Source organism: Pseudodesulfovibrio sp. (assembly GCF_028692895.1).
Classification (GTDB): Bacteria; Desulfobacterota; Desulfovibrionia; order Desulfovibrionales; family Desulfovibrionaceae; genus Pseudodesulfovibrio.
This window is the reverse complement of record NZ_JAQUWN010000016.1, coordinates 1-57,671: the sequence shown is the minus strand read 5'-3', so window position 1 is coordinate 57,671 and position 57,671 is coordinate 1. Positions and strand designations below refer to the sequence as shown.

Annotated in this window: 42 protein-coding genes; 24 read left to right on the top strand and 18 right to left on the bottom strand. The window is 68.3% G+C overall.

Going from position 1 to position 57,671, the window contains the following annotated elements:
* Positions 1-26 precede the first annotated feature (26 nt).
* Positions 27-1,181, top strand: a complete 1,155-nt coding sequence (gene chrA / locus PHP91_RS06020) for a chromate efflux transporter (protein ID WP_300138342.1) — start codon at positions 27-29, stop codon at positions 1,179-1,181.
* 114 nt (positions 1,182-1,295) lie between these two features.
* Entirely contained in the window at positions 1,296-2,420 is a 1,125-nt protein-coding gene (locus tag PHP91_RS06015; protein ID WP_300138339.1) for an AI-2E family transporter, read from the top strand.
* On the opposite strand, the gene PHP91_RS06010 is transcribed toward PHP91_RS06015, so the two are convergent.
* Entirely contained in the window at positions 2,410-4,218 is a 1,809-nt protein-coding gene (locus PHP91_RS06010) for a 6-hydroxymethylpterin diphosphokinase MptE-like protein (protein ID WP_300138336.1), read from the bottom strand. The genes PHP91_RS06015 and PHP91_RS06010 overlap by 11 nt on opposite strands.
* Positions 4,219-4,366: 148 nt before the next feature.
* Here PHP91_RS06010 and PHP91_RS06005 point away from each other — a divergent pair, with 148 nt between their 5' ends.
* Positions 4,367-6,016: an NAD+ synthase gene (locus tag PHP91_RS06005; RefSeq protein WP_300138333.1), complete on the top strand. Its 1,650-nt coding sequence runs from the start codon at positions 4,367-4,369 to the stop codon at positions 6,014-6,016.
* 328 nt (positions 6,017-6,344) lie between these two features.
* On the opposite strand, the gene serB is transcribed toward PHP91_RS06005, so the two are convergent.
* The gene (serB, locus tag PHP91_RS06000; RefSeq protein ID WP_300138330.1) at positions 6,345-7,553 is read right to left on the bottom strand and encodes a phosphoserine phosphatase SerB; all 1,209 of its coding nucleotides are present in this window, start codon (positions 7,551-7,553) and stop codon (positions 6,345-6,347) included.
* A 189-nt stretch (positions 7,554-7,742) separates the two neighbouring features.
* Between serB and PHP91_RS05995 the strand changes: the two genes are divergently transcribed.
* The 6 genes from PHP91_RS05995 (at position 7,743) to PHP91_RS05970 (ending at position 17,440) form a co-directional block, all read left to right on the top strand.
* Positions 7,743-8,771: a hypothetical protein gene (locus PHP91_RS05995; protein ID WP_300138327.1), complete on the top strand. Its 1,029-nt coding sequence runs from the start codon at positions 7,743-7,745 to the stop codon at positions 8,769-8,771.
* 3 nt (positions 8,772-8,774) lie between these two features.
* Positions 8,775-11,408 (top strand): cytochrome ubiquinol oxidase subunit I, encoded by a 2,634-nt coding sequence (locus PHP91_RS05990; RefSeq protein ID WP_300138325.1) that lies wholly within the window; start codon positions 8,775-8,777, stop codon positions 11,406-11,408.
* A 151-nt stretch (positions 11,409-11,559) separates the two neighbouring features.
* Entirely contained in the window at positions 11,560-13,011 is a 1,452-nt protein-coding gene (locus tag PHP91_RS05985) for a HAMP domain-containing sensor histidine kinase (protein ID WP_300138323.1), read from the top strand.
* Positions 13,012-13,039: 28 nt separating this feature from the next.
* Positions 13,040-13,663 (top strand): LysE family translocator, encoded by a 624-nt coding sequence (locus tag PHP91_RS05980; protein ID WP_300138321.1) that lies wholly within the window; start codon positions 13,040-13,042, stop codon positions 13,661-13,663.
* 506 nt (positions 13,664-14,169) lie between these two features.
* Complete coding sequence (locus PHP91_RS05975) at positions 14,170-15,129, top strand: hypothetical protein (RefSeq protein ID WP_300138318.1); 960 nt, start codon at positions 14,170-14,172, stop codon at positions 15,127-15,129.
* Positions 15,130-15,139: 10 nt separating this feature from the next.
* The gene (locus PHP91_RS05970) at positions 15,140-17,440 is read left to right on the top strand and encodes a PAS domain-containing hybrid sensor histidine kinase/response regulator (protein ID WP_300138315.1); all 2,301 of its coding nucleotides are present in this window, start codon (positions 15,140-15,142) and stop codon (positions 17,438-17,440) included.
* A gap of 84 nt (positions 17,441-17,524) precedes the next feature.
* On the opposite strand, the gene PHP91_RS05965 is transcribed toward PHP91_RS05970, so the two are convergent.
* Positions 17,525-18,196 (bottom strand): D-lyxose/D-mannose family sugar isomerase, encoded by a 672-nt coding sequence (locus PHP91_RS05965; RefSeq protein WP_300138313.1) that lies wholly within the window; start codon positions 18,194-18,196, stop codon positions 17,525-17,527.
* Positions 18,197-18,550: 354 nt separating this feature from the next.
* Here PHP91_RS05965 and PHP91_RS05960 point away from each other — a divergent pair, with 354 nt between their 5' ends.
* Entirely contained in the window at positions 18,551-19,006 is a 456-nt protein-coding gene (locus PHP91_RS05960; RefSeq protein ID WP_300138311.1) for a polymer-forming cytoskeletal protein, read from the top strand.
* A 15-nt stretch (positions 19,007-19,021) separates the two neighbouring features.
* Positions 19,022-19,183: a hypothetical protein gene (locus PHP91_RS05955; protein WP_300138308.1), complete on the top strand. Its 162-nt coding sequence runs from the start codon at positions 19,022-19,024 to the stop codon at positions 19,181-19,183.
* A gap of 591 nt (positions 19,184-19,774) precedes the next feature.
* On the opposite strand, the gene PHP91_RS05950 is transcribed toward PHP91_RS05955, so the two are convergent.
* The 6 genes from PHP91_RS05950 to PHP91_RS05925 all read right to left on the bottom strand — a co-directional run bounded on the left by PHP91_RS05950 (position 19,775) and on the right by PHP91_RS05925 (position 27,007).
* On the bottom strand, positions 19,775-21,118 hold the full coding sequence (locus PHP91_RS05950; RefSeq protein WP_300138305.1) for a glutamine synthetase family protein: 1,344 nt from the start codon (positions 21,116-21,118) through the stop codon (positions 19,775-19,777).
* Positions 21,119-21,369: 251 nt separating this feature from the next.
* Entirely contained in the window at positions 21,370-21,792 is a 423-nt protein-coding gene (locus PHP91_RS05945; RefSeq protein WP_300138302.1) for a universal stress protein, read from the bottom strand.
* A complete protein-coding gene (locus PHP91_RS05940) occupies positions 21,789-22,415 on the bottom strand; it encodes a sugar transferase (RefSeq protein ID WP_300138299.1) in 627 nt (208 codons plus the stop codon). Before PHP91_RS05940 ends, PHP91_RS05945 begins: the two co-directional genes overlap by 4 nt.
* Positions 22,412-23,539, bottom strand: a complete 1,128-nt coding sequence (locus PHP91_RS05935; RefSeq protein ID WP_300138296.1) for a glycosyltransferase family 4 protein — start codon at positions 23,537-23,539, stop codon at positions 22,412-22,414. The genes PHP91_RS05940 and PHP91_RS05935 overlap by 4 nt, the downstream gene beginning before the upstream one ends.
* The gene (locus PHP91_RS05930; protein ID WP_300138293.1) at positions 23,536-24,015 is read right to left on the bottom strand and encodes a hypothetical protein; all 480 of its coding nucleotides are present in this window, start codon (positions 24,013-24,015) and stop codon (positions 23,536-23,538) included. Before PHP91_RS05930 ends, PHP91_RS05935 begins: the two co-directional genes overlap by 4 nt.
* A gap of 82 nt (positions 24,016-24,097) precedes the next feature.
* Entirely contained in the window at positions 24,098-27,007 is a 2,910-nt protein-coding gene (locus tag PHP91_RS05925; RefSeq protein ID WP_300138290.1) for an insulinase family protein, read from the bottom strand.
* A 243-nt stretch (positions 27,008-27,250) separates the two neighbouring features.
* On the opposite strand from PHP91_RS05925, the gene PHP91_RS05920 reads away from it, so the two are divergent.
* From PHP91_RS05920 to PHP91_RS05895, 6 genes are all read left to right on the top strand, one after another.
* On the top strand, positions 27,251-28,027 hold the full coding sequence (locus PHP91_RS05920) for a polysaccharide deacetylase family protein (RefSeq protein WP_300138287.1): 777 nt from the start codon (positions 27,251-27,253) through the stop codon (positions 28,025-28,027).
* Positions 28,028-28,172: 145 nt separating this feature from the next.
* Positions 28,173-28,865, top strand: a complete 693-nt coding sequence (locus tag PHP91_RS05915) for an FtsX-like permease family protein (RefSeq protein ID WP_300138284.1) — start codon at positions 28,173-28,175, stop codon at positions 28,863-28,865.
* Between the two features lie 67 nt (positions 28,866-28,932).
* Complete coding sequence (locus PHP91_RS05910; RefSeq protein ID WP_300138281.1) at positions 28,933-29,703, top strand: ABC transporter ATP-binding protein; 771 nt, start codon at positions 28,933-28,935, stop codon at positions 29,701-29,703.
* A 3-nt stretch (positions 29,704-29,706) separates the two neighbouring features.
* The gene (locus PHP91_RS05905; RefSeq protein WP_300138277.1) at positions 29,707-34,671 is read left to right on the top strand and encodes an FtsX-like permease family protein; all 4,965 of its coding nucleotides are present in this window, start codon (positions 29,707-29,709) and stop codon (positions 34,669-34,671) included.
* Positions 34,668-36,674 (top strand): DUF6785 family protein, encoded by a 2,007-nt coding sequence (locus PHP91_RS05900; protein WP_300138275.1) that lies wholly within the window; start codon positions 34,668-34,670, stop codon positions 36,672-36,674. The genes PHP91_RS05905 and PHP91_RS05900 overlap by 4 nt, the downstream gene beginning before the upstream one ends.
* Positions 36,675-36,767: 93 nt before the next feature.
* Complete coding sequence (locus PHP91_RS05895; RefSeq protein WP_300138273.1) at positions 36,768-38,726, top strand: peptide transporter; 1,959 nt, start codon at positions 36,768-36,770, stop codon at positions 38,724-38,726.
* Here PHP91_RS05895 and PHP91_RS05890 read toward each other — a convergent pair.
* A complete protein-coding gene (locus tag PHP91_RS05890) occupies positions 38,723-40,138 on the bottom strand; it encodes a response regulator (RefSeq protein WP_300138270.1) in 1,416 nt (471 codons plus the stop codon). The genes PHP91_RS05895 and PHP91_RS05890 overlap by 4 nt on opposite strands.
* Positions 40,139-40,242: 104 nt before the next feature.
* On the opposite strand from PHP91_RS05890, the gene PHP91_RS05885 reads away from it, so the two are divergent.
* Positions 40,243-43,134, top strand: coding sequence for a DEAD/DEAH box helicase (locus PHP91_RS05885; RefSeq protein WP_300138359.1), 2,892 nt, complete (start codon positions 40,243-40,245; stop codon positions 43,132-43,134).
* 86 nt (positions 43,135-43,220) lie between these two features.
* On the opposite strand, the gene ychF is transcribed toward PHP91_RS05885, so the two are convergent.
* The 3 genes from ychF to PHP91_RS05870 form a co-directional block, all read right to left on the bottom strand.
* Positions 43,221-44,318 (bottom strand): redox-regulated ATPase YchF, encoded by a 1,098-nt coding sequence (ychF, locus tag PHP91_RS05880; protein WP_300138267.1) that lies wholly within the window; start codon positions 44,316-44,318, stop codon positions 43,221-43,223.
* A gap of 193 nt (positions 44,319-44,511) precedes the next feature.
* Positions 44,512-46,413 (bottom strand): molecular chaperone HtpG, encoded by a 1,902-nt coding sequence (gene htpG, locus PHP91_RS05875; protein WP_300138265.1) that lies wholly within the window; start codon positions 46,411-46,413, stop codon positions 44,512-44,514.
* 314 nt (positions 46,414-46,727) lie between these two features.
* Entirely contained in the window at positions 46,728-47,333 is a 606-nt protein-coding gene (locus PHP91_RS05870) for a MerR family transcriptional regulator (RefSeq protein WP_300138262.1), read from the bottom strand.
* A gap of 714 nt (positions 47,334-48,047) precedes the next feature.
* Between PHP91_RS05870 and PHP91_RS05865 the strand changes: the two genes are divergently transcribed.
* Positions 48,048-48,518, top strand: coding sequence for a MauE/DoxX family redox-associated membrane protein (locus PHP91_RS05865; protein ID WP_300138259.1), 471 nt, complete (start codon positions 48,048-48,050; stop codon positions 48,516-48,518).
* A 17-nt stretch (positions 48,519-48,535) separates the two neighbouring features.
* Here PHP91_RS05865 and PHP91_RS05860 read toward each other — a convergent pair whose 3' ends face one another.
* The 3 genes from PHP91_RS05860 to PHP91_RS05850 are packed head-to-tail and all read right to left on the bottom strand — an operon-like array spanning position 48,536 to position 50,385.
* On the bottom strand, positions 48,536-48,862 hold the full coding sequence (locus tag PHP91_RS05860; protein WP_366141540.1) for a hypothetical protein: 327 nt from the start codon (positions 48,860-48,862) through the stop codon (positions 48,536-48,538).
* A gap of 5 nt (positions 48,863-48,867) precedes the next feature.
* Positions 48,868-49,290 carry a DUF4079 family protein gene (locus tag PHP91_RS05855; RefSeq protein WP_300138256.1) on the bottom strand — a complete coding sequence of 141 codons (423 nt, stop codon included), beginning with the start codon at positions 49,288-49,290 and terminating at the stop codon, positions 48,868-48,870.
* A 48-nt stretch (positions 49,291-49,338) separates the two neighbouring features.
* Positions 49,339-50,385: a glycosyltransferase family 9 protein gene (locus tag PHP91_RS05850; protein WP_300138253.1), complete on the bottom strand. Its 1,047-nt coding sequence runs from the start codon at positions 50,383-50,385 to the stop codon at positions 49,339-49,341.
* A 101-nt stretch (positions 50,386-50,486) separates the two neighbouring features.
* Between PHP91_RS05850 and PHP91_RS05845 the strand changes: the two genes are divergently transcribed.
* From PHP91_RS05845 to PHP91_RS05835, 3 genes are all read left to right on the top strand, one after another.
* A complete protein-coding gene (locus PHP91_RS05845) occupies positions 50,487-50,726 on the top strand; it encodes a hypothetical protein (protein ID WP_300138250.1) in 240 nt (79 codons plus the stop codon).
* A 383-nt stretch (positions 50,727-51,109) separates the two neighbouring features.
* Positions 51,110-52,450, top strand: coding sequence for a response regulator (locus PHP91_RS05840; protein ID WP_300138247.1), 1,341 nt, complete (start codon positions 51,110-51,112; stop codon positions 52,448-52,450).
* 94 nt (positions 52,451-52,544) lie between these two features.
* Positions 52,545-54,107, top strand: a complete 1,563-nt coding sequence (locus PHP91_RS05835; RefSeq protein ID WP_300138244.1) for a tetratricopeptide repeat protein — start codon at positions 52,545-52,547, stop codon at positions 54,105-54,107.
* 15 nt (positions 54,108-54,122) lie between these two features.
* Here the strand turns inward: PHP91_RS05835 and PHP91_RS05830 are convergent, their stop codons facing one another.
* Positions 54,123-54,578, bottom strand: a complete 456-nt coding sequence (locus PHP91_RS05830; protein WP_300138241.1) for a GNAT family N-acetyltransferase — start codon at positions 54,576-54,578, stop codon at positions 54,123-54,125.
* A gap of 8 nt (positions 54,579-54,586) precedes the next feature.
* On the bottom strand, positions 54,587-55,972 hold the full coding sequence (locus PHP91_RS05825) for a M48 family metallopeptidase (RefSeq protein ID WP_300138239.1): 1,386 nt from the start codon (positions 55,970-55,972) through the stop codon (positions 54,587-54,589).
* A 134-nt stretch (positions 55,973-56,106) separates the two neighbouring features.
* Between PHP91_RS05825 and PHP91_RS05820 the strand changes: the two genes are divergently transcribed.
* The gene (locus tag PHP91_RS05820; protein ID WP_300138237.1) at positions 56,107-56,826 is read left to right on the top strand and encodes a glutamine amidotransferase; all 720 of its coding nucleotides are present in this window, start codon (positions 56,107-56,109) and stop codon (positions 56,824-56,826) included.
* Between the two features lie 420 nt (positions 56,827-57,246).
* Positions 57,247-57,671: RHS repeat-associated core domain-containing protein (locus tag PHP91_RS05815; protein WP_300138234.1), on the top strand; the 425-nt coding region annotated here is incomplete at its 3' end.

Sequence of the window (57,671 nt, the reverse complement as noted above, 5' to 3'; positions counted from 1 at the left end):
TCGGGCCGTGGCATCAGGGTAGGTATATGACCCGGCCGCCGCTTTTCCGCATCTTCGCCCGCTTCCTTCGCCTGGGGCTGACCGCCTTCGGCGGCCCGGCCATGGTGCCCTACATCCGGGCCATGGCCGTGGACCGCGAGGGGTGGCTCGGCGAGGACGCCTTTCGCCTGGGCATGGGCGTGTGCCAGCTCATCCCGGGAGCCACGGCCATGCAGATGGCGGCCTACGTGGGGCTGCGGGCCAGGGGCGGGCCCGGAGCTCTGGCCGCCTACCTCGGGTTCGGCCTGCCCGCCTTTCTGCTCATGGCGGGGCTCTCGGAGTTCTACTTTTCGGCGCACGGGACGCCCGCAGTGGCGGCCGCCTTCGGCGGCTTGCAACTGGTGGTCATCGCCCTGATCCTGCACGCGGCCATCAATTTCGCCCGGCGCTACCTGGACACCCTGGCCGCCAAGCTCCTGGCGAGCCTGGCCGGAATCTGGCTCGGCCTGGGAGGCGACCCGATCCCGGCCCTGGCGGCGATCTGCGTCCTGGCGCTGTTCGTCTGCCGCGACGAGGCGGGCGGCGCGGCCGTGGCCGAGGTCCCGCCCGTGGCCGGGCGGCCGCTCCTGTCGGCCCTGGTCTTCCTGGCCGGGCTGTTGCTTTTCCTGGGCCTGCTGGCCCTGGCCTCGCCGAAGCTCCTGGACCTGGGCGCGCTCATGGTCAAGATCGACTGCTTCGCCTATGGCGGGGGGTACGTGTCCGTGCCGCTCATGCTGCACGAGGTGGTGGAGGCGCGCGGCTGGCTGACCGGCGCGCAGTTCATGGACGGCATCGCCCTGGGCCAGGTCACGCCCGGCCCCATCGTCATGACCGGGGCCTTTGTGGGCTACGCCGTGGCCGGGCTGGCCGGGGCGGTGGCGGCCACGGTCGCGGTCTTTTCGCCGTCGCTCATCTTCCTGTGCGCGGCGGCGCCCTTTGCCGACCGGCTGATCCGTTCGCCCCTGGCCCGGCGCGCCCTGCGCGGCAGCCTGGTCTCCCTGGTGGGGCTCATGGCCGCCGTGGCCGCGCGTTTCCTGGTTTCGGTCCACTGGGGCCCGGCCGAGATCGCCGTCGGGCTGGCCGCTTTCGTGGCCCTGCGCCGGGGCGTGGACGTGCTTTGGGTGATCCTGGCCGGGGCGGCCGTCTCGGCCTTGCTGCTCTAGCCCTTCTCCAGGTTGAACAAACGGCCCGCGCCTGATACCAAGGCGGAGGACGGAAAAACGGGCGTCGCCCGCTTCGCCGCCACCTTTCTCCAACCGACAGCTCCGGGGTGGCCCATGTTCGAATCCGACCGACCGTACACTTTCGACCGCGTGGTCCGCATGGTCCTGGCCCTGGCTGCGGGCGCGGGGATCATCTGGCTCCTGGGCCACCTGGCCGACGCCCTGGTTCCCTTTGTGGCCGCGCTGCTGCTGGCCTACCTGCTCAATCCCGTGGTCACGGCCCTGGAGCGGCGGGTCCGCAGCCGGTCGGCCGCCGTGTTCCTGACCGTGGCCGGGCTGGCCGCGCTCCTGGTCGGCCTGGCCTGGCTCGTCGTGCCCCGTGTGGCGGCGGAGTTCTCGGCCATGGGGGCGGTCCTGCGCCAACTGGCCGACGACTCGGGCCTGGCCGCCAGGGTGCGCGCCTTCCTGCCGCCCGACCTCTGGCAGTGGCTGCGCGACTTCGCGACCCGGCCGGACGTCCAGGCCCTGTTCAGCGGCGAGGGGGCCATGAATCTGCTGAAGAGCGGGTCCGAGCACCTGCTGCCCGGCATCGGCAGCGTGCTCCAGGGCACCCTCGGGGTGCTCGGCGGGCTGGTCAGCGCGGGCGTGGTCCTGCTCTACCTGGTCTTTCTGCTGGCGGATTTCGGCCGCATCCGCGAGGGATGGCGGGGCTACCTGCCCGAACCGTGGCGCGACCGCGCCGTTGCCTTCGCGACAGAGTTCGAGGCCACCATGCGCCGCTACTTCCGCAGCCAGGTGGTCATCGCCCTGCTGGTGGGCGCGCTCCTCTCCATCGGATTCCTGCTGATCGGCCTGCCCCTGGCCGTGGTGCTGGGCATGCTCATCGGCGTGCTGAACATCGCGCCCTACCTGGGCACCCTTGGCATCATCCCGGCCGTGCTGGCGGGGATGCTCTCCGCGCTGGAGACCGGGGGCTCGCCCCTGGTCGGGGCCGGGCTGGTCCTGCTGGTCTGCGGCGCGGTCCAGGCCGTGCAGGACCTGTTCCTGGTGCCGCGCATTCAGGGCGAGAGCCTGGGGCTCACCCCGTGGATGATCCTGCTCTCCCTGTCCGTGTGGGGCAAGCTGCTGGGCTTCCTCGGCCTGCTCGTGGCCCTGCCCATGACCTGTCTGTGCCTGTCCTGGTACCGCCGCTGGCTGGCCGAGGGACAGGCCCGCAGGCAGGACGCCGTCAGACCTTGATCCCGGCCTCTCCGGCCAGCTTCCGGCACTCGCCCGACGACTTGGCCAGCCGTTCCAGCAGGTTCCGGCTCATGCGCTCGACGTACTCGAAATAGTAGCGCAGCCCGTACTCCCGCTTTGATCCGTCGCCCTCGAAGCACCAGCGGTGGAACCGGCGGTTGTAGAACTCCTCGAACCGTTGCAGCATGTAGGAGATGTTGGTCCGGTCCATCTGCCCCAGGATGGCCATGCCCTTGGCCACGAAGACCGGGCCGCTCTCCTGCAACAGATGCTCCGAGACCTGGCGGACGTTGCGCCACAGTCCCGCCTCCCGCCGCAGGAAGTCCGCCGCCCCGGCGAAATTGCGGCAGGTCGGGCCGACCCGGAACAGCGCGGCGTGCGCCGCGTCCACGTCCCAGGGCTCCAGCGCCGGGGCCTCGTCGTATTCGATGCCCCGGCCGTAGAGGATGCTTTGGCGCGAGGTGTTGACGCAGGCCATGCCGGACAGCCGGACGACCTCGGCCAGCCACAGGGCCGCGTCCCGGAAGTTGAGCGTGGTGTAGAGGGTCTCGCCGAACGGCGTGGTCACCGGACAGAGCTGGGGATGGCGGTTGATGAGCGGCCGCTCCGCCGAGATCGGGGCGTCCTTGACCGTACCCTGCACGTAGTTGAGCCCCCAGGGGTTGTTGGAGCAGAGCTGCGCGCCCACCAGCACGGTCCGCGCGCAGCCCAGGTACTCGGCCAGGCTGAAGGCCGTGGAGATGACCGAGCCGTGCAGCCGCAGCTTGCCGCGATGGCCGAAGACGTCCGGCAGGTAGTCGTCGAAAAGGAACTTCTGCACGAACCGGTCGTCCCCCAGGTCGCACAGGCACTGGGCCACCAGGATGGTCTCCGGCATTCGGGGGATGTGGGAAAAGACCTTGCCCGCGATGAGCGAAACGTCGTTGATCACCGCCATGTGCGGGTGGATGCCCGCCTCGGCCAGGGGCTTGAGGGCGTTGTTCACCGCGATGACCACGGCCCGGTCCCGGTTCGCGCGGATGTAGTCCAGCCGGGTCGCCAGGTCCGGCCCGGCGGCCACCAGGATGGCGCTGCCGCCCCGCATACGGTTGCGCAGTCGGGAGAGCTCGGGAAAGCGCAGGAATGCCGGAACGTTGTCAAAAGCGTGGGCCACCTGGTCGAAGATGTAGCTCCGTTTGATGTCCCGGAGGGGGTGCGACCGGGCCAGGAACTGGCCGCTCAGCGGATAGACGGCGTGGCGGTAATGGAGAATCTCCATGTACTCGATCACCCCGTCCGCCCACTCGCCGTAGTCCCGGCGGATGCGTTCGGTCAGGAAAAAGGCGGGCGTCCCCCGCTTGAACAGGGGCGAGGGCAGCATGTCCATCAGGGCCGGGTTGAACGAGCGCGGATCGCCCGTGAACAGAAAGAACCCCTCGCGGTTGAGCCGGGGCAGCCCCGCGGTCTCCAGGAACGCCTCCAGCGCCCGGTCGTCCGCCTCGAACAAGAAGACCAGGGCGTCACGCTGCGCCATGGCCGCCCGGAACTCCGGGCTGTCCGCCGCGCCGAGAAAGACGAACAGACGCGTCCGGCCCAGGGCCTCGGCCATGGTCGTGTCCGGCTTGAAGAGGACAAACGCCGGGGGCTTCGAGTCCCCATAGGGGAATTGGTAATGGGGCGACTCGTAACGACAGAACTGGTTGTGGCCGGAATACGCGTGCGGCCCGGGGTCCGGCGAGCCGCCGTCCGCAACCGGCACGTCCTCGCCCCGGCAGAGGATGCCGATTTCCACCAGGGCCGCTATTTTATTGTTTTCCATGGTTGTTCGGGAGTGCTGCGGCGGAAGGGAAACCCCGGACGCCGGGTTCGTGACACTGTGCGGGAAAATGACCTCCCGGCCGGATATTGTCAAGGCGGGGCGCGCTTCTCCGGTTGCCCGTGGCCCGGCTTTGGCGTATCAGGAGTCCATGAAAATCGGCGTGCTTCAGATCAATCCCGTGGTGGGCGACCTGGACGGCAACGCGGAGCGCATCGCCCGCGCCGCCCGCGAAGCCACCGCCATGGGCGCGGACCTCTGCCTGACCCCGGAGCTGGCCCTGACCGGCTACCCCCCCCGCGACCTGCTCCTCTACGACGCCTTCGTCGCCCGCGCCCGCGCCCGCGCCGACGCACTCGCGCGCGAACTCGCGGACCAGGCCCCGCTCCTGCTCGGCTGCGCCGAACCCAATCCCGGCCCCGGCAAGCAGGTCTTCAACTGCGCCCTCTGGTGCGAACGCGGCCAGGTCCGCCGGACCTTCCGCAAAACCCTCCTGCCCACCTACGACGTCTTCGACGAGGCCCGCTACTTCGAGCCCGCGCCGCCCGGCAATCCCGAGGCCAACATCCTCCGCTTCCAGGGCCGGACCATCGCCGTCACCATCTGCGAGGACGCCTGGAACGACAAAGACTACTGGGAACGCCGCACCTACGCCCGCGACCCCCTTGAAGAGGCCGCCGCGCACGCCCCGGACCTCATCGTCAACCTCTCCGCCTCGCCCCTCTCCCTGGGCAAGCAGGCCCTGCGCGTCGACATGCTCTCCGCCGTGGCCCGCAAATACCGCGTCCCCCTGGTCTACGCCAACCAGACCGGCGGCAACGACGACCTGGTCTTCGACGGCCGCTCCCTCGCCTTCGCGCCCGACGGCGCCCTCATCGCGCGCGGCGCGCCCTTCGCCGAGTCCGTCTTTCTCGTGGATACCGCCAGCCGGCTCCCCCTCACCGAGCCCGACCTCGCCCGCGAAGACGAAACCTGGCGGGCCCTGGTCACCGGCACCGGCGACTACGCCCGCAAATCCGGCTTCTCCACCGCCCTGATAGGCCTCTCCGGCGGCATCGACTCCGCCCTCACCGCCGTCATCGCCGCCCAAGCCCTGGGACGCGAAAACGTCACCTGCGTGCTCATGCCCTCCCCCTACTCCAGCCGGGGCTCCATCGACGACTCCCTCGCCCTGGCCCAAAACGTCGGCCTCAAGACCATCACCCTGCCCATCGAGCCCATCATGCGCTCCTTCGCCGACACCCTGGCCGAACCCTTCGCCGGACTGCCCGAAGACATCACCGAGGAAAACATCCAGTCGCGCATCCGGGGCAACCTGCTTATGGCCCTCTCCAACAAGTTTCGCGCCCTGCTCCTCACCACCGGCAACAAAAGCGAACTCGCCGTGGGCTACTGCACCATCTACGGCGACATGTCCGGCGGCTTCGCAGTCATCGCCGACGTGGACAAGACCTCCGTCTTCCGCCTCGCCCGCTGGTACAACCAGACCATCGCCCCGCACATCCCCGAAGCCATCCTCACCAAGCCCCCGTCCGCCGAACTGCGCCCGGACCAAAAGGACGAGGATTCCCTCCCGCCCTACGACACCCTGGACGCCATCCTCGCCCTGCACATCGAACACCACCAGACCGCCGACCAGATCAGCGCCAAAGGCTTCGACCCCCAAACCGTCGCCCGCGTCCTCACCCTCGTGCGCGGCGCGGAATTCAAACGCCGCCAGGCCGCTCCCGGCATCAAACTCACCCCCCGTTCCTTCGGCACCGGCTGGCGCATGCCGCTCGCCTGCAAACGCAACCTGTAGCGGGCGACGGCGGATCGGCAGGGGGAAGAATGCCTCCGGGGGCCCCTTCGGGGAGACCAGGGCGCTGCCCTGGACCCGCCAAAGGCAGCCTTATCGCTGCTGTCTTCATCCGTGTAAGGATCGAAGACTCGCCAACGGCTGAAGCTGGAATCCACTCTCCGCTTTCGCGGAGGGGGGCGTAGCTCGCTCAAGCGACGCATGTCCGCGGGGACGGACTGCCCGCTCGCCCCCGCCGTGCCGGGTAACGGCTGGAGCCGAAGAAAGCGGGCGGAGCGACGCACTGCTTACCGGGGCACCCCCCGCCGCACGTCCGCTCTCGCCCGGCCTGCTATTCCAGATCGCGGTCGCTGAGGCCGATGAGGTAGAGGATGGAGTCCAGTCCGAGGGTGGAGATGGACTGCCGGGCGCCCTGTTTGACTTTGGGTTTGGCGTGGAAGGCGATGCCGAGTCCGGCGAGGTTGAGCATGGGCAGGTCGTTGGCGCCGTCGCCCACGGCGATGACCTGTTGGAGGGAGATGTTTTCCTTGGCGGCGATTTTCTGGAGCAGATCGGCCTTGCGTTCCGCGTCCACGATTTCGCCCAGGGCCTTGCCGGTGAGTTTGCCGTCCACGATTTCGAGTTCGTTGGCGTAGACGTAGTCGATGCCGAAGCGGTTCTTGAGGATATTGCCGAAGTAGGTGAAGCCGCCGGAGAGGATGGCGATGGTGTAGCCCACGTGCTTGAGGGTGGAGATGAGGCGTTCGGCCCCTTCGGTCATGGGCAGGCGTTCGGCCACGGATTTGAGCACGGATTCGTCGAGCCCTTCGAGGAGAGAGAGGCGTTTGCGCAGGGACTGCTTGAAGTCCAGTTCGCCGCGCATGGCGGACTCGGTGATGGCGGCGACCTGGTCGCCGACGCCCGCTTCCTTGGCCAGTTCGTCGATGACCTCGGCCTGGATGAGGGTGGAGTCCATGTCGAAGGCGACGAGGCGGCGGTTGCGGCGGAAGAGGTTGTCCTCCTGGAAGGCGATGTCGGCCTCCAGCTCGGCGGAGATTTCGAGGAAGCGGGAGCGGATGGCGGCGATGTCGTTGGGGGTGCCGCGCACGGTGAGCTCCACGCAGGCGCGCGAGGATTGCAGCGCGCCGCCGTCCAGGGGCACGCGGCCCGAGAGGCGGTGGATGGTGTCGATGTTCAGCCCGGCGTCGGTGACGATCTGGGTGACGGCGGCGATCTGTTTGGCGGTCAGGGCGCGGGCCAGGAGGGTGATGATGTGGCGCTGTTTGTCCGCGCCCCGGACCCAGGTGTTGTAGTCGGCCTCGTCCAGGGGATGGAGGCGCATGGTCACGCCCAGCTCGTGGGCCTTGAAGAGCAGGTCCTTGAGCACGGGCTGGGAGTCCGAGCGCAGGCGGATGAGGATGCCGAGCGTCAGGAAATTGTGGATGACGACCTGGCCGATGTCCAGGACGTCCACGTCGTAGTCAGCGAGCACGCCGGAAAGTTCCTTTGTCAGTCCGGGGCGGTCGCCGCCGGTCACGTGCACCAGTATGATTTTTTCCATGTTCTCCTCTCGGTCGCGCGGGTTCGGCGGACTTTGGCACAAATTCGCCCGGCAGTAAATGCGCGGGGCCGCGCCGGTCCCGGCCGTCCGCATGTCGGAACAGATGATCATTTATAATGTGTCTTTGCCGGATTAATGATATTTCAAAAAACGATCCGTTGTCGTGCATCACCGTACAAGGAGGCAAGCATGAATCCTGGGGCTCTCATTCCCACCCCGGACGCCATTCCGGTGGGCTGGGTCTGGTTCGAGGGGCTGAACATCCTGACGTTCGCCCTGCACATCCTGATGGTCAACGTGTTGGTGGGCGGCGCGGCGGCGGCCCTGTACCTGCGGTGGCGGCGCGACCCGGCGGCAGCGGCCTTTTCCGGCAGGCTGCCCACGGTCTTCGCCCTGACCGTCAATTTCGGGGTGGCTCCGCTCCTCTTCCTGCAGGTCATTTACGGCAATCTGTTCTACACCAGCTCCATTCTTTCGGCGGGCTGGTGGCTGGCGGTGGTGGGGCTGCTCATCTGCGGATACTATCTGCTTTATATCCACCAGCACGCGGCCCGGCGGGGCGGGGGAGGCGGCTCCCTGCTGCTCGGGCTCGGGCTGATCCTGTGCATCGCGCTGGTCATGACCAGCGTGGTTTCGCTGATGATCCGGCCGACGGCCTGGTCCGTGGGGATCGGCGGGAGCGCGGGGGCGTTCCTGAACGTTTCGGACCCGACCTTTGCGCCGAGGTCCCTGCATTTCCTGTTCGCCTCGCTGGCCGTGGGAGGTCTGGCTCTGGCGCTGTACGCCCGGTGTTCGGGCGGCGGGGCCAACGTGGAGGCGGGGATGAAGGCGTTCTTCGTGTTCACCCTGGTCCAGATGGCCACCGGGCTGTGGTGGCTGATGGCCCTCGGCCGTCCGGTGCTGCTCGCCTTCCTGGGCGACTCCCCCCTGGCCACGGCGACGCTGCTGGCGGCCGTCGCCTGTTCCGTGGGCGCGCTGGCGGCGGGCGCCGCGCGCAAGCCGGTCCCGGCCGCGGCCTGGACCGTGCTGACCGTGCTGGCCATGGCCGGGGTGCGCGCCCTGGCCCGGTCGGCCACGCTTGCTCCCTGGTTTTCGCCCGCGAGCCTGAAGGTCACGGGCGAGTTCTCGCCCCTGGTCTTTTTCCTGGGCACGCTGGCCGTGGGGCTGGCGGTGGTGGCGTACATGCTGAGGCTCGCCTTCGGCGGGAAGGAGGGCTAGGCCATGCAGTACCCCATTTGGGAACTCACCACCCTGGGCGGCGGCTTCTTCATCGCCCTGATCGCTGTCTTTCACGTCTTCGTGGCCCACTTCGCGGTGGGCGGCGGTTTTTTCCTGCCGGTCTTCGAGTCCATGGCCTACAAGCGGGAGTCACCGGCGCTTCTGGACTACGTGAAGAAGCACACCAAATTCTTCCTGCTGGTGACCATGGTCTTCGGCGGCATGACGGGCGTGGGCATCTGGTTCACCATTTCGGTGCTGGCCCCGGCGGCCACGTCCACGCTCATCCACACCTTCGTCTTCGGCTGGGCGGCGGAGTGGGTCTGCTTCCTGGCCGAGATCGTGGCCCTGCTCCTCTACCACTACCGGTTCGACAAGATGCGCCGCCGCGACCACCTGGTGGTGGGCTGGCTCTATTGCGTGTTCGCCTGGCTGTCGCTCCTGCTCATCAACGGCATCATCGGCTTCATGCTCACGCCGGGCGGCTGGCTTGAGGGCGGCGGGTTCTGGGCCGGGTTCTTCAACCCGTCCTTCTGGCCTTCGCTCTTTTTCCGCACGTCCATGGCGGCCATGATCGCCGGGCTGTTCGGCTTCATCACGGCCCACCGCATCCCGGACGCCGAGGCCCGCGAGGCCGTGTACCGCGCCTGCGTGCGCTGGACGGTGATCCCGGTCCTCCTGGCCGTGGGCTTCGGCTGGTGGTACACGGCGGCGCTGCCGCCCGAGGCGCTGGAGCGCCTGGCGGTCAAGGCCGCGCGCATCACCCGGTTCTACCGCCTGGCGCCGGTCTTCGCGGCCGCCACCTTCGTGGCCGGGGCCGTGCTGCTGGTCCGGCTGCCCAGGGGCGCGCGGGTGGCCCTTTCGGCCGTGCTGCTGGTGTTCGGCTTCTGCTTCCTCGGCTCCTTCGAGTTCCTGCGCGAGGCCGCACGCAAGCCGTACCTGATCCACGGCTTCATGTATTCCACCCAGGTCCGCACGGCGGACGTGGCCCGCTTCGCCGAGACCGGCGTGCTGCCGACGGCGCGGTGGGTCAGGCATCACGAGATCACGGACGCGAACCGTGTCGAGGCGGGCCGGGAGCTCTTCCAGATGCAGTGCTCGCCCTGCCACTCGGTGGGCGGGCCCATGAACGACATCCTGCCGCTGACCGAGAAGTATCCGGTCATCGGCATGGACGCCAAGCTGTCGGGCATGGGCAAGCTCCAGTCCATGATGCCGCCGTTCGCGGGGAACCTGGCCGAGCGGCTCGCCCTGGCCACCTACATCGTGGACGGGCTGCACGGCGGCAAGCCGGGCAACATCCCCTTTGCCGGCCGCAACCTGCCGGTGGACATCCCGTCCTTTGACAGGGAAAAGGCCGAATACGTGCTGCTCGCCTGGAACAACCTGGGTATGCACTGCATCTCCGACGCTTATGCCGAGTGGGTGCTCCTGCCCCCGGCCAACGACCTCTTCGCCCAGCTCGTCCGGCGGGGCGACAAACCCGCGGTGGTCACCTCGGGCGTCAGGATCACCTACTTCGTGGAGCCCGGGTTCGAGAACCCGTCCAAGGTCTGCGACTTCTGGACGCACGCCAAGAGCCTGTTCGGGGCGCAGCCGCCGGACAACGTGGGCCTGGCGGGCAACGGCCTGAAGGGCGAGATGAAGTACCACGAGGACCACAAGTGGTTCGAAGCGGCCCTGATCCCGGTCAAGCCCTACCCCGAGACCGGCGGTTTCAACCCGTATCCCCTCTTCACCGTCCAGGCCCGCGACGAGAAGACCGGCGAGCTCCTGGCCGAGACCCGGACCGCGGCCCCCACCTCCACGGAGATGGGCTGCAAGAACTGCCACGGCGGCCCCTGGAAGGTGGACAACCTGGCGGGCATCTCCGCCCGGACCGGCCGCGACGTGCTCATGTCCCACGACCGGCTGAGCAACACCGAGCTGGCGGCGGCGGCCCAGGGGGGCGCGCCCCGGCTGTGCCAGAGCTGCCATCCCGACCCGGTCCTCGGGGCCGAGGGACAGCCCGGGCTGCTCAACCTGCCCGCGGCCATCCACGGCTTCCACGCCAACTTCCTGTCCGGCCGGGGCTCCGAAGCCTGCGCCTACTGCCATCCCAACCGGCCCGACGGGCCGACCCGCTGCCTGCGCGGCGTGCACGCCCAGGCCGACATCGGCTGCGTGCGCTGCCACGGCTACCTGGAGGACCACGCCCTCTCGCTGCTCAAGCACGAGGACGAGGCGGGCAAGGCCGGGGCCAGGCGGCTCATGGCCAACCTGAGCCCGCGCCTGGGCGAGAGCAAGGAAGCCATCAACCCGCGCCTGCCCTGGATGCAGGAGCCGGACTGCGCCACCTGCCACGTCGCCTACGGCGTGAAGCCCGACCGGAAGACCTCCGTGGCCTTCAACGCCTGGACCAGGGGCGGGCCCGGCCTCTACCGCTTCACCGGCGACAAGCTGGGGGCCCTGGCCTGCATCGCCTGCCACAACAGCCCCCACGCCAACTATCCGACCGTCAACAAGTACGGCAGGAACCGCGACAACATAGGGCCCATGCAGTACCAGGGCAATCCGCGCACCATCGGCGCGGACGGCAACTGCGGGGTCTGCCACCTCAAGGAGGTGACGGCCAACGCCCATCACACGGGCAGGTAGCCGCCATCGCGCCTGGACCGGGGCGGGGGGAGCGCGCCCCCCGCCCCTTTTCCTTTCGGGAAATGGTTTGTGCACCGTCTTGTGCTGTTTTCATTCACGATGTATGCTTGATGGCAGTGCCGATGACGGCGCTCAGCCCGATGGAGGAGGCATGACCACTCCGGACGACCACACGGCGAATCGCCGCAAGAGGGTGCACGGCCAGGACTTTCCGAACAGGGAAGAGCGGTGCCGGTACGTTGTCGAGCGCATCGAGGAAAAGCTCGACGACTACGATGGGTACGACTTCTCCCTGCGCCAGGTCCGCGCCCTGAACATCTTTTTCGACCTCGCCCAGGAGTTTCGCGGGCGGGAGATGTTCTACGCCGTCTGCCTGATGCTGCCCCGGGCCCTGTTCGGGCTGGAGAGCCGCCTCTACCTGCTGGAGGCCGAAGACACCTTCGTCCTGGCCGGATGCTCCGCCGGGGATTGCGAGCTTGAGCGCACCCGGACCTGGGACGCCGAGCTCTCGCCGCGGATCGTGGACAGCAACGGCTCACTGTTCATCCCCATCCCGTGCAACCCGGAATACGCGGACCTGCTCTCCTTCGTGCCGCCCCACAACATCCTGGGCTGCTTCGAGCTCTACCCCTGCGGGGGATTGGAGCCGCGCGACCGGCTCTTCCTGGAAAAATACGTCAACCGCATCGGCTACCAGCTCCACCAGCGCATCATCCGCGCCCACAACCGCGAGCACCTGAGCTTCATCAAGTCCATGGTCCAGGACATCGGGCACAACGTCATCGTGCCCAACATGTACTTCAAGCTCTATTTCAACCGGCTCAAGCGGCGCATCGAGGAGCTGCACGTCACCACCGAGAAGGTCCTGACCAGTCTGGTCCGCTGCGGCGACGAGGCCGCCGTGAACGAGGGCAACCGCCTGGCCGTCACCGCCGCCGCCATCGAGGCCCAGTACCAGGAGATCTACCGCCACTACGAGACCACCTCCATGTTCCTGGAGACCCTGCTTCGCCGCCGCCATTTCGAGGAGGGGCGCTACGTCCTGGTCAAGCGCTCGGCCGATCTGCTCACCGGGGTCATCGAGCCGCAGATCGAGCGCTACCGCCAGCGGCTGGAGGAGCGGGGCATCGAGATCGGCTGCCCCCTCGATGGCGAGCAGGAGCCCTCGGTCCGTTTCGTCATGGACCGTGGGCTGATCTCCCAGGTCTTCGCCAACCTGGTCTCCAACGCGGTCAAGTACACCGAGATAGCCACCCTGCCCGACGGCCGGACCGGCAAATTCATGACCTACGGCTGGCGGAGCGTGCCCGACGCCTTCGGGCCGGGCAGGCCCGGCGTCCGCCTCTGGCTGACCACCTCGGGCAAGCCCCTGGACCTGGCCAATCCCATGGACGTCTTCAGGCCCGGCTTCCGCGCGCCCAACGTGGCCCACGAGCAGGGCACCGGCCGGGGCCTCTACTTCTGCCGCCAGGTGGTGGAGCTCCACGGCGGCAGCGTGGGCTACAGCCACAACGACTGCGGCAACGAGTTCTACTTCCTCCTGCCCGACGAGAAGGAGGAGGGCGCCACGCAGCCCTTGACCGGAGCGCCCGTCGCCGGATAGGCTTTGGCTCCTGACAAGGGAGCCCGCCATGAGCCCGGAAACGTATCTCGCCTTTCTCGCCGCCACCATCGTCGTCCTGGTCATTCCCGGACCGACCATCATGCTCGTGGTCAGTTGCTCGCTGACGGCGGGCAAGCGCGCGGCCCTGCCGCTGGCCCTCGGGGTCGGCCTGGGCGACACCGTGGCCATGGCCGCCTCCCTGGCCGGGCTCGGCGCGCTGATGGCCGCCTCGGCCGCGCTCTTCACCGCCCTCAAGTGGATCGGCGCGGCCTACCTCATCCACCTCGGGGTCAAGACCTGGCGCTCCCGGCCCGAACTCGCTGCCGACCTCGCCCGCATCCGTCCCGCCTCCGGCCGGGCCGACGCCCTGCGCGCCTTCGTCGTCACCGCCACCAACCCCAAGTCCATCGCCTTCTTCTGCGCCTTCATGCCGCAGTTCATCGACCACGCCAGCCCGATCCTGCCCCAGGAACTGATTATGGGCGCGACCTTCGTGACCCTGGCCGTGGTCAACGCCGCGCTCTACGCGCTCCTGGCCGCCCGGGCCAGCGCGGCCGTCACAAACCCGCGCACCATGAAGGCCGTCAACCGCGTCGGCGGCTCCGCCCTGATTGGCGCGGGCCTCCTCACCGCCGCCCTCAAGCGCACCTAGCGGACTGGCCCAGAACGGCGCTCTGCTTCGTCGCTGCGAAGAGATCACAAATCCGCAGGGCAGCGGATTCGGACGCCTGCTTCGCCGCCGCCCCGCAGGGGTGAGCCCCGGGACGGGGCGAATCCAATCCTCGCGAACGGGGAGTACGCTTCGGGCTTGTCGCTTCTTGCTCCTCGCGTCTCTCCATTCTGGGGCGGCCCGCTTTGTCGCGGGGCTTGGGGGGGCGGTCGCCAGGTTCGGGCGGCCCGCCCTTTTTTCTTTTCGCGGCCTGTCCGCCGACTGCGCCATTCCGCCGGATCGAAACTTTCACAAGGAAGGTGTGGAATACTATCGGGGAAAAATATATAAAATCACGGCATAGGTAATAGCCGGACCGGAGGGTCATTGCCGGATTCCGGCGCAACGGCACCGGCGCGGGCGTGGCGGCGCGCGGGCGCGGACGGTGCAGCGGGGTAGGGATGCCGATGGGGAAGCGAAAATTCCGATGGGCGGCGTGGGGCCGCCTGTTGCCGCTCGTGCTGGCCGTATTGCTTGCGGGGTGCGCCGATCCGGCCGACAGGGCCGGGGAGCAGCTCGGGCTTCAGGCCCTGACCCTGAATGCCGCCCTGGTCCGGGCGCGCCAGGGCATCGAGGCCATCCGGGACGAAATCGGGCGGACCTTCGCCGCCACGGACCTGGACCGGGTCCCGGGCGACCTGGACCCGGACTGCGCGTATTTCGAGGGCAAGGCCTTCTACAAGAAGGACGTGGGCGGCTGCGGCATGTGGGCGTCCGGCCTTATTCCCATCGGGGAGGCGGAGCGGCGGCGAATCCGGGTCCTGCGCGGCTTTGAGCAGCCCATCATCGACTACGCGCGGGCCAACGAGATGGTGGAGCTGGCCTACGTCCTGACCACGGACCACGTCGGGATGTTCTACCCGCCCTTCGACGCCGTCTCCCTGCTGCCGCCGGGAGTGGATTTTCATGAGGCCTACAAGCCGTTCTCCCTGACCGAGCCCGAAAGCGACCCCGGGCGCAAGACCGTCTGGGTCGACACCTACATCGACGCCACGGGCAACGGCTACGTGAGCACGGCCTCGGCTCCGGCCTATGCGGGCGACGCCTTCCTGGGCGCGGTGGGGTGCGACATCATGCTCGAAAAAGTGGGACGGACCTTTCTGCGCAAAGACCGGATGCAGATGCTGGTGGACCGCCACTCGCTGGTGCTCTGCGCCACCGAGCCCCTGCGGCGCGCGCTCCCGCTCCAGGCGCTCGGCATCTACTACTACACCGACAGCGTGGAGACGGACGAATACGCCCCGGAGGAGTTCAGGCTGGCCAACAACCCGGACGAGTCGATCCGCCGCCTCGGCGAAACCCTGTTCAGGGAGGACCGGTTCCACGTCACCCTGGACGGGGAGCACTACACCTGCTCGGTCGCGACCGTCCCGGAGACTGGGTGGCGGCTCGTCGAGCTGACGCGGTAAGGGGCGCGCCGTGCTCATCCGTTCACGGCTGTCGGCCAGCGTCTGCGTCGCGGCGGTCCTGCTGTCGGTGTCCTGCCTGCTCAGCTACTACATCGTCAACGTCTTCTCCGGGTCCATCGCCACCCTGACCGAGCTGCGCCACCGCAAGGAGCAGCTCCTGCTCAAGGAGCTGTCCATCCTGAGCGCCGTCCACCGGGAGGTCCTGGAGTCGGGCCATCCCGGCGCGGCGGACGTCGCGGCCTCGTACCGGAACCTGGACGGCATGGCCAAGGACTTCTACGACTCCCTGCGCGAGCTGGCCGGGGACGCCTCGGTGGACCAGGCGTCCCTGCACGACGTGTCCCGGTCCTTCCACGCGGTCTTCGTCTTTTCCAAGCGGCTGCTGCACTCCATAGACGAGGACCAGCTCACGCCCGACGCCGTTCGGCATCTCAGCCGCATTCAGGGCGAGCTCTCCGACCGGCTCAAGGTGCTCTACGAACGGTCGAACGAGGCGCTTGAGGCGAGGCTCTCGGCCATGCAGCGGCGGCTGAACGCCCTGGCCCTGCTGGCCCTGGCCCTGGTCGTGCTGTCCGGCGGCGGGCTGCTCTACGTCTTTTCCGCCACGGGCCGCCACCTCATCACGCCGCTTACCGAGCTGGCCCGGACCATCGTCCGCTACAAGGTGGACCGCACCGCGCGCGTGGAGTGCAAGGGCAGCGACGAAGTGGCCATGGTCGGGGTCATCTTCAACCAGGTGGCCGACGAACTGGACAACCGCGAGATCGAGCTGCTGGAGACCCGGCGCGAGCTGATGCGCATTTTCGACAACTCCTGGGAGGGCATCGCCCGCCTCTCGCCCGGCGGCGGGTTTCTGCTCGTCAGCCCGAGCCTGTTGCGTCTGTTCCAGTACGGGGAGGAGGAGCGCGACGACCTGATGGCCGCCAACTTCGCGGCGCTGTTCGTCGATCCCGGCCAGTGGGCGGCCCTTGTCCGGGCGCTGGAGGACGGGGAGCCGAGGGTCTCCCTGGAGGCGGAGTTCCGCAAGCGGGACGGCCGTCGGTTCTGGGGCCGGGTCCGGGCCAGCCGGACGGTGCTGGCCTCGGGCGAGGCGGCGGTGGACGTCTACCTGGCCGACGTGACCTCCGAGGTGGTCAAGAAGCAGTTGGTCATGGCCAAGGAGTTCGCCGAGGCGGCCAGCGAGGCCAAGACCCAGTTCCTGGCGGTCATGAGCCATGAAATCCGGACCCCGCTCTTCGCCGTGCTGGGCATGGTCGAGGTCCTGGAGGACACGCCGACCGACCCGACCCAGGACCGGTGCATCGAGACCCTCCGGGCGGCCGGGAGCCAGCTTCAGTCCGTCATCGACAACATCCTCGACTTTTCCAGGATCGAGTCCGGGCGGGTGGAGGTCGTGTCCGAGCCTTTCGACTTCGCCGAGGTCTGCCGGGACCTGGACCTGCTCTTCACGCCCCTGTGCCGTCCCAAGGGGCTGCGCCTGGCCTGCCGCGTCGCGCCCGGCCTGACCCCCAAGCGCATCGGCGACGCGGGCAAGATCCGCCAGGTCATGGTCAACCTCGTCTCCAACGCCATCAAGTATACCAACGAGGGGGCCATCGAGGTGGACATCCTGCCCAGCGGCGAGGCCGGGGGGGACGTGGTCATCTCCGTGAGGGACACGGGCATCGGCGTGGCCGGGGAGCACCTGGAGAGCATCTTCGACCCCTTCACCCAGGAGGACCGGAGCACCACCCGGGCCTTTGGCGGGGCCGGGCTGGGACTGGCCATCACCCAGCGCCTGGTCAGGGCCATGGGCGGCGATATCTCGGTGGCCAGCGAGGTGGACGAAGGCTCGGTCTTCAAGGTCCGGCTCCCCCTGGCCGAGGCCGGGGGCGGGCGCCGCGCCCCGGAGCCGGCGGCCGGGCCGGAGGCTGCCGAGCCCTTTGCGGGCCGGACCTTCCTCATCGCCGACGACGCCGAGGAGAACCGGCTCATCCTGCGCATGTTCCTGGAGCGGACCGGGTGCCGCCTGGTGGAGGTGGAGGAGGGCGACCGGGCCGTGGAGATGGCCTGCGCCGACCGTTACGACCTGATCCTGATGGACATCGAGATGCCGGGCGTGGACGGCCTGGAGGCCACGCGGCGCATCCGCGTCCACGAGGCCGCGACGGGCCGCCCCAGGACGCCCATCGTCATCCTGACCGCCCATTCCTTCGACGAGTTCCGCAAGCATTCCTTCTCGGCGGGGTGCGACCATTTCCTGGCCAAGCCCTTCACCAAGGCGAGCCTGCGCAAGCTCCTGGCCGAAGCCCTGGCGACCCCCGAGACCTAGCCCCAACCAACCTCATCCTCCCCCACCGCCACCGCATGCCGTGCGGCCACGAGGGACTTCCCCCCGGCCGCCGGAGGCATCCGTCTACACGAATTTCGGGTAGTCGGTGCAGAGGAGGTGGAGGGGCGGTTCGTCCTCGGTGATGTGGGGGAAGCGGGCCTGCGGTTCGTGGAAGCGGTTGTCGGCGTTGTCGTCGTTGACGGCGGAGACTTCTCCGACCAGGACCTTGCCCTTGCCGGGTTCGCCGTAGAAGCGGTGGTACATGCCACGGGTCAGGAAGATGGACTCGCCGGGGGCGAGGATCACCGTGCCGCCGGGTTGGACCTGGCGGGCCAGGCCGTCCACGAGCACGGTGACGGGCTGGTCGGAGAGGCCTTCGTCCGGGGTGGAGCCGTAGAGCTCGACCACGAGGTTGCCGCCGCCCCGGTTGATGATGTCCTCGGTCTTGGCCCAGTGGAAGTGCATGGGACAGATCTGGTTCTCGCGGACGATCATGATCTTTTCCGCATACTTCTTGGCCTCGGGATCGGCGAGGTCTCCGTTGCGCAGGGTGAAGAGGATGAGCCCCTTGCGTTCGAAGTCGCCCGCGCCGTAGTCGGTCAGGTCCCAGCCGAGCTGGTGGCGGACCACCTCGGCGCCGCCCTTGCCCTTCCAGTCCTCCGGGCCCCAGAAGGCCCAGGGGGGCAGACGGAACTGGAAGGAGTCGAAGAAGGCCTTGGCGTCGCGGATGAGGGCGTTGATTTCGCTTCGTTTCATGGACCGACAGTAGGAGCGCGGCCCCGGCCCGTCAAGGGGCCGCCTTGCACGGGGGGGGCGCAGGCGCAAAATCGGTTGATGGACATGCTCGCCTATGCCGGCGCTGCGCACCGGGGCGGCCCGCGCCTTCTGCTGGGCCAACGACTGCGCGGTCGAGGATCGCATCGGCGCGGGCAAGCGGGTGGAATGGGCCCGGGCCCGGCGGACGCGGGTTCGCGGTCCGGCGCGGCGAAAAAAATGTGGCGTTCGGTTCGGCGCGAGGGTATAGGGGATGCCTGCCTGCTCCGATATGGCTGTTGCCGGGCGACGGAATCCCCGTCACCCTCTTACCTTGTGCGAGGCACGAAAATGGGTATGTTCAGCAAGAAAAAAAGCAATGATTCCGAATTAAACGCCTTCCTTGGCGTGGGAACCGAGTATCGGGGCAAGCTCGATTTCGTCGGCGCGGTCCGCATTGACGGCCAGTTCGAGGGGGAGATCTCCACGGAAGGCGACCTGATCCTGGGCCGCAAGGCCACGGTCACGGGCACGATCAACGTGGGACGGCTGACGTCCTGCGGCCGCATTCGCGGCGACGTGACCGTGAAGGAACGGACGGTGCTGGAAAAGACGTCGGTGCTCGAAGGCAGCCTCTCCACCCCGGTGCTGGTGGTGGAGCAGGGCGCGGTGCTGGAAGGCGCCATCAGCATGACCAAGGCGGCCGAAACGGTCCGGCCCAAGGTCGTTTCCGCCGACTTCGGCGCCAAGGGCCAGGGCGGGGGATCGACCCCGCTCACGGTGGCCAGGACCGGATCGGACGATCTGGGATAATCAGCAAGAGGTGTAATGATGTACGAACTGGTAATCGAGTATCGCGGCGTGGAGACCTCTGTTTTTGCGCATGAGGACAAGCGCGTGGTGGAGCTGATGCGTCAGCGCCACGTCCGTTCGCTGACTCCGGGCGACGCGACCATCCGCGAGATGACCGAGAAGAAGAGCGCGAAGTAATTTCGCCGGGTCCGCCCGGTACCCCAGTGAAAAAGGCCGCTTTCGCGGCCTTTTTCGGTTTGGGGTCCATGAGGTGAGGAGGTTGAGGTTTGAAACTGCCGTTTCAAGGGAGGTATGGTATATGCGCTAAGGCCGCCTACCGGGACTTGTTTCGGCGGAAGGGCTGGGGGGAACCCGTTCGCACCGTCACCGGACAGATCGCCTTGGAGCCGAATTTGTCCCCATCGAACTCCTCCCCCCCTCTCCGGACGCCCTGGTCGGCGTCCGGATCGGTAAGGAGGGACCGTCGCAACAACGCTACGGTCAGGATGATGAGAGTGATGGTTGCCGCATCGTGCATGTCTCCCGTTAAGCACAAGGCGTGCCAAAAATTTATATCAATAATTACAAAGAGTTAAAAATTTGTTGTTGGCGCAACGGTTGTGCAAAGTGTGAAAGTTGCACTTTGTCTCCTGCACAATCTTGCACAACCTGGCCCTGCCACAGGCCCGGGGTCGGGCTGCGCGGGGGGCGCGTGACGCGAAAAAAGGGGCGGACGCCGGTCGGCGTCCGCCCCTGTCGTTCTTCGGGAACCCCTTGCGGGGCGCCGGGTTAGAGGATGGGCAGGTACTTGTCCAGTTCGTACTCGGTGACCTGGGTGCGGTACTCGTCCCATTCGGCGAGCTTGTTCTCGACCAGGGCGGTGTGCAGGTGTTCGCCCAGGACGTCGCGCATGAAGCGGGACTTGCGCAGGTTCTGGGTGGCCTCGTAGAGCGAGCCGGGCAGGGAGCGGATCTTGTTCCGCTTCAGGGTGCGGTCGTTCATGGAGAAGATGTCCTCCTCCACCGGGTCGGCCAGGACGTAGTTCTCCTCCATGCCCTTGAGGCCCGAGGCGAGCTGGACCGCGAAGGCGAGGTAGGGGTTGGCGGCCGGGTCCGGGCAGCGCAGCTCCATGCGGGTGGCGGCCTCCTTGCCGGGCTTGTACATGGGCACGCGGACCAGGGCGGAGCGGTTGCGCCGGGCCCAGGCGATGTAGACCGGGGCCTCGTAGCCGGGGACCAGCCGCTTGTAGGAGTTGACCCACTGGTTGGTCACGGCCGCGAAATCGGGCGCGTGGCGCAGGATGCCCGCGATGTAGGCCTTGCCCTCGGCCGAGAGGTGGTACTCGTCGGAGGCGTCGTAGAAGACGTTGCGGCCGTTCTTGAAGAGCGACTGGTGGACGTGCATGCCGGAGCCGTTTTGGCCGAAGATGGGCTTGGGCATGAAGGTGGCGTAGCAGCCGTGCTTGCGCGCGGTCTCCTTGACCACCACGCGGTAGGTCATGGCCGTGTCGGCCACCCGCATGCCTTCCAGGTAGCGCACGTCGCACTCGTGCTGGGACAGGGCCACCTCGTGGTGGGAGTATTCCACCTGGATGCCCATGGCGGTGAGGGCGAAGATGATGTCGCGCCGGATGTTGTTGCCCAGGTCGAGCGGCGGGGCGTCGAAGTAGCCGCCCGCGTCGAGGACCTCGGTGTCCTGGTCGTCGGCGAAGAGGAAGAACTCCAGCTCGGGGCCGACGTAGAAGGTGAAGCCCTTCTCGGCGGCCTGGGCCAGGACCTTCTTCAGCACGTAGCGGGAGTCGGCCTCGAAGGGCGTGCCGTCCGGGTTGACCACGTCGCAGAACATGCGCGCCACGGGCCGGTCCATGGGCCGCCAGGAGCAGATCTGGAAGGTGGTCGGGTCGGGCATGGCCACCATGTCGGACTCGTCGATGCGGCAGAAGCCGAGGATGGAGGAGCCGTCGAAGCCCATGCCCTCCTCGAAGGACGCCTCCAGCTCGTTGGGGGTGATCTGGAAGCTTTTCAGGGTGCCCAGGATGTCCACGAACCAGTACTGGATGAAGCTGACGTCATAGTCCTTGACCGCCTTCATCACATCGTCGGCGTTCTTGCAGTTGAAAACGGGAATGCTCATAGGTTTCCTCCGGTTTGGATGTGGTGAGCACGGGGCCGCGCGCGCCGCCGGGGCGGGGCCGCGGCCAAAAACAGGCGTGGTCGCCTTTTGCTGGCGTCGATATGCCTTCGTGTTACCCGTTCGACCGGGCCGGGATCAACAGAAATGTCCGGCCTTTTGTGACGGAAAGGGGAAAACTCGGGGCGAAAGGCGTCAAGCCGGGACCCGGAACCGGCGCAGCCGCCCTTCGCGCCCGCGCCGCTGTAGCCGTCCTATTTCACCACCAGCACGGGCAGCGGGGTGGCGTGCAGGACCTTGTGGGTGGCGGAGCCGAGGATGAGCCCTTCGAGGTCGGACTTGCCCTTGGAGCCCATGACGATGAGCTCGCACTTTTCGGCCCCGGCCACGGTGACGATGGTCTCGCCCACGTCGCCGCCCACCACCAGCTCGGTGAAGTCCACCCCGGCGGCCTGGAGGCGGCCCCGGTAGTGCATGATGACGGCCTCGGCCCCGTCGGTGAGGAGGGTCAGAAGCTGGCCCGCGTTGGGCTCGCCCAGGCCGGTGGGCACGGGGCGGCGGACGTGCAGCAGGATCACGGCGGCCCCGGCGTCCTGGGCGATGGAGATGGCCATGTCCGTGGCCGCGTCGGACGGGCGGGAGCCGTCCACGGGAAGCAGGATGCGGGAGACGTTCACTGGGTTCCTCCTTTGCTGTCGCGTTCGGGCCGCGCCTGACTGCCCATGAATTCCTCCATGGTGGCGTGGCCGGGCTGGCTGACGCCCTCGCGTCGAAGGACCGAGGCGATGGTCAGCCAGAGGATTCTCAAGTCGAGCATAACCGATCGGTGCTCCACATACCAGACGTCGAGTTCGAATTTTTCCTCCCAGGTGATGGCGTTGCGGCCGTTGACCTGGGCCCAGCCGGTGATGCCGGGCCGGACCTCGTGGCGGCGGGCCTGGCGCGGGGAGTAGCGCTCCAGGTACTGGACGAGCAGCGGGCGCGGACCCACCAGGGACATGTCGCCCTTGAGCACGTTGAGGAGCTCGGGCAACTCGTCCAGGGAGGAGGCGCGCAGGAAGCGGCCGAAGCGGGTCAGCCGCTCGGCGTCGGGCAGGGGGCGGCCGTCCGGGCCCGCGGCGTCGCGCATGGTCCGGAACTTGACGATCTGGAAGGGCCGTCCGCCCAGGCCGGGCCGGGTCTGGCGGAAGAGAACCGGGGAGCCCAGCTTGATCCGCACCAGCAGGGCGACGAGCAGGAGCACGGGCCAGAGCAGGAGCAGGGCCGCGCCGGCCAGGAGGAGGTCCAGGAGCCGCTTCATTGCAGCCCCATGAAGGCCAGCATGGCGTCGTTGACCTTGTCCACGTCGAATTTTTCCTCGGCCATGCGGCGGCTGGCCTGGCCCATGCGCCGGGCCAGGCCGGGCTCGACGATGAGCCGCTCCATGGCCGTCGCCAGCGCGTCCGCGTCTTTGGGCGGGACCAGGAAGCCGTTCTCGCCCGGGACCACGGTTTCGCGGCAGCCCGGCGCGTCGGTGGTGACCACGGCCCGGCCCATGGCCAGGGCCTCCAGGATGGAGCGGGGCACGCCCTCGCGGTAATAGCTGGGCAGCACGTAGGCGGAGGCGGCGGCGATGAGCGGCCGGACGTCGTCCACGGCGTCCAGGACCTCCAGGGCCCCGCGCGCCTTCCAGTCCGCGATCTCGGCCGGGGTGACGGCGTCGCCGCCCTCCTCCGGGGGCCCGGCCAGGCGGAAGGAGGCCTCGGGATATCTTTCCTTGAGCCGCGCGGCGGCCTCGGCGAACTGGGCCACGCCCTTGGAGCGGACCAGCCGGGCCAGGCAGAGGAAGACCGGCGCGGCGGGCTGCGGGGCCGGGGCGAATTCCGCCAGGTCCACGCCCGAGCCGGGGACCACTGTGGTCCGGCCGTTCACGGGCAGCACGCCGAGCTGTTCGAAGAAGGCGCGGTCGTCCGGGTTCTGGAAGATGACGCCGTCGCAGGACTTGAGGCCCGCGCGGTACATCCCCTTGGCCAGGCCGAAGAGGAGGCGGCGCTTCAGGCCCGCGTCGCGGGTGAAGGCGTAGCCCAGGCCGGTGACGAGCCCGTAGACGCGCTTTTTCTGCCCGACCCAGGCCATGCGCGCGGCCAGGGAGCCGTAGACCACGGGCTTGAAGCCGTAGGAGAGGATCAGGTCCGGCCGGATGCGGAACAGGACCTGCTTGAGGTGGAGCAGGGTGCCGATGTCGGCCAGGGGGTTCATGCCCCGCCGGGCCAGGGGATACATGGAATAGTCCACGCCCATGGCCTCCAGGCGCGGCGACACGTCCGGGAGGTGGGCCGGCGCCAGGGCATGGACCTCGTGGCCCAGCCCGACCAGCCGCCGGAGCAGCGGGCCGCGAAAGGTGAGAAGGGACGGCGCGAAGCCGCCGATGACCGCAATTTTCATGTCGGAAGCCTGGTTGAGTGAACGGGCAGCCCCGTTGTAGCAGAAGGGGCCAGGATTGCAAAGGATCGGGCGCGGCGCATCGGGACCGAAGCGTACCCCCCGTACGCGAGGGCCAGCCGCGCGCGCAGCAACGCGGCGGACCGCCGCTTTTCAGCCGTCTGCGGGGAGGGCGATGGTGAAGCGGGCTCCTTGGCCGGTGTGCGAGATGAAGCGGATGGCTCCGCCATGGCCTGGGCCCCGTTGTCCAGGATGCCGAAGAAGACCTGCCCCGGCAGACCGGCGTCGCCGTGGATCGGCATCTCGCCGTCCTCGTGCTTGCGCACGGACTCGATGCCCTTGAAATTGTGGCTGTCGTTCAGGGCTTGGCCGTTTATGACCGGCTCCACGGCCCGGCGGCGCAGGGCGGCGATGCGGTCCTTGACTCCCCGCCACTCCCCGAAAACGCTCCGGCTTGCGGTTCTCCGAGCGTACGCCACGGTCTTTCGGGCCGGTCGGGTCAGGAGGGCGAAAACTCCCCCGGCGGACGGGCCGGGCCCGCGCCGGGGGAGTTGATGTCGGTTAGAGGACCTGGGCGATGTCGAGGTCCAGCCCGGCGTTCTCCATGGCCAGGAAGTCGCCCAGCACGCAGATGTCGCCGTGGTCCGCGCAGGCGCGCACGGCCTCGGCGAAGGCCCGGAAGTCCGCCGTGGACAGGCCGAAGGCCTCCTCGCGCACCCGCTGGAGGTAGGCGTCGTCCTGGCCGGTCAGGTGGCGGACCAGGGCCGTGTAGCCCTTGGCGTCGGGCAGTTGGTACTGGTCCATCTCGCCGATGGCCCCGATGATCGCCTTTTCCAGTTCGTCCGCGTCGGGCTCGATCCTCGCCAGGTAGTCGGCGCAGCGGTCGAAGGCCGTGACCGTGGCGGCCACGTTGGGGTCGCGGTAGGAGACGAAGGCCAGGGCCCCGGCCACGCGGTCCAGCAGGCAGAACGCGCCGTAGGCCCCGCCTTGGACGCGGACCTTTTCCCAGAGATAGCCGGTGCGGATCAGCTTGTTGACGCACAGGGCCGCGCCGGACAGGGCGACGCCGCGTCCGGCCAGGCTGACGCCCTTGCCCACGTAGTTGACCTGGGCCGGAATGGCCAGCCCCTCGCGGGCCGGGAAGCCGGGCGCGGCGCGGTCGGCCGGGGCGGCGCCGCCTTCGGGCAGCCCGGCGGCCAGGGCGGCGAGCACGGGCTCGGCCTTCTTGAACAGGTGGCGGTCCATGGTGGCGTTGACCAGCAGGCCGGAGCGGACCAGGAGCAGGGCGCGGATGCGCTCCAGGTCCTTGGCCACGTTGCGGAAGTCGGTGTCCACGCGTTTTTCCAGCTCGCGCAGGAAGCGGAGGTTGGTCAGGCCGGACATGGCCTCCTCCATGGCGTGGGCGCGGTGGGTGCGGGCGCGCAGCCGGGTGGCCACCACCTGGTGGCCCGAGGGGACCAGCCGCTGCTCGGCGCGGGCGCGCGCCTCGGCCACGATGCGGCCGATGCGCTCCTTGTCGTCCAGCTTGGCCCCGGCCAGGATTTCGCCCAGGATCTCGCCGGTCTCCTCGAACTTGTCGGCCGTGGCCTTGGCCCGGACGATGAGCCGGGCGGCGGCCTCGGGCGAGTCGAGGACCGGGGCGGTCATGGGCTGGGCCCAGATGCCGCCCGAGGTGCGGGCGATCCATTGGGAGAGGTCCACGAAGCCGCGCTTGTCCGTGCCGGTCTCGGTCAGGGCGCGGCCGAAGATGCCGACGTAAGGCAGGAGCGCGTCGGGCAGGGGCGAGAGGTCGAAGGCCAGGTCCACGTAGCCGATGCCGTTGGTGGGCAGGTCGTGCAGGAGCGCGGGCGCGCCCCCGGCCTCGGTCGTTTCGGTGGGGATGATCCGGTTCTCGCGGTCCAGGTCGGCCACGGAGAGGCGGGGGATGGTGGCCAGGGCCTCGGGCGCGTCGGGCTCGCCCTGGAGCCGGTTCAGCTCGGCCGCCTCGGCCATGACCCGCTTCAGGGCCGCCGCGTCCATGCCCTGCTTGGCCTCGGCCAGGCGGTCGCGTTCGCGCCCGGCGATCTCGGCCGGGAGCTTGCGGTCCGGCTCCAGGAGCACGGTGGTCCGGTGCGGGTTGTGCAGGAAGAGGCGGGCCAGCAGCTCCTCGAAGATTTTTTCGCCGTTCTTGACCCAGGCCTTGATGTTGTTCAGCGGCTCCTCGAAGGGGAGCAGGACCAGGGGGTCGCCCTCGCGGTCCTCGGCGTCGTAGATCCAGGTCGAGAGGGCCTGGAACATGAGCGAGAGGCCGCGCGGGTAGGAGCCGGTGTTGTTCTCGCGCAGGGAGAACTCCACGGAGTTGACGGCGGCCTCGATGTCCGCCGCGTCGATGCCGTTCTCCACCAGCTCCTTGACGGTGTGGAAGATGATGGACTCCACCTTGACCGCGTTGGACGGGTGGATGCCCTTGAGGCCCACGGAGAAGAACATCTGGCGCATGTCCGCCTCCAGCCCCACGCCCGCAAGGTCGTCGCCCAGGCCGGAGTCGGTCAGTGCCTTCTTGAGCGGGGAGGAGGGCAGGCCGATCAGGATGTGCTCCAGGACGTGCAGGGCCAGGTTCAGGTTGGGGTCGCAGGTCTCGGCCAGCAGCCAGTTGACCGTGAACATGGCCTTTTGCAGGTTGCCCGAGGCCGGGTAGCCCGCGCGGACCACGGCCGCCTCGGAAAACCGCTCCATGAGCGGGACGCGCGTCCCGGCCACGTCGATGGGCTCGTAGGCGGAGAAGGCCTCGTCCAGGATGGCCAGCCGCTGGTCCGGGTCGTCGTCGCCGTAGAAATAGGCGTAGGCGTTGGACGGGTGGTAGTGGTCGCGGTGGAAGGCCATGAACTTTTCAAAGGTCAGGTCCGGGATGACCTCGGGGTCGCCGCCGGAGTCGATGCCGTAGGTGTGGCCGGGGAAGAGCGACTGCTGGACGCGGTCGTAGAGCAGGGAGTCGGGCGAGGAATAGGCCCCCTTCATCTCATTGTAGACCACGCCCTTGAAGGTCAGGGGCTTGTCCTCGGCCTCCAGCTCGTAGTGCCAGCCCTCCTGGCGCAGGGTGTTCTCGGTCAGCCGGGGGTGGAAGACCGCGTCCAGGTAGACGTCCACGAGGTTGTAGAAGTCCTGGACGTTGGCGCTGGCCACCGGGTAGCAGGTCTTGTCCGGAAAGGTCAGGGCGTTGAGGAAGGTCTGGAGCGACCCCTTGAGCAGCTCCACGAAGGGCTCCCGGACCGGGTACTTGTCCGATCCGCAGAGCACCGAGTGCTCCAGGATGTGGGCCACGCCCGTGGAGTCCTCGGGCGGGGTGCGGAAGGAGATGCCGAAGACCTTGTTCTCGTCCTCGTTGACGATGGAGAGCACGCGCGCGCCGGTCTTGTCGTGCCGGTAGACGTGGGCCGTGGAGGCCATTTCCGGAATATCGAGGGTCCTGATCCTGGTGAAGCCGTGGGACATGCAAGTATCTCGCTTGATGAAGGTCGTTGTCGGGGAGGGCGGCCTTTGCCGCCGCCGGGAGACTTGGGGTATACACCAACCCCGCCCGGCCTTCAAAGGGTGAATTGCACGCCCGGCGACATCCCGGCCGCAGACCCGGTCCCGGAGAGGACGCGGGCGGGGGGCGGCGGAATCGGCCGGGCCGGAAATTCGCGAATCCTCCCTTTGCGTTGCGGCCGCGCCGGTGCTATTGCGTGAACCGCCATGATCGTCAAGAACACCGTCTCCCCCTGCTGGCTGGCCTCCGGGGCCGAGCTGGACCGGGCCGCGGGCCGCGCGGCCGAGATCCTGTCCGGCTCGCCCGTTCCCGTCTTTTTCCGCGCCGACGACCTGGGCGCGCCCGGCGGCAACTGCCGCCGCATGCTCGACGCCTTCCGGGAGCGCTCCGTGCCGCTCCACCTGGCCGCCACCCCGGCCTGGCTCACCCCGGCGCGTTGGGAAGTGCTCCGGGCCTGGGCCGGGGAGGACGACCTGTGGTGCTGGCACCAGCACGGCTGGCGGCACCTGAACCACCAGGCCGAGGGCAAGAAGAGCGAGTTCGGCCCGGACCGGACGGACGACGAGCTGCGCGCCGACCTGACGCGCGGCCGCGACCGGCTGGCCGCGATCATGGGCGACGCCTTCCGGCCCGTGTTCACCCCGCCCTGGAACCGGATCGACCCCCGCGTGGGCCCGATCCTCATGGACCTCGGGTTCACGGCCGTGTCCCGTTCGTCCGGGGAGGACGAAAAGGTCCCGCTCCCGCCCGGCCTGCCGGACATCCCCATCAACGTGGACCTGCACACCCGGCGCGAGCCCGACCCGGCCGAGGGGCTCGGCCGTCTGCTCATGGAGTTCGAGCGGGCCGTGGACGGGGGACGCGTGGGAGTCATGCTCCACCACCAGCGCATGAACGACGCGGCCTTCGCCTTCCTGGACCGCTGCCTGGCCGCCGCGGCCGGGCCGGGAGGGCCGGAGCTCCTGCGCCTGGACCGGGCCTGAGCCGGTCCCGGCCCCCGGTCTCGCGGCCGGGTGACGAGTCCGCAAATGTATTCGGTTTCCCCATGTTTTGGCTTGTCAGGAGGCGGCCGCTGGCTTAGTCTGACGACAATGTGAAATTCCAGCCGGTTAGTCCGTGGGGGAAAGTATGAGCCGATCCGGCGCCGTTCTGGACAGGCCCGAGGGGGGGCCAGGCCGCCTCATCACACTGCCGTTCTCCAAGTCCCTGGAGATCAGCTTCAAGTCGTTGCGCGTGCGCTTTTTCCGCTCCATGATAACCGTGTCCAGCCTGGTGCTGGCCGTCTCCTTCCTGGCCTTCGTCCTGGTCAACCTGGACATCGCGGCCGGGCTGCTGGAGCACGGCGGGCGGGACGCGGTCCGGGCCCTTTCCCAGGCCGGGTACGACGTGGACCTGGCGGGCGGCGCGGTGGCCATGTCGGCCAAGGAACGGTGGATCGTCATCCTCTCGCTCCTGGTCTGCACCGTGGGCATCGTCAACGCCCAGCTCATGTCCGTCACCGAGCGCTTTCCCGAGATCGGGGTCATGAAGTGCCTGGGCGCGCTGGACTCCATGATCCTCAAGCTCTTCCTGCTGGAGGCGGGGATGCAGGGGCTGGCAGGGGCCTTCATGGGAGCGGTGCTCGGCGCGCTCTTCTCGTTCCTGGTGGGCGCGGTCCGCTTCGGGTCCGGGGTCCTGGCCGAGGTTCCCGTCGGCTCGGTCCTGGAGTCGGTGGGGCTGGCCGTGCTCGGCGGCTGCGCGCTCAGCCTGGTGGGCGTGCTCTATCCGGCCTGGCTGGCGGCCCGCATGGAACCCATCAAGGCCATTCGTTCGGAACACTGAGGAAAAACAGGAAGCATCGCGGCCGCGCCGGGAACTTTTCCGGCGGGCGCGGCATCCGGATAACGACATGACCGAAGAAAAACGCACCATCGTCCGCGTCATCGGGGTCCGCAAGACCTTCACCATGGGCTCCCAGACCCTGGAGGCCCTCAAGGGCGTGGACCTGGAGATATACGCGGGCGAATACGTGTCCATCATGGGCCCCTCGGGCTCGGGCAAGTCCACGCTCTTCAACATGATCGGCGGCCTGGACAAGCCCACCGAGGGCAAGGTCTTCATCGACGAGGTGGACATCTCCCAGCTCGACGCCTACGAGCTGGCCTGGCTGCGCAACCGCAAGATCGGCTACATCTTCCAGACCTTCAATCTCATCCCGGTCATGACCGCCCTGGAGAACGTGACCCTGCCCATGACCTTCGCGGGCATGAACGGGGACGACGCCCAGGAGAAGGGCATCGAGCTGCTCAAGCTGGTGGGGCTGGGCAAGCGGTTCCAGCACAAGCCCCTGGAGCTTTCCGGCGGCCAGCAGCAGCGCGTGGCCGTGGCCCGCTCCCTGGCCAACGACCCGGCCATCATCCTGGCCGACGAGCCCACCGGCAACCTCGACCTCTCCACCGGCGAGGAGATCATCGAGCTGCTGCAGAAACTTTCGTCCGAGCGCGGGGTGACCATCATCTCCGCCACCCATGACTACAAGATGCTCAACGTGTCCGACCGCGTGGTCTGGGTGCGCGACGGCATGGTCGACCGGGTGGAGCGGCGCGAGGAGCTGAACATCACCATCGGCGGCATCGGCGAGAAGCTCACCGGCCGCAAACAGGAGCCGGGCGGGGCGTAGCGCATGATGCGTCGGCTGGTCCTCCCGCTCCTCGCGGCCTGCCTTCTGGCCGCCATCCTCACCGTTCCCGCGCCCGCCCGCGCGGACGGCGCGGACTTCCTGCGCCGCCTGGCCGCCCTGGGCGACCGCTCCGTGGGCGCCGAGGGAGCGGCCAAGGCCGCCGACATGGTGGAGGCCGAGTTCCGCCGCCTCTTTCCGGACGCGGCCGTCGGGCGGCAGTCCTTCCACGTCCCGGCCACGGTCCGGACCGGGGCGTCCCTGACCCTGGCCGGTTCCGGCCGCGAGATGCCGCTGAGGCAACTGCGGGCCAACGCCCTCTCGCCGGGGGCCGTGCCCCCGCCGGGCATGGAGGGCCCGCTGCTCTACGCGGGCCAGGGGCGAGTGGCCGACTTCAACGGCATGGACGTCCAGGACGCCGTGGTCCTCATGGACATGGACTCGGGCAAGAACTGGAACAACGCGGCCATGCTCGGGGCCCGCGCCATCATCTTCGTGGGCGCGGGGGGCGACGGCGGGCCGGCCCCCCGGCCGCTCTTCGACGCCAAGTTCGAGCTGACCCCTGTGGACCTGCCCCTGTTCTGGATGCCGGACGCGCAGGCCGCAGAGCTGCTGGGCCGGGGAGAGGGGAGCGCGACGCCCCGCGCCCTGGGCGCGGCCCGGCTCGCCTCGGGCTCGGCCTGGCGCAACGTCCGGGCGGACAACGTCTACTGCATGGTCCCGGGCTCGGACCCCGATCTTTCCGGCCAGACCCTCGTCGCCGAGGCCTTTTACGACGCCACCTCCCTGGTGGCGGGCGAGGCCCCGGGCGCGGACGAGGCGGTCTCCATCGCCACGCTCCTGGACGCGGCCGCGTCCTTCGCGAAGAACCCGCCCCGCCGGTCCGTGCTCCTGGTGGCCTCGGCGGGCAAGGCGCGCGCCCAGGCGGGCATGCGCGAGTTCGCCTGGGCCCTGGTCACCAAGGGCAAGCTGCTCAAGGAGCGGCGCAACGACCTGAAGGCGCGCAAGGCCGACGCCCTGCGCACCCTGGAGATGCTGCGCTCGCCCGATCCCTTCTCGCCCGGCTTCCTGGCCGACGAAAAGGACCGCGCCCTGCTCAAGGCGGCCTTCAAGGTCGTGGTGCGCAACGCCGAGGACGACATGACGGGCGAGCTGATGCGCCTGCGCCTGATGACGCCCGGCATGGAGTCCATGGGGGCCGGCATGGGCGTCGGCATGTCCGGCCACGAAATGGGCATGGGCATGAGCCGGGCCATGGGCATGGCCCCCCCGAGCGAGGCGGAGCGCGACGCGCGCATCAAGCGGCTGGCCGACCGGCGCATCGGGCTCAAGCGGCTCAACTGGATCGGCTCCACCACCGCCGACTTCCCGCTCTCGGACGCGGAACGCGAGGCCCTGCGCGGGTTCGTGGGCCCGGCGGAGCTTCACCAGGCCGAGATCCTGGAGGACGCGGCGGGCCAGTTGAAGGACGTCCAGACTGCCCGCGACCTGCGCGACGCCCTGGGCGAGCGGTCCGTGGCGGCCCACGTCTCCCTCTATCTTTCCAGCCACGGCGACGGTGTGGGCGGCTTCGACAAGGGGTGGCTCAACGACCTCAAGCCCTCGGTGAACCGCACCGCCTTTTTCCGGCCCCTGGACACGGTCATGAAGGCGGCGGTCAAGGGGCTGCGCGACAGGCGCGCGGCCGAGGCCGACCTCTTCCAGGACACCCTGCGGCCCGGCAAGCGCGCCTGGCAGTCCTACCTGCCCGACCGGCCCGAGCTGGGCGGCGAGCCCATGGCCCTGGCCGGGTTCGCGGGCATGACCCTGGCCACGGTCCACGACCTGCGCCCCGCCTGGGGCACGCCCTACGACAAGCCCGGCCGCGTGAACTTCGACTTCGTAAAAAAACAGTCGCGCCTGGTGGGCGAGCTGCTCGCGGCCCTGGCCGACCGGCCGCTGGAGGACCCGGGCGAGCGGGCCCAGAACAACTTCGTCACCCTTGAGGGGCGGGCCAACCTGCTGCGCAAGGGCGAGGTCTTCCCGGACCGGCCGGGCACGGGCATGGTGGTCCTGGCCTTCCAGTGGCAGACGCTCAACTACGGCATGGTGGACACGGCGGGCAACTTCCGCATTCCCGGCCTGGCGGGCAAGAAGGTCAGCTACCACAAGGCGGTGGTCGAGGCCTTCAAGTTCAATGACCTGAGCGGCCTGGCCGACTGGGCCATCGACAAGCCCAAGACCGGCAAGGACGCCTACCGCGTCAAGCTGAGCCGCAAGGTCCAGGCCACGGACCTGATCCTCTTCTCCTGCACCCAGACCACGCTCTTCGACCTCTTCGACCCGCGCACCTTCAAGTTCCTCTACCGGCCCACCCTCATCGACGGCCGGACCGAGGCCCCGCCGGTCAGCTACTGGTACAGCCGCATGGACACCCGGCGCTCCACCCTGGGCACCCTGTTCCTGGAGCCGGACGTGCCCATCAAGCTGACCCTGTCCGACACCGTGCTCGACAAGAAGGTCCTGCTGCTCAACGCGGACAGGAAGCACCCCCAGGGGCTCGGCTTCATCGCCCGGCAGTGGCCGGTCATCCCGCTGACCGAGTACCGGGCCGCGCGCGACATGTGGACCCTGCTCGGCCCGCGCATCGACAAGCTGGAGGAGCGGGGCATCGTCAACGAGCGCATCCGCGCCCTGCGCCATCAGGGCGACGACGACCTGCGGCGGGCCGGGGAGTTCCGCGAGACCAGGCAGTGGGACAAGTTCGTGGAGGCGGCGCGCTCCTCCCTGGCCAAGGCCAGCCGCGTCTACAACGACGTGGACCGCACCCAGAAGGACGTCCTGGTGGGCGTGCTCTTCTACGTGGCCCTCTTCGTGCCCTTCGCCTACTGCATGGAGCGGCTCTTCTTCTCCTTCGTGGACATCAAGAAGCGCATCGGGGCCTTCCTCGGCTTCCTGGTCGGCATCATCGGGATCGTCTACTTCGTCCACCCGGCCTTCCAACTGACCTATTCGCCCCTGGTGGTCATCCTGGCCTTCTTCATCCTGGCCCTGTCGCTGCTGGTCTCGCTCATCATCTTCTTCCGCTTCGAGCGCGAGATGGTGGAGCTCCAGAAGCGCTCGGCCCACGTCAAGCTGACCGGGATCAGCCCCATGGCCGCCTTCGGCGCGGCCTTCGTGCTGGGCGTGGGCAACCTCAAGCGGCGGCCGGTGCGCACCTTCCTGACCTTCGTCACCCTGGTCATCCTGACCTTCACCATCATGAACTTCACCACGGTCAAGTCCGTGCGCGAGAAGGGCTGGGCCCAGTTCAGCGACAAGGCCACCTATTCGGGCCGCCTCCTCAAGTATTTCAACTGGCAGGACGTGCCGCCCGAGGCGCTCTCCGTGGTGGAGAACGCCTACGAGGGCAAGGGCGCGGTCGTGCCCCGGGCCTGGTACGACACCGGGATCACGGCGGACAAGTCGCGCGCCCCGCGCATCCCGGTCACCCTGGCCGGGGTGGAGGCCCCGGCGCGCGGCATGGTCGGCCTGTCCTGGCGGGAGCCCGAGGTCAGCGGGCTTGACCGCATCCTGGTCAAGGGCCGCTGGTTCCTGCCGGGCGAGCGGTTCGCCATCCTCCTGCCCGAGCGCATGGCCGCGGCCCTGGGGGCCGACCCGGACGACCCGGCCCGCGACACCCTGGACGTCTGGGGCCTCTCCTTCAAGCTGGTCGGCGTATTCGCGGACGACGGGCTGCGTGACAACCCGGACCTGGACGGCGAGCCCATGACGCCCATCGTCTTCCCCAGCCAGGCCGCCACCCAGCTCTCGGACGTGGAGGCCGAGGCCATCGAGGACGGCGAGGACGTCATCTCCACCCAGTCCCGCTACCAGCACGTCCCCGGCGACGAGACCATCCTGGTCCCGGCCGAGATGCTCCTCTCGCTCGGCGCGGGCAAGCTCAAGGCTATCGCCATCAAGCCCGAGGCGGGCTTCACCGAGGTCTCGGGCGAGCTGGGCGACCGTTTCGGGATGCTCCTGTTCCGGGGCTCGTCCACCGGCACCTCCCTCTATTTCGCCAACGACGCGGTCAACTACTCGGGCGTGGCCAACATCCTGATTCCGCTGGCCATCTCCATCCTCATCGTGCTCAACACCATGATAGGCTCGGTCTATGAGCGCAAGCCGGAGATCGCGGTCTACACCTCGGTGGGGTTGGCCCCGCCTCACGTGGCCTTCCTGTTCATCGCCGAGGCCCTGGCCTTCGCGGTCATCTCCGTGGTGGCGGGCTACCTGCTGGCCCAGGGCTCGGCCGCCTTCCTGGCCGGGACTCCGCTCTGGGCGGGCATGACCGCCAACTATTCCTCCACCGCGGGCGTGGCCGCCATGGTCCTGGTCATCGGCGTGGTCCTCGTCTCGGCCATCTATCCGGCCAAGGTCGCGGCCCGCATCGCCATCCCGGACGTCAACCGCTCCTGGACCATGCCCAAGGCCGACGGCGATCAACTGACCGTCATCCTGCCCTTCCTCATCAAGGTTCACGAGATGACCTCGGCCTGCGGTTTCCTGAACGAATACTACCTGGCCCACCACGACGTGTCCCACGGCGCCTTCTGCACCGACGACATGTCCTGCGGGTTCCTCGACATCGACGAGAACGAGCTGGCCGGTGGCGACCGGCGCATCGTCTTCCCGGACGACGTCTGCATCACCCTGGATCTGCGCGCCTGGCTCGCGCCCTTCGACTTCGGCGTGCGCCAGAAAGTCCGCCTGGTCTTCTGCCCGTCCGACCTCTACGGCGGGTTCCGGCAGGTCAAGGTCGTCCTGACCCGCGAAGCGGGCGAGCACACGGCCTGGGAGAACCTGAACCGGACCTTCCTCAACGACCTGCGCAAGCAGCTCCTGGCCTGGCGCTCCCTGGACGACGAGGCCGTGGCCCACTACGCGGGCGAGGCCGACAGGAAGCTCAAAACCCTGGCCTCCGGCCTGGTCGGGGAGGAGACGGCATGAACGGACGCATCCGCCTGCGCGCCCTGGTGATCGGCCTGGCGATCGGCCTTTTCCTGTGCGTGTTCACGCCCTGGAACAACACCATCGGGCACAACACGCCGCTGGGCGGCGGCCATTTCCCGCTGGCCCCGTTCTTCATCGTGGCCTGGATGTTCGTGCTCGACGCGCTGGCCTCCCGCCTGACCCGGCGGCCGCCCTTCCTCTCCGGCATCGAGCTGCTCACGGTCTGGCTCATCGGCGTCATCTTCACCACCATCGGCTACGCGGGCCTCACCGAGACCTTTTTCGTCAACATCACCGCGCCCGAGCGGTTCGCGGGCGACGCCTACCGCTGGACCGAGGTCCTGAAGCCGTTGTTGCCCGCGTCCTGGTTCCCGTCCTCGGCCGAGGCCGTGAACCAGTTCTACCAGGGCATAAAGGGCGGGCGCGACCTGGGCGTGTTCGAAGTCCTCTCCCGCATCCCCTGGGGGGTGTGGCTGCCCGTGCTCTCGGTCTGGGCCGTGTTCATCCTCGGCTCCTACTTCGTCATGGTCTGCCTGACGCTCCTCTTCGGCCGCCAGTGGGTGGTCAACGAGCGGGTCCTCTTCCCCCTGGTGCGCGTGCCCATGCTCATGGGCGAGGCCCTGGACCAGAAGCGGTTCCTGTCCTGGTGGTCCAACTCCTACCTGATCATCGGCCTGCTCCTGGCCGGGCTGATCCACCTGTTCAACGGGCTGCACTTCTACTATCCGTCCGTGCCCCAGATTCCGACCCTGGTCCTGGCCGGGAACTACTTTCCCAAGTTCGGGCTCTTCTCCGGCTTCCACAAGCTCAAGCTCTACGTCGTGCCCGCCTTCATCGGCTTCGCCTTCCTGACCACGCGCCAGATTTCCTTCTCCATGTGGGGCTTCTACATCCTCGCGGGCCTGCTCTTCGGCCTGCTCTACGTCATGGGCTGGCAACTGCCCGAGGCCGCGCTGGGCACCACGCTGGGACCGGACCTGATCCGGCCCGAGGGCGCGCAGACCATCGGCTCCTACATCGTCTTCTTTCTTTTCCTCATCTGGCTGGCCCGCCACCACCTGAGGCAGACCCTGTTCGGGTTCCTCAAGCCCGAATGCGCGGCCCCGCCCCGGCCGGGCGACGGGCGGTTCGACTGCGTGCCCGGCGGCTGGCGGCCCACGCCCTGGCCGCTCTGGGGGCTCCTCCTCGGCATGGCGCTGCTTTTCGCCTGGTGCCGGTTCTTCGGCCTGCCCACCCTGGCCGCGCTGCTCCTGCCCGTGGCCTTCCTGGTGACCATGCTCGTCACCAGCCGCCTGGTCTGCCAGGGCGGCCTGCCGTACTTCACCCTCACCGCCGCCCCGTCCGACGCGCTCATGGGCTTTTTCGGCACCGGCTTTTTCGGCGCGGCGGGCATGGCCGCCACCGCCGTGATGCAGAAGGTCCTCTTTCTCGACGTGCGCGAGGCCGTGGCCCCGACCCTGTTCCACGGCGCGGCCATCCGCCAGCAGTCGAACCGGCGCGGCCTGATCCTGGCGGCCATCGGCCTTTCCCTGGTCCTGGCCCTGGCCGCAGCCTTCGCCACCATGCTCTTCCTGGGCTACAAGTACGGCCTGCGCGAGCTCGGCCTGGACTGGGCCACCCAGACCGTGCTGGCCAACTACGAGTCGGCCCAGCGGCTCATCGACCAGCCCGTGGGCCCCAACCAGTGGACCATCACCTACGCGGGGGCCGGGGCCGTGGTCATGGCGCTGCTTATCCTCTGCTACTACAAGTTTCCCTGGTGGCCGCTGCATCCGCTCGGCTACCTGGCCTGCTACTCCACGGGCATGCAGATACTCTGGTTCCCCTTCTTCCTGGGCTGGCTGTGCAACCACCTGGTGCTCCACTACGGCGGCACCCGGCTGTTCAACAAGGTCCGGTTCCTGTTCATCGGCCTGATCCTCGGCGACTTCCTCGCGGGAGGCGTGTTCGCGGTCATCGGCCTGTTCAGCGACCAGAGCTACAACGTGTTTCCCCTGTAGGAGGGGATGGGAACGGGCGGCCGGCGCGGTCGGCCGCATGTGAACGAAGCGATGTGAAACACCCTTCACCCCCGGACGCGGGAGGCGGACAGGATGTACGACGATAAGGAACTGAAAGAATATAGAGACCTGATGCAGCCGCCGGAGGTCTTCGAGGAGGGCTTCGACTGGAAGACCGTGGTCGGGGCCATCTTCATCGGCTTTCTGATGATGCCCGGCTCCATGTATCTGCAACTGGTCATCGGCCAGGGCGTGGGCCCGGCCGCGCGCTGGGTCACGATCATCCTCTTCGCCGAGATAGCCAAGCGGTCCTACACCCAGCTCAAGGAGCAGGAGATCTTCCTGCTCTACTACATGGCGGGCGCGGCCCTGGCCTCGCCGTTCCAGGGATTGCTCTGGAACCAGTACATCGTCCAGTCGGACGCGGCGCGAATGCTCGGCCTGACCGAGTACATCCCCCACTGGGTGGCCCCGGCGCTGGGCTCCGGCTCCTACCTGGAGCGGACCTTCCTGCACAGGGACTGGCTGGTCCCGATCCTGCTGCTGATCGGCGCGCAGCTAGTCCAGCGCATCGACCATTTCGGCCTGGGCTACTCGCTCTACCGGATCACCTCCGACGTGGAGAAGCTGCCCTTCCCCATGGCTCCCGTGGGCGCGCTCGGCACCATGGCGCTCGCCGAGTCCACCGAGGACCGGAAAACCGGGTGGAAGTGGCGCGTCTTCTCCATCGGCGGGGTCATCGGCCTGGCCTTCGGCTTCTTCTACGTGCTCCTGCCCGCGCTTTCGGGGCTGCTCTTCACCGAGCCCATCCGGCTGATCCCGATCCCGTGGATCGAGCTGACCCAGCACACCGAGGACGTCCTGCCCGCCGTGGCCACCGGCATCCAGTTCGACCTCGGCCTGGTCTTCGTGGGCATGGTCCTGCCGTTCTGGGCGGTCATGGGCGGGCTGGTGGGGCTTATCATCACCATCGCCGGCAACCCGATCCTCTACGCCCACGGCATCCTGCACCGCTGGCATCCGGGCATGGCCACCGTGGAGACGGTCTTCGCCAACAACTTCGATTTCTACATGAGCTTCGGCATCGGGCTGGGGCTGGCCATCGGCGCGGTGGGCGTCTACTACGTGGTCAAGTCCCTGCGCAGCAAGGACGGCAAGGGCGCGGACTTCTCGGCCCTGTTCAACCCGCCCGCGGGCCGGGGCGACATCAACTTCTGGGTCTCCATCGGCATCTACGTCTTTTCGACGCTCGCCTACATCCTCTTCTGCGTCTGGCTGGTGCCGTCGTTCCCGTGGATTTTCTTCGTGCTCTACGGGTTCATCTACACCCCGGTCATCTCCTACATCACCGCGCGGATGGAGGGCGTGGCGGGGCAGTTCGTCTCCCTGCCCATGGTGCGCGAGTTCTCGTTCATCGCCGGGGCCAAGTTCTTCGGCTACCACGGCCTGGAAATCTGGTACGCGCCCATCCCCATCCACAACTACGGCGAGGCCACGGTCCAGTTCCGGCAGATCGAACTGACCGGCACGAGCCTGCGCGGCATCATCAAGGCCGAGGTCCTGGTCTTTCCCATCGTCATGGTCTCGTCCCTGCTCTTCTCGCAGTTTCTGTGGCAGCTCGCGCCCATCCCGTCGCCCGAGTACCCCTTCGCCCAGGAGCTGTGGCATTTGCAGGCGCTGAACTCCCTGCTCATGCAGACCTCCACCCTGGAGGGCAACTCGCTCTTCTTCGAGGCCCTCTCGGCCCCGGTGGTCCTCTCGGGCCTGGGGCTGGGCCTGGTCATGTACTCGGTGCTGAACGTGCTGGGGCTGCCGGTCCTGCTGGTCTACGGCGTGGTGCGCGGCCTGGGCCAGTCCACGCCGCACGGCATGATCCTCGAAGTGGTCGGCGCGCTTCTGGGCCGCTTCTATTTCCTGAAAAAATACGGCGCCCAGTGGCGGCACTACGCCCCGGTCCTGCTCGCTGGATTCTCCTGCGGCATGGGCCTCACGGGCATGTTCGCCATGGGCTGCACGTTGATCCTCAAGTCCCTGGGGCGGCTGGCCTACTAGAATTTGCCTCTTCTCTGCCGAAACTGCTCGGGCAGGTCGTACTCGCCGTCGGTGCGTTCGTACCAGCGCAGGAAGGCGTCGACACAGGTGGGGCAGAGCTGCTTGCCGCGCTCCTCGGTGATGATCTCCAGGGCGACCTCGCGCGGCAGGGAATCGCGGTGCGGGCGCTCGCTGGTCACGGCCTCGTAGACGTCGGCCACGGAGACGAGCCGGGCCAGGAAGGGGATTTCCTCGCCCTTGAGCCCCTCGGGGTAGCCGGTGCCGTCCCACCGCTCGTGGTGGTAGAGGGTGACTTCCAGGATGTCGTGCAGACTTTCGATGGGCCGCAGGATGTCGGCCACCACGTTGGAGTGGCCCTTGACGTGCTCGAACTCGTCGCGGTTGAGGGGGCCTTCCTTGAGCAGCACCGAGTCGCGCACGCCGATCTTGCCCAGGTCGTGCAACTGGCCGATGAGCAGGAGGCGGTCCAGCTCGTCCTTGCTGAACCCCAGCTCCTGGCCGAGGCCCTGGGCGATGCGGGCCACGCGTTCGGAGTGGCCGCGCGTCAGGGAGTCGCGCGCCTCCAGGGCCTGGACCAGGCTGGCGATGGCGGCCAGGGTCAGGCGGTGCTCCAGGAGCAGCCGCTCCCGCTCCTCCATGAGCAGCCGGAACCGGGTGGAGAAGAGCTCCTCGATGGTGATGACCAGTTGGTTCATGGTGAAGGGCTTGATCAAGAAGGTGGCCGCGCCCTCGCGCATGAGGCGGCGCATGAGCGGCCGGTCGCTCACGGTGGACATGATGACCACGGGGATGCGGGAATGCTTGCGCGAGCGGGTCACGGTGCGGAGCAGCTCGCTGCCGTCCACCTCGGGCATCATCAGGTCGGTCAGGATCAGGTCCGGCTGGAACTCGTCCAGCTTTTCCAGGGCCTGGCGGCCGTTTTCGACCACCTCGATGACGAAGCCCTCCCGGTCCAGCCCGGCCTGGAGGAAGAGGCGCACGGAGAGCGAGTCGTCGGCGATCAGGATGCGGCTGCCGGTGAGGAAATTCTTGGTGCGCAGGATGTCCTTGATGCGGTCCACCTTGTCCTCGATGCGGTCGCCCTTGGCCAGATAGGCGTCCGCGCCCACGCGGAACCCGCGCTCGATGTTGCCGTCGGAGTCGCGGGCGGAGAGGATGATGATGGGGATGTGGGAGGTCTTGAATTCGGATTTGAGCCGGGTGCACAGCTCGAACCCGTCCATGCGGGGCATGTCCAGGTCGGTGATGACCAGGTCGAAGTCGTGGTCCAGGGCCTTGGCGAGTCCTTCCTCGCCGTCGGAGGCGACGGTGACCTCGAACCCTTCCTCGCGGAGCTGGGATTCGAGGGCGAACCGGACGGATTTCGAGTCGTCTACAACCAGAATGCGCGCGTGAGTCTTGTCGGTAAGCATGTTCGCTCCAGGATGCGTCGCAGTAAGCATGCCCCATGCTGCTCCTCGGGGAGGGCCGGGACAATTATATTGATTCACCCTCCGGCCCGTACTACGATTCCGAAGTGGAAATTCCCGTCAGCGAATACGTGGCCGCCCTGCTGGACAGCGAGCGCCTGGGACCGCAGGTGGTCCATCACCGCTTCATCGAAGGGGAGGGCGCGCGTCTCGACGCGCCCCGCCGTCCCTGGCCCGCGCCCCTGGCCGGGGCGCTGTCTCTGTCGGGCATAGAGGATCTATATACACATCAGGCCGAGGCCGTAAACCATATCCGCGCCGGTCACCACGTCGTGGTGGCCACGCCCACGGCCAGCGGCAAGTCCCTGGTCTACAACCTCCCGGTCATGGAGCGCTGTCTGGCCGATCCCGAGTCCAAGGCCCTGTACCTCTTTCCGCTCAAGGCCCTGGCCCAGGACCAGCTCCGGGCCTTTGGCGAGCTGGCCGCTCTGCTGCCCGGCCCGAACCGGCCCACGGCCGCCATCTATGACGGCGACACCACGCCCCATTTCCGGACCAAGATCCGCAACAGCCCGCCCAACGTCATCCTCTCGAACCCGGAGATGGTCCACCTCTCCATGCTGCCGCACCATGCGGCCTGGGCCGAGTTCCTGTCCGGCCTGACCCATGTGGTGGTGGACGAGGTCCACACCTACCGGGGCGTCATGGGCTCGCACATGGCCATGGTCTTCCGGCGGCTGCTGCGCCTGTGCGAATACTACGGCGCGCGGCCGACCTTCGTCTTCTGCTCGGCCACCATCGGCAACCCGGTGGAGCTGTGCCAGATGCTCTCGGGCCTGGAGGTGCATCCGGTGCTCGCAAGCGGGGCGGCGCGCGGCGGGCGGCACATGATCTTCGTCAATCCCGAGGGCTCGCCCGCCCAGGCCGCCATCCAGCTCCTGCGCTCGGCCCTCAAGCGGGACCTGCGGACCATCGTCTACTGCCAGTCGCGCAAGCTGACCGAGCTCATCGCCCTGTGGGCGGCGGAGAAGAGCGGCAAGTTCAAGGGGAAAATCTCGGCCTACCGGGCCGGGTTCCTGCCCGAGGAGCGGCGCGAGATCGAGTCGCGCATGTCCGACGGCGACCTGCTGGCGGTCATCGCCACCTCGGCCCTGGAGCTCGGCATCGACATCGGCGGGCTCGACGTCTGCATCATGGTCGGCTACCCCGGCTCGGTCATGGCCACGCTCCAGCGCGGCGGCCGGGTGGGGCGCTCCCTGCGCGACTCCGTGGTGGCCCTGGTGGCCCAGGAGGACGCGCTGGACCAGTATTTCATGCGCAATCCGGACGACTTTTTCGCCCGCCCGGCCGAGTCGGCCATGCTCAACCCGTACAACCCGGTGGTCATGGACAGCCACCTGATCTGCGCCGCGGCCGAACTGACCCTGCGCAGGGGCGAGACCTTCCTGCGCGAGCCCGAGGTGGGCGCGCGGGTGGAGGAGCTGGTGGCGCGCGGCCTGCTCTGCGAGGTGGCGGGCGACCTGCCGGGCCACCCGGCCGAGATCGTCTCGTCCCGGAAGCGGCCGCACCGCGACGTGGACCTGCGCGGCGCGGGCCGGTCCATGGTCATCGAGGACAACAGCGGCGACGGGTCGGGCCGGGCCCCGGTCATCGGCACCGTGGACCAGCACCGGGCCTTTCGCGAGACCCATCCCGGCGCGGTCTACCTGCACCGGGGCAGGACCTACGTCGTCACCGACCTGGACCTGGAGGGCGGGGCCGTGCACGCCGAGCGGCGGCGCGTGGGCTACTACACCCGGCCGCGCGGGAGCAAGGACACCGAGATTCTGGAGGTCCTGGGCCAGAAGGCGAGCTTCGGCGCGCGCGTCTATTTCGGCCGCCTGCGGGTCACGGAGCGGATCACGGGCTACGAGAAGCGCAACGTGCGCGGCGGCAAGCTGCTCGGGATCGAGCCGCTGGACCTGCCGCCCCTGGTCTTCGAGACCGAGGGGATGTGGTTCGAGATCGGCCACGACATCCGGCGGCGGTGCGAGGAGGAGTTCCTGCACTTCATGGGCGGCATCCATGCCGTGGAGCACGCGGCCATCGGAATGCTTCCGCTCCTGGTCATGACCGACCGCAACGACCTGGGCGGCATCTCCACGCCCCTGCACCCCCAGGTGGAGGGCCCGGCCGTGTTCATCTACGACGGGATGCCGGGCGGGGCCGGGCTGACCCGCCAGGCCTTCCAGAAGGCGGACGAGCTGCTGGCCACCACCCTGCGGACCATCGAGACCTGCGAGTGCGAGCTGGGCTGCCCGTCCTGCGTCCACTCGCCCAAGTGCGGCTCGGGCAACCGGCCCATCGACAAGCAGGCCGCCCTGTTCGTGCTCCGCTGCATCCTCTCGGGCGACCCCGCCACCATCGAACCCAAGGAGATCGACGTGAACAACCTGCCCGGCATCGAACCCGCGAAGCGGCCCGCGCCGAAGCGCTACGGCGTCCTGGACATCGAGACCCGCTACTCCGCCGACGAGGTGGGCGGCTGGGGCCGGGCCGACCGCATGGGCGTGTCCATCGCCTGCCTCTGGGACTCCGAGGGCGGGGCCATGTTCGACTACGAGCAGGAGCGGATCGGCGACCTGGTGGCCCACCTCAAGGCCTTTGATCTCGTCATCGGCTTCAACCACGTCAAGTTCGACTACGCGGTGCTCGGCGGCCTGCACCCCTTCAATTTCCGCTCGCTGCCCAACCTGGATTTGCTCAGCGAAGTCCAGGCCCGGCTGGGCTACCGGATCAAGCTGGACAACCTGGCCCAGGCCACCCTGGACGCGGGCAAGTCGGCCGACGGCCTCATGGCCCTCAAGTGGTGGAAGGAGGGGCGGCTCGACCTCATCACCGAATACTGCCGCCAGGACGTGGCGGTGACCCGCGACCTCTATCTCTACGGCCGCGAGCACGGCCACGTCTTCTTCACCAACAAGGCCGGGAGCAAGGTCCGCCTGCCCATCGACTGGTAGGTGGCGCGGCGCACGCTTTTGCCGCAATGAAAAGAAAAAGCCCCGGGTCTCGCGATCCGGGGCTTTCTTTCGTGCGCTGGGGAAATCTAGACGTTGAACAGGAAGTGGACCACGTCGCCGTCCTTCATGACGTACTCCTTGCCCTCCACGCGCAGCACGCCCTCGCCGCGGCACTTGGACTCGGAGCCGAACTTCACGAACTGGTCGTAGCCGATGATCTCGGCGCGGATGAACCCGCGCTCGAAGTCGGTGTGGATGACGCCCGCGGCCTGGGGGGCCTTGTCCCCGTCGTGGATGGTCCAGGCCCGGACCTCCTTCTCGCCCGCCGTGAAGTAGCTGATGAGCCCGAGGGTGTGGAAGCCGGTGCGGATGATCTGGTCCAGGCCGGGCTCCTCGATGCCGTAGGACTGGAGGAAGTCCTGGTAGTCCGCGTCGTCCAGGCCGACCAGCTCCTCCTCCATCTTGGCGGAAATCTTGACGAACTCCGCGCCGCGCTCCTCGGCCAGGGCCCGGACCGACCGGACGTAGCTGTTGTCCCCGGCCACGCCCGCCTCGTCCACGTTGGCGCAGTAGATGACGTTCTTGGAGGTGATGAGGCGCAGCTCGGCCAGCAGCTCGTCCAGGGCCTTGCTCCCCTCGGCGAAGGTGGAGGCGGGCAGTCCCTGGTCCAGGTGGGAGAGCAGCTTCTTTGCGCCCTCGATCCTGGGGGCCAGGGTCTTGTCGCCCTTGACCATCTTCTCCATCCGGGCCAGGCGGTTCTCCAGGACCTGGACGTCCGCCAGGATCAGCTCGGTCTCGATGATCTCGATGTCGCGCAGGGGGTCGACGGAGTTGGCCACATGGATGACGTCGTCATCGTCGAAGCACCGGACCACGTGCAGGATGGCCTGGGTCTCCCGGATGTTGGCCAGGAACTTGTTGCCCAGCCCCTCGCCCTTGCTGGCCCCGGCCACCAGGCCCGCGATGTCCACGAAGTCCACGGTGGAGTTCTGGATTCGCTGCGGGTTGACCAGCCCTGCCAGGACGTCGAGGCGGCCGTCCGGGACCGGCACGACGGCCTTGTTCGGCTCGATGGTGCAGAAGGCGTAGTTGGCGCTCTCGGCGTTCTGGGCCTTGGTGAGCGCGTTGAACAAGGTGGATTTGCCGACATTGGGCAGGCCGACGATACCGATGCTGAGGGACATGAAAACTCCTGATGGGGGGGGATTTCCGGGAACGGGCTCCCGGCACCGGCGAAGCAGTACAAGCCTTTGCCGCGGGATGCAAGCCCTAGGTGCGTCCGGCCGGGCGGGGCCGGGCCATGAAAAACGGCGGACCGCCGAGGGGCGGTCCGCCGCGCATCATCGCAATATCCCGCCGGAGGCGGGGGGAGCTGCGCTACTTCCGCGTCTCCACGTACCAGTTGCTGGACTTGGTCAGCAGGTCCTGGACCCGGCCCACCAGGGCGTGGGGGTCGGTCAGGTATCCTTCGAGGAGCAGGGCCGACTCGAAGAGCTGGTTGGCGGCCTGGTCGATGAACGGGTCGTTCTCGTCCTTTTCGCAGATGGCCAGCAGGTTGCGCATCAGCGGGTGGTCCGGGTTGACCTCCAGGACCTTCCTGGGGATGGAGGTGTCCTTGGAGACCACGCGCATGATCTTGTCCATGGACGAGGTGACGTTGCCGTCCGGGTTGGCCAGGCAGACCGGGGAGCTGGAGAGCCGGTCCGTGGCCTTGACCTCGGTCACGGCGTCGCCCAGCACGGCCTTGAACCGGGCCAGCAGCTTGTCGAGCAGCGGCTTTTGCACCTCGCTGAGCGGCTCGGGCCGCTCCACGGCCTCCACGTCCGCGAAGGGATCGAGCTTGGACATGTCCGCGTGCTCGGCGCTGACCAGGGCGTTGCCCTCGAAGTCGCGCAGGGCGTCCATGACGAACTCGTCGATGGGCTCGAACAGGTAGAGGACCTCGATTCCCTTGCGCCGGAAGACCTCCAGGTGGGGCGAGAGGGCCAGGGCCTCGCGGCTCGGGCCGTAGGCGTAGTAGATCTCCTTCTGCCCCTCCTTGGCGCGGGACACGTAGTCCGCCAGCGAGGCCAGCCCCTTGGCGTCGTCGTGGTGCGAGGAGTTGAAGCGGACCAGGGTGGCGAACTTGTCCTTGTTCAGGAAGTCCATGTACCCGGCCTTGAAGAGCAGGCCGTGGGCGCGCCAGAACTCGGCGTAGCGGTCCTCGTCGTCCTTGGCGGCCTTGGCGAGGTGGTCGAGGACCTGCTTGACCAGGGTGGAGCTGATCTTGCGCATGAGCAGGTTGTCCTGGAGCGTCTCGCGCGAGATGTTGAGCGGCAGGTCCTCGGTGTCGACCACGCCCTTGACGAAGCCCAGGTACTCTGGGAGCAGGTCCTTGTTCTGCCGCTCGATGAGGACGCGGCGGACGTAGAGGTCCAGGCCCCGGTTCTCGCGGTTCATGCCGAAGGGATCGTCCCCGTGCTTGGGGATGAACATCAGGGCGTTGAACTGGACCGGGGCGTCCACCGAGGTGTGCAGGGTGTCCAGCGGGTCCTCGGAGTCGTAGGTCAGGAACTTGTAGAACTCGGCGTACTGCTCGCCGGTGATCTGGAACTTGGGCTCGCGCCACAGGGCGGAGATGGTGTTGACGCGCTCGCCGTCCACGAAGATCGGGAAGTTGATGAAGTTGGAGTGCTTCTTGACGATGTTCCTGAGCGCGGCCGGGTTGGCGAACTGGGAGACCATGTCCTTCTTGAGTTTGACCTCGATGCGAGTGCCGCGCGGCAGGTCTTTCGCGGCCTCCCCGTCCAGGGCTTCGAGCTTGTAGTCGTTGCGGCCGTCCGAGGTCCAGGCCATGGGCTCCGCGTCGGGGTCCATGGACCGGGTGGTGACGGTGACCTCGTCGGCCACCATGTAGACGGAATAGAAGCCCACGCCGAAGCGGCCGATGAGGGCGTCCAGGGACTCCTTGCCGTCCTGGGCCAGCCTGGCGATCTCGGCCGTGCCCGAGTGGGCGATGGTGCCGATGTTCCGCATCAGCTCGTCGCGGGTCATGCCCACGCCGGTGTCGGTGACGGTGACGGTCCCGGCGTCCTTGTCGGCCGTAATGCGGATTTCCGGGGCCACGGCGTCCTCGGCCCCCTGGCTGGTGGCCTTGAACCGGGCCTTCTCCAGGGCGTCGGACGCGTTGGAGATCAGCTCGCGCAGGAAGATTTCCTTGTTGGTGTACAGCGAGTGCACGAGGATATCGAGCAGTTGGCTGACCTCGGCCTTGAACTTGTGGGTGGTTTCCTTGCCCATGTCGAACCTCCGGGCGCGTGGCCTCGGGCGGGCCGCCGGAGCGGCCGCGCCGGGCGGCGCGTTGATGAATTATTTGGTCGCCCCCGCCATTTGACAAGGCCCGCCGACCGGAGTTCGGTCCGGTCGGCGGGACTTCTTGGACGTGGAGCCGTGCGGGAATGGCGATTTCCGCACCTTGGGTAGATAAGTACGGTTCGTCCGCTGTCAAGGGCCGGGGGGCTGCCCCGCGCCCCGGCCCGGTGGGCGATCACCGGGCCGGGACGGACAGGGTTTTCGAGAGTGCCCCTTGGAGGTTTCGGGAGCCGAAATTCGGGTTAGGCCGAGGCCGCCTTGATCTTGTCGAGGAGGTACTTCTCCATCTCGCGGCGGTCCTTGCGCAGGCGGATCATCTCCGCCTCCATGATCTTGAGCTTTTCGCGGAGCTCGGCGTTCTCGCTCTTGAGGACCTCGGTTTCGCGCATGGCGGTGGCGATGCGGTCGGCGGCGGCCTCCAGGCCCTCGCGGATGTCGGCCACGTCCTGGCCGCCCGCCGCGCCGGTGAGCACGGAGCGGATGCCCTCGCCCACGGACTTGGCGATCTCCAGGCCGATGGCGGCGGCCATCTTCAGGGCGGGCTCCATGGCCCCCCCCGCGGCCTGGGGCGCGGGGACGAAGACCGAGCCTTCGGGCATGGCGTCGGCCTGGAGCGGGTAGGAACCGGCGAGCTGGTCCATGACGTCGCGGGCCGTGTGACCCTCCTTGAGCAGGCGCGAGATGGTGGAGAAGACCTCCACGGCCTCGGGCTTGAACCGCTTCTGGCGGCCGCGGCCCACGCTGGGCAGGTGCTGGGCGAAGCGGTTCTTCCAGTAGTGCACCGTGGATTCGGGCAGCTCCAGTTCGCGCGCGATCTCCGCCACGGAGAGGACTTTCTTGCCGGTCATGGTTCCCCCCTGGGTACAGACCCTTGTTGTTTTTCATTGGAGTACAGAATATCGATTCTTTTTTCAAGGGGAAAACCGATCTTATCTGCTTAATTTAATGTGATTTTTTCATGGCAAGAGCCGTTGTGGTTGATATTCCTGACTTTTTCTAGACTTTTTATAGTGGCGACGCGTTATGCAGGCGCGGTGCGGGTTTCGGCTCGCCGGGGCGGTTTTGCGGCGAAAATGGGGTGAAGGGGGGCAGGGGGACGTGGTCGGGGTGCGTGGCCGGGGGCGAGGGGCGAAGCCGGGCGGCGGCCTGGCGTCGGAGAGGGCGGGAGAGGTGGGCCGGGGTCGTGGTGGAGGCGGTGTAGTGTCGACGGGGGGCTGCCGGGTGCGCAATCGGGCGGCGCGCATGGCGGGTCGTGCCGGGGCCCCGCGAACTTCGGCGTCGCGGTCGGTCCTTGGGGTGTTGTTGGAGGGTGTTGCGGGGTCGCGGACCGGGCGTCGCGGCCGGGGGGGGGCGTGGCGGCGGGCCGTTCTCCCGGCCGGGCCGGGTTGCGGTCGGTTGGAGGCCCTTGCGGGGCGGTTGCGGTTCGCCGCCGCCGGGACTGCCCGGGCCGCAATCATGCCGGGATCGGGGCGGCCGGGCGGCGGGGGGATGTTTGCCAAGCCGGGCGGGTTTGTACTAAGAAGGCGGGGCCGCCCAGGGATCGAGACGGGCGGAGGAAACGCATGAACAGACTTCTTTCCGCATCCTCGCTCTACTTCGTGCTCCGGCTGGTGATCGGCGGCGTGTTCGTCGCGGCGGGCGCGCTCAAGCTGGCCGACCCGGCCGCCTTCGCCATGGCCATCGACGGCTACGGCCTGGTCTCCTGGAGCACGGCCAAGCTGCTTTCCCACGCCCTGCCGGTGCTGGAGATCGTCTCCGGCCTGGGCGTGATCCTCGACGTGAGGGGCGCGTTGGCCCTCATCGCGGTGCAGTTGCTGGTCTTTCTGGGCGTGGTCGGCTGGGCCGTGCATCTGGGGCTGGACGTGGACTGCGGGTGTTTCGGCCCCTCGGCCCAGCCGGGCGGCGGGTCCGGGGACCTCAAGGAGACCCTGGTGCGCGACGGCGCGCTTCTGGCCGGGTGCCTGGTCCTCTACTGGCGCCGCTGGGTCGGGACCGGACGGCCGAGGTCCCTGCTGCATCCCTTCCGGCGCTGAGCCCCTTCCCTTTTCCCCTACTTTCCGTCCTTGTCCCGGTTGCGGACGTCCTTGCGCCACGCGTTGAGCGGGGCGTAGCAGCCCTGGCCCGCGTGCTGGGAGCGGCGGACCTCCGCGCCCTGGTCCGGGTCGAGCATGAGCCCGCAGAGGTAGCGGCCCTTGGCCTCGTCCCATTTCAGGTCCGGGCAGCGGCGCACGTAGCCGTGGCGGCGGTGGGACTCCTGGCACGGGTCGGTCAGGCAGCACCAGCCGCAGCCCACGCAGGGGGCGTTCTCTTCGGTCAGCGGCTCGATGCCGGGTGCGCCCGAGAACAGGTCGAATTCGTCGTCGGTTCCGTCTGCCATGGCCATTACAGGACGAACTCGCGGATGACGTCCCAGCCCGTGCTGATCTGGTACAGGGCCAGGGCGAGCAGGAGCAGGTTGCACGCGCCGTGCAGCAGGGGCAGCACTGTGCGGGGGGCCTTGCGCCGGTCCATGTATATGCCCGACAGGCCGCCAGCCGCCATGATCGGCATCATGGACAGGGCCGTCTCGTAGTGGTCGCCGGTGACGAAGTTGACGCCCCAGGCCAGCCGGGCCATGAGCAGACCGCCGAAGAAGCCGATCAGCCACAGGGCGATGGCCGCGCTGCCGAACACGGTGTGGCGCTTCCACAGGAACTGGGTGCGCAGCCCCAGATGGCGGGACAGGAACCGCTCCACGCCGAGATACGCGGCGTAGACGGCCAGCAGCGTGGCCAGGGCCATCAGGACGGGATGAAACCAGAGCATGGGCCTCCCCTTGTTTTGGGCATCACTCTACATCAATCCGGACGTGAATCAAAGGCCGAGCTTGCCGCGCACGTTCTCCCAGACCGCGTCCGGCGAGAGGTCGCCCATGCAGCGGTGGTGGTCCAGGGGGCACTTGCGCGGCCCGTGCAGGCCGCAGGGGCGGCAGTCCAGGGGAATCTCCATGACCGTGGACCCCTTGCCGCGCGGGAAGAAGCCCAGGGAGCGGACCGTTGGCCCGAACAGGGCCGTCAGCGGCGCGCCCTGGACCCAGGCCAGGTGCATGGGCCCGGAGTCGTTGGTCAGGCAGGCGTCGCACTTGCCGAGATAGGCCGCCAGCTCGGGCAGGGAGAGCTTTCCCGACAGGTCGGCGATCCCGTCTCCGTCATCGCCGTCCCTCCGGGCCAGGGCGGCGACGCGCGCGGCCACCGGCTCCTCGCCCGGCCCGCCGAAGACCAGGACCCGGGCCCCGGCCTTCCGCGCGCGGCGCGCCACCTCGCCGAAATATTCCACCGGCCAGCACTTGGTGGGCCAGGTGGAGCCGGGGTGGATGCCCAGCACCGGCCGCCGGGCCGTGTATCCGGCCCAGAATCCGTTGGCGGCCGCCCGCGCGTCCTCGGGAAGAACCAGGGTCGCTTCGGGGGCCGGGGTCTTGATGCCCAGGGGGCGGAGCAACTGGAAGAGCCGCTCGACCTCCTCCAGCTCGTCGAAGCGGCGGGGGACCACATCGGTGTAGGCCAGCCGGTTGAACCACGGGGCGTCGTAGCCGACGCGCCGGACGATGCCCGTGGAGCCGGCCACCAGGGCGGAGCGCAGGCTCTTGTGGGTGCCGATCCAGAGGTCGAACCCCTCCCGGCCGAGCGCCCGTCCGAGCCGGACGGCGGCGGGCAGGGACTTCTGCGCCCCGCGCTTGTCGAATCCGCGCACGGCCGTCACGCCGGGCTGGGCCGCGAACAGGGGCTCGAACCCCCGGCGCACGAAAAAGTGGACCTCGGCCTCCGGAAAGCGAAGGTTGAGGGCGCGCAGCAGGGGCAGGGTGAGCACGGCGTCGCCCAGAAAGGCGGTCTGCCAGACGGCGATCTTGCGGGGGGCGTCCATGGGCGGGGTTGTACCCTCTGGGCCGGGTTCAGGCAATGGTTGATCTGACCCGGCAAACCCACTATCCTTGCACGCATCAGCGAACAGCAGGAGACCCATTGATGAAATATATCATGTTTGAAGACTTTTCCGGCACGGCCATTCCCGTCATCTTCCCCAACCGGATCGATCACGAGGAGATGCGCGAGCAGATGCCCTACACCAAGGTGCTTTCGGCCGGTTACATCTCGTACGGGCCCGAGGGCTTCCGCTGCCACGGCAGCTCCAAGTCCCTGGAGGCCCAGGCCGGGCCGGGCGACGCGGACCTCATCGCCGCCGCGTTCGCCAACGAGGAAAGCTAGGAACGGGCGGGAGCGGGTCGCCTTCGTCGGAGTGGGCGAGGCTTTGACCGGCCCCTGCCCAACGCCGGCCTCCCGGTGGAGGCCGGAGACGCCTCCCCGCTCCTCGACTGCGACTTCATCGCGCCTCACGCCCCCTGGGCCCCGCCCGGCGTGGCCGTCGTGGGCTCGGCCCATCTCTCGCACTACCATGCCGGCCACTGGTTCAGCCCGCCAGCGCTCCTGGCCCGGCGACGTCGCCGCCGTGTGACCCATTCGAATCACAATCTTTTCATCTTCGTCGGTGATGCCGGATTATAAAATCATTTTGTCCCGCTCCCGGGTATGCTAGGGAGCGAATCGGACGCCCAGCCTGCGGGCAAACCCACCGGCGTCCAGGGGACAGCATGGCGGACAAGAAATACGACTCCATTGTTTACGACTACTTCGAGAAGAAGGGGGGCGTGGTGGTCCTCATCAGCGAGGACCAGCTCTTCAAGCGGACGCTGGCGGCCACCATCCTCAAGACCATCGGGTCCAAGCGCGACTGCCTGTCGGCCTTCGAGAACGTGGAGTTGGGGCTCAAGAAGCTCCGGGATTTTCGCAAGGCGAACATCGACTGCACCGTGTTCATCGAGCGGATGCTGGGCGGGCGGCCGAGCACGGACACCATCATCACCATCAAGAGGCTCCTGCCGGACCTCAAGGTCATCGTCCTGGTGGGCGAGACGCGGCGCGAGAACATCGCCTATTTCTACGAGATCGGCGTGAACAACGTCATCTCCAAGCCCGCGTCCATGAACAACATCATCGAGAAGCTGGCCTTCACCATCAAGCCCCAGGGCAAGCTGAGCGAGCTGATGGGCCTGGGCCAGCGGCTGCTGGCGGCGGGCAAATTCAAGGAAACCCTGGCCATCTGCGACAAGATCCTGAGCCTCAAGGACAACTCCCCGGCCGGGCTGATGCTGCGCGGCGACGTCCTGCTGGAGCAGGGCGACCGGCAAGGGGCCATCGATTGCTATCTCAAGGCCCACGACAGCTCCCGCCTCTACCTGGAACCCCTCAAGAAGCTGGCCGCCGCCTATGAGGGCGTGGACGAGGAACAGCGGCTCAACTATTTGAAAAAGCTTGACAAGCTCAGCCCGCTGAACACCGAGCGCAAGACCGACATCGGCACGGTCTACCTGAAGCAGAAGAAGATGGACATCGCCGAGAAGTACTTCGACCAGGCCATCGAGGCCGCCACCCGCGAGGCCATGACCCACGTGGGCCAGGTGGCCGAGCGCATCTCCGAGGCCGTGGGACATGCCTCGCCGAGCATGGCCGAGAAGTACCTGGCCAAGGTCATCGAGACCAGGGGCAGCGCCCTGAACAAGGACGACATCACCCTGTTCAACAAGCTGGGCATCGCCCTGCGCGGCCAGGGCAAGTGGCGCGAGGCCATCGACAACTACGCCCGCGCACTGGTGATTTCCCCGAACGACGAGGGGCTGCATTACAACATGGCCATGGCCTGGTTCGACGGCGGCGACCTGCGCGAGGCCGCCCGCTGCGTGGAGAAGGCCCTCAAGATCAATCCGCGGTTCTACGAGGAGAGCGTGCCCGCCTCGGTCAACCTGGGGACCATCTTCAGCGACCTGCGCCGCCCCGGGGAGGCCCTGCCGTTCTTCGAGAACGCGCTCCGGCTCAATCCCGGCCACGAGCTGGCCCGGAGCAAGGTGGAGGCCCTCCGGCGCGGCAGGGGATAGGCCCGTCTTGACCGGATTCGGCGGCAACGGGTAGGGTGGAGCCCGAAACGCAACGCGCGCCGGGGGTGCGCCGGACTTTCAGGGAGGCGAACGAATGCCGGGACAGTATGACCACATCATCCACCGCTTCCTTGCCGAGCAGGGCGGCTGCGTGGTCTGCCTCTCGGACGACGCCACCTTCGTCCGCTCCCTGCGCAACATCCTGACCCGCCTCATCGGCTTCAGGGGCGAGGTCCTCTTCCCCTACGTCCACGCGGGCCGCGCCATGGAGAAATGCCTGGAGCTGCGCGACCGGGGCGTCCCCTGCCTCGCCTTTGTGGAGCGCATGGTCGAGGGGCGGCCCAGCACGGATTTCCTGATCCGGCTCAAGGCCGAGTTCCCGGCCTGCCTGGTGGTGGTGCTGACCTGGGAGGCCACCCAGGAAACCGTGGCCTACTTCTTCGAACTGGGTGTCGGGCGCGTGCTGGTCAAGCCCGCGTCGGCGGACCGGGCCATCGAGGAGATGGCCATGACCATCAGCCCGCCCGGCGAGCTCAAAAAGCAGATGGAGCGGTGCGACAAGCTGCTCCGGTCCGGGGAGTTCGACGAGGCCCTGGAGGTCACGGACCGCATCCTGGTCCTCAACCCGGACTCGGCGCGCGGCCTGGTCATGCGCGGCGACGCCCTGACCGGCATCGGCGAGGCGGACAAGGCCGCGCAGGCCTACATGGCCGCCCACGAGGCCCGGCCCATCTACATGGAGCCGCTCATCAAGCTGGCCGCCGCCTTTGGCGGCATGGACGACGAGAAGGCCCTCTCCTACCTGGAGCGGCTCGACGACATCTCGCCCCTCAACCCGGAGCGCAAGATCGACATCGCGGCCCAGCACCTGCGCCAGGGGGACGCGGAAAAGGCCGAGGCCTACCTGGACCGCAGCGTGGAGGTGGCCGAGCGCGAGCACCTGAGCATGGTCGGCGACCTGACCGAGCGGATCGTGGACGCCGTGGCCCCCCAGGCCCCGAACCTGGCCGTGAAGTACCTGAACCGCGTCATCGACACCAAGCGCGTCCTGGGCCGCGACGACCTGGTCCATTTCAACCGGCTGGGCATCATCCTGCGCGGCGAGGGCAAGTGGAGCGAGGCCGTGGCGGTGTACGGGCGGGCCCTGGCCATCGCCCCGGACGATCCCGTGGTCCACTACAACATGGGCCTCGCCTACTGGGAGGGCGAGGAGCGGCTCCGGGCGCTCAAGTGCTTCGAGCGAGCCCTGGAGCTGGACCCGAAGTTCTACGCGGGCAGCGTGGGCGCGGCCCTGAACGTCGGTTCCCTCTACCTGGACCTGCGCCAGTTCGACGAGGCCGCGCCCTACCTCAGGCACGTCCTGGAGCTGGACCCGGACAACCAGACCGCCCAGAAGCGGCTTCGGGACGCCGAGGCGCGCGTCTCCGTGCAGCGGGCCAGGCGAAGCCGCGAGGAGCGGGAGCCCGGCCCGGGTTCCGGGCGGGAGTCCGGCGGCCTGGACCTGGACGCCATGGGCGGCGATTCGGGCCTGAAGCGGTCCGGCCGGCGCGGCTCCGGGAGCAAGGGGCTCGACGTGGACGCCCTGGCCGGGGACGCGGCGCCCGCCAAGGGCGGGAAGAAGAAAAAGGGCGGCAAGTCCTACAAGTTCGATTTCTAGGCCGGTCCGGCCTGCTCACCCGACCCGCATGTGCAGGAGGGGAAACGGCTTGCCCATGCCGTCCGCTTCCGAGCGGCCCGCCACCCGGAAGCCCATGCGTTCGTAAAAACCGACGGCGGCGGGGTTCTGCTCGTTGACGTCCACCTCGTCCGCGCCCCGCTCGTCCACGGCGAAGCGCAGCAGCCGCGCGCCCAGGCCCCGGCCCATGACGTCGGGCCGCAGGAAGAGCATCTCCACCTTTCGCCCGGCCAGCCCGAGGAAGCCGAGCAGTTCGCCCGTCCCGTCCTTCATGCAGTAGAGGTCCACGGCCGGGAGGAACTCGTCCGCAATGAGCGGTCTGAAGAAGCGGATGTCCGTCTCGGCCAGGAAGTGGTGCGTGGCCCGGACCGAGGCCTCCCAGACCTCGGCCACGGCGGGGTAGTCGGCCCTGCCGCCGGGGACGATGGCGGCGTCGGAGAAGGGATCGGCCATGGCCGCGTCTAGCCCAGCCCGGCGAAGGGATCGGCCGGGGGCGTGGCCTGGCCCCGGATGTAGCCCCATTCCACCAGCTTGTAATAGGCGTATTTGGCCTGGTCGCCCTCGTTGACCTGGTTGAGGAAGCGGACGTACTCCTGGGCGGCCTCGGGCCGCCTACCCATGCCCTCCTGGCAGTAGCCCTTGTAGAAGATGGTGTAGGGGTTGCCCGGCAGGGCCTTTTCGTAGGCGTCGAAATCCTCGTAGGCCGCGTCGAACCGCTTGGCCTTGACCTGGAGCAGCCCGGCCAGTTGCATGGCCTGGGCCTCGGCGGGATAGGCCCGGCGCGCCTGCTCGGCGTAGGACCTGGCCTCGCCGAACTGCTCCATGGCGATGCGGCACTTGGCCATGAGCAGCAGACCCGCGTAGTCGTCCGGGGCCTTCTTGAGGGCCGAGGCGAAGGTGGTCTCGGCCTGGGCGTACTTCTCCTCGCGCATCAGCTTCTCGCCGTCCTGCATCTCCTTGATGGCCGGGCCGATTCGGCGCAGGGCGGCGGTGTTGTCCATGTACCGCTCTCGGTAGAGGCGGTATTCCCCGGCCGAGGCGTACTTGGTCATGGCCTGCTTGCGCGCCGTGGCCAGCCGCTCGCCGCTCATGGGGTGGGTGGCGAACATCACCTCGATGGCGCTCGGCTCGCTGTCGTGCTGGTCGTTGAGCATGTCCATCAGGTCCACCATGCCGTCGGGGTTGTACCCGGCGCGGGTCATGTACTCCATGCCCAGGGCGTCGGCCTGGCGCTCGTCGTCCCGGCTGTAGGACGCCAGGAGCGCGCCCACGCCGAACCCGCCCAGGCCGCCCGCCAGCGCGCCCCAGCCCTTGCCGTACTTGGCCCCCACCACCGCGCCGCCGATGCCCGCCAGCCCGCCGACCACCATCTGCGTGGACATGCGCGAGGCCGTGTGCCGGGCGTTGACGTGGCCGATCTCATGGCCCAGGAGCCCGGCCAGCTCGGCCTCGCTTTCCACGCCGAGCAGAATGCCGCGCGTGCAGGCGATGGTCCCGCCGGGAAAGGCGTAGGCGTTGACGTAGTTGGCGTTGACCACATGGAAGGAGTAGGGCATGTCCGGCCGGTGGCTCACGGCCGCGAGCCGCTGGCCCACCCCGGACACGTAGTCGTTGAGGGAGGTGTCCCCGACCTGGCCGTAGTCGGCCGAGAGCTGGTGCGGAGCCGCCTGCTTGTCCATGGCGATCTCCTGCTCCTGGCTGACGAGCATGAACTGGTTCTGCCCGGTGACCGGGTTTTTGGCGCAGCCCCACAGGACCGGCCCGGCGGCCAGCCCCAGGGCGGCCAGGGCCCCGGCCCGCAGGAACTCGCGGCGCGTCTGGCGGCGTTGAACGTTGATCCGGCGCATGGTGCTCCCTCCTCCCTCCCTCAATAGCGCAAGGCCGCGGGCGGTTCAAGTCGGCAACCGTTGACAGGCGGCCCGGCTTGGGCCACCATGTCGCAGCCCGTCAACCCTGCAACCAGCCTACATTTTTGTATATTATGCCTAAGCCCTTTCTCATCATCAAGACCGGCGGCACCTACGGCGAGTACGCGGCCGAGCACGACGACTTCGAGCACTGGACCGCCCGGAACATGGGCCTCGCGCCCGGCCAGTGGACTTGCGTGGACGTGCGCGGCGGGGCCTCCCTGCCCGAATTCGGGCGGTTCGCCGGGACGGCCGTGACCGGCTCCCACGACATGGTCACCGACGGCCTGCCCTGGATCGAACCCACGGCCCGCTGGATCGCCAGGGCCGTGGCCGCCGGGCACCCGGTCTTCGGCATCTGCTTCGGCCACCAGCTCCTGGCCCACGCCCTGGGGGGCGAGGCCGGGTATCACCCGAAGGGCCCGGAGATCGGCACGGTGCACGTGGCCCTGACCCCGGCGGCGGCCGACGACCCGATCTTTTCCGCCCTGCCGAATCCCTTCCCGGCCCACGTCACCCATTCCCAGACCGCGCTCCGGCTGCCGCCCGGCGCGGCGCTCCTGGCCCGCAGCGCCCACGACCCGCACCAGGCCTTCCGCCTGGGCCGCTGCGCCTGGGGCGTGCAGTTCCACCCCGAGTTCGACGAGGACATCACCCGCGTCTACGTGCGCGGCCAGGCGGCCGAGCTGCGCGAGATGGAGCGGGACCCGGCCGAGGTGGAGGCCAACGTCCGCCCCACCCCGGAGTCGGCGGGCCTGCTCACGGCCTTCGCCCGCTTCTGCCTGGGCCGCTGAGCCGGGCCCTCCGCCCGACGCATGCCCGGCCCCGTCCGGGCGGGATCACGCGGCCTTCGCCACATACCGAACATGAAAGCGGCTCTCCCCGGAGCCGCTTTTTTGTTGCGGGGAGTCCCCCGCGTGCACGGCGTGTCCCGGTCGTCGCTCCCGCGACTACTTTCCGCACCTGGACACGCACTACCGCAACTTCGAATACTCGCGCATGAGCAACCGGCTCCAGCGGGCTGGCAACAATGGCTACACCCATGACAAGAACGGGTTCCGCTCCATCTGGAACCACGGCGGCCAGTACACGCTCTATGAATACGGCCCGGATTACCGGCTCATGAAGGCCGAAAAGCGCGAAACCGGCGAGGTCTTCGAATTCACCCACGACGACCAGGCCGCCGGGCGGTCAAATACCGCAACGGCCAGCCCGTGGAGGCCTACCGCTGGCTCGACCTCCTGCGCCTGGACGGTTTCCATGACGGCGAGTCCGGCTACCGCTTCGCCTACCGCGACGGCGAGCGCACGCCCTACGCCATGCGGCGCGACGACGGGGCCGTGGCCTACCTTCTCTACGATCAGGTAGGCTCCCTTCGCGTGGTTGCCGACCGTGACGGCGACGTGATAAAGGAGGTCCTGTACGACCCCTTCGGCGGGATCATCGAGGACACCAACCCCGGCCTCCGCATCCCCATCGGCTTCGCCGGAGGGCTGCACGACCGCGACCTGGGCTTCGTGAGATTCGGCTGGCGGGACTACGACACCTTCACCGACAGGTGGATCGCGCCCGACCCGCTGGGCGACAAGGGCGGCGACCCGGACTGGTATGGGTATTGTCTGGACGATCCGGTGAACGG

What these genes read in the sequence shown, in the direction of transcription:
- chrA (WP_300138342.1), top strand. Translation starts at nt 27, where the DNA reads ATGACCCGGCCGCCGCTTTTCCGCATCTTCGCCCGCTTCCTTCGCCTG.
- PHP91_RS06015 (WP_300138339.1), top strand. Translation starts at nt 1,296, where the DNA reads ATGTTCGAATCCGACCGACCGTACACTTTCGACCGCGTGGTCCGCATG.
- PHP91_RS06010 (WP_300138336.1), bottom strand. Translation starts at nt 4,218, where the DNA reads ATGGAAAACAATAAAATAGCGGCCCTGGTGGAAATCGGCATCCTCTGC.
- PHP91_RS06005 (WP_300138333.1), top strand. Translation starts at nt 4,367, where the DNA reads ATGAAAATCGGCGTGCTTCAGATCAATCCCGTGGTGGGCGACCTGGAC.
- serB (WP_300138330.1), bottom strand. Translation starts at nt 7,553, where the DNA reads ATGGAAAAAATCATACTGGTGCACGTGACCGGCGGCGACCGCCCCGGA.
- PHP91_RS05995 (WP_300138327.1), top strand. Translation starts at nt 7,743, where the DNA reads ATGAATCCTGGGGCTCTCATTCCCACCCCGGACGCCATTCCGGTGGGC.
- PHP91_RS05990 (WP_300138325.1), top strand. Translation starts at nt 8,775, where the DNA reads ATGCAGTACCCCATTTGGGAACTCACCACCCTGGGCGGCGGCTTCTTC.
- PHP91_RS05985 (WP_300138323.1), top strand. Translation starts at nt 11,560, where the DNA reads ATGACCACTCCGGACGACCACACGGCGAATCGCCGCAAGAGGGTGCAC.
- PHP91_RS05980 (WP_300138321.1), top strand. Translation starts at nt 13,040, where the DNA reads ATGAGCCCGGAAACGTATCTCGCCTTTCTCGCCGCCACCATCGTCGTC.
- PHP91_RS05965 (WP_300138313.1), bottom strand. Translation starts at nt 18,196, where the DNA reads ATGAAACGAAGCGAAATCAACGCCCTCATCCGCGACGCCAAGGCCTTC.
- PHP91_RS05960 (WP_300138311.1), top strand. Translation starts at nt 18,551, where the DNA reads ATGTTCAGCAAGAAAAAAAGCAATGATTCCGAATTAAACGCCTTCCTT.
- PHP91_RS05955 (WP_300138308.1), top strand. Translation starts at nt 19,022, where the DNA reads ATGATGTACGAACTGGTAATCGAGTATCGCGGCGTGGAGACCTCTGTT.
- PHP91_RS05950 (WP_300138305.1), bottom strand. Translation starts at nt 21,118, where the DNA reads ATGAGCATTCCCGTTTTCAACTGCAAGAACGCCGACGATGTGATGAAG.
- PHP91_RS05940 (WP_300138299.1), bottom strand. Translation starts at nt 22,415, where the DNA reads ATGAAGCGGCTCCTGGACCTCCTCCTGGCCGGCGCGGCCCTGCTCCTG.
- PHP91_RS05935 (WP_300138296.1), bottom strand. Translation starts at nt 23,539, where the DNA reads ATGAAAATTGCGGTCATCGGCGGCTTCGCGCCGTCCCTTCTCACCTTT.
- PHP91_RS05925 (WP_300138290.1), bottom strand. Translation starts at nt 27,007, where the DNA reads ATGTCCCACGGCTTCACCAGGATCAGGACCCTCGATATTCCGGAAATG.
- PHP91_RS05920 (WP_300138287.1), top strand. Translation starts at nt 27,251, where the DNA reads ATGATCGTCAAGAACACCGTCTCCCCCTGCTGGCTGGCCTCCGGGGCC.
- PHP91_RS05915 (WP_300138284.1), top strand. Translation starts at nt 28,173, where the DNA reads ATGAGCCGATCCGGCGCCGTTCTGGACAGGCCCGAGGGGGGGCCAGGC.
- PHP91_RS05910 (WP_300138281.1), top strand. Translation starts at nt 28,933, where the DNA reads ATGACCGAAGAAAAACGCACCATCGTCCGCGTCATCGGGGTCCGCAAG.
- PHP91_RS05905 (WP_300138277.1), top strand. Translation starts at nt 29,707, where the DNA reads ATGATGCGTCGGCTGGTCCTCCCGCTCCTCGCGGCCTGCCTTCTGGCC.
- PHP91_RS05900 (WP_300138275.1), top strand. Translation starts at nt 34,668, where the DNA reads ATGAACGGACGCATCCGCCTGCGCGCCCTGGTGATCGGCCTGGCGATC.
- PHP91_RS05895 (WP_300138273.1), top strand. Translation starts at nt 36,768, where the DNA reads ATGTACGACGATAAGGAACTGAAAGAATATAGAGACCTGATGCAGCCG.
- PHP91_RS05890 (WP_300138270.1), bottom strand. Translation starts at nt 40,138, where the DNA reads ATGCTTACCGACAAGACTCACGCGCGCATTCTGGTTGTAGACGACTCG.
- ychF (WP_300138267.1), bottom strand. Translation starts at nt 44,318, where the DNA reads ATGTCCCTCAGCATCGGTATCGTCGGCCTGCCCAATGTCGGCAAATCC.
- htpG (WP_300138265.1), bottom strand. Translation starts at nt 46,413, where the DNA reads ATGGGCAAGGAAACCACCCACAAGTTCAAGGCCGAGGTCAGCCAACTG.
- PHP91_RS05870 (WP_300138262.1), bottom strand. Translation starts at nt 47,333, where the DNA reads ATGACCGGCAAGAAAGTCCTCTCCGTGGCGGAGATCGCGCGCGAACTG.
- PHP91_RS05865 (WP_300138259.1), top strand. Translation starts at nt 48,048, where the DNA reads ATGAACAGACTTCTTTCCGCATCCTCGCTCTACTTCGTGCTCCGGCTG.
- PHP91_RS05860 (WP_366141540.1), bottom strand. Translation starts at nt 48,862, where the DNA reads ATGGCAGACGGAACCGACGACGAATTCGACCTGTTCTCGGGCGCACCC.
- PHP91_RS05855 (WP_300138256.1), bottom strand. Translation starts at nt 49,290, where the DNA reads ATGCTCTGGTTTCATCCCGTCCTGATGGCCCTGGCCACGCTGCTGGCC.
- PHP91_RS05850 (WP_300138253.1), bottom strand. Translation starts at nt 50,385, where the DNA reads ATGGACGCCCCCCGCAAGATCGCCGTCTGGCAGACCGCCTTTCTGGGC.
- PHP91_RS05845 (WP_300138250.1), top strand. Translation starts at nt 50,487, where the DNA reads ATGAAATATATCATGTTTGAAGACTTTTCCGGCACGGCCATTCCCGTC.
- PHP91_RS05840 (WP_300138247.1), top strand. Translation starts at nt 51,110, where the DNA reads ATGGCGGACAAGAAATACGACTCCATTGTTTACGACTACTTCGAGAAG.
- PHP91_RS05835 (WP_300138244.1), top strand. Translation starts at nt 52,545, where the DNA reads ATGCCGGGACAGTATGACCACATCATCCACCGCTTCCTTGCCGAGCAG.
- PHP91_RS05830 (WP_300138241.1), bottom strand. Translation starts at nt 54,578, where the DNA reads ATGGCCGATCCCTTCTCCGACGCCGCCATCGTCCCCGGCGGCAGGGCC.
- PHP91_RS05825 (WP_300138239.1), bottom strand. Translation starts at nt 55,972, where the DNA reads ATGCGCCGGATCAACGTTCAACGCCGCCAGACGCGCCGCGAGTTCCTG.
- PHP91_RS05820 (WP_300138237.1), top strand. Translation starts at nt 56,107, where the DNA reads ATGCCTAAGCCCTTTCTCATCATCAAGACCGGCGGCACCTACGGCGAG.